The sequence below is a fragment of the Anoxybacillus sp. CHMUD genome (genome assembly GCF_013096965.1).
Taxonomy (GTDB): Bacteria; Bacillota; Bacilli; order Bacillales; family Anoxybacillaceae; genus Anoxybacillus; species Anoxybacillus kestanbolensis_A.
Map to the genome: position 1 here is coordinate 115,343 of NZ_SDLG01000002.1, position 57,671 is coordinate 173,013.

Annotated in this window: 68 protein-coding genes (2 of these 68 running past the window's edge); all 68 read left to right on the top strand. The window is 42.5% G+C overall.

The genetic code is table 11. The features are described from left to right. Positions 1-117, top strand: the final stretch of a protein-coding gene (gene smc / locus ETB99_RS01850; protein ID WP_171699777.1) for a chromosome segregation protein SMC. 3,444 nt of this gene lie to the left of the window's left edge; 117 of the gene's 3,561 nt are visible here — the last part of the coding sequence; its start codon lies beyond the left edge, outside the window; the stop codon is at positions 115-117. A 6-nt stretch (positions 118-123) separates the two neighbouring features. Next, positions 124-1,122 (top strand): signal recognition particle-docking protein FtsY, encoded by a 999-nt coding sequence (ftsY, locus tag ETB99_RS01855; RefSeq protein ID WP_171699778.1) that lies wholly within the window; start codon positions 124-126, stop codon positions 1,120-1,122. Between the two features lie 71 nt (positions 1,123-1,193). Further along, a complete protein-coding gene (locus ETB99_RS01860; RefSeq protein WP_077429211.1) occupies positions 1,194-1,526 on the top strand; it encodes a putative DNA-binding protein in 333 nt (110 codons plus the stop codon). A gap of 12 nt (positions 1,527-1,538) precedes the next feature. Beyond that, on the top strand, positions 1,539-2,879 hold the full coding sequence (gene ffh, locus ETB99_RS01865) for a signal recognition particle protein (protein ID WP_077429210.1): 1,341 nt from the start codon (positions 1,539-1,541) through the stop codon (positions 2,877-2,879). 95 nt (positions 2,880-2,974) lie between these two features. After that, positions 2,975-3,247 carry a 30S ribosomal protein S16 gene (gene rpsP, locus ETB99_RS01870; RefSeq protein ID WP_004891099.1) on the top strand — a complete coding sequence of 91 codons (273 nt, stop codon included), beginning with the start codon at positions 2,975-2,977 and terminating at the stop codon, positions 3,245-3,247. A 3-nt stretch (positions 3,248-3,250) separates the two neighbouring features. Continuing rightward, positions 3,251-3,478, top strand: coding sequence for a KH domain-containing protein (locus tag ETB99_RS01875; protein ID WP_004891098.1), 228 nt, complete (start codon positions 3,251-3,253; stop codon positions 3,476-3,478). A gap of 49 nt (positions 3,479-3,527) precedes the next feature. Next, on the top strand, positions 3,528-3,911 hold the full coding sequence (locus ETB99_RS01880; protein ID WP_129000114.1) for a YlqD family protein: 384 nt from the start codon (positions 3,528-3,530) through the stop codon (positions 3,909-3,911). Then, positions 3,911-4,432: a ribosome maturation factor RimM gene (gene rimM, locus ETB99_RS01885; RefSeq protein ID WP_280109626.1), complete on the top strand. Its 522-nt coding sequence runs from the start codon at positions 3,911-3,913 to the stop codon at positions 4,430-4,432. The genes ETB99_RS01880 and rimM overlap by 1 nt, the downstream gene beginning before the upstream one ends. Next, positions 4,429-5,166 (top strand): tRNA (guanosine(37)-N1)-methyltransferase TrmD, encoded by a 738-nt coding sequence (gene trmD / locus ETB99_RS01890; protein ID WP_077429208.1) that lies wholly within the window; start codon positions 4,429-4,431, stop codon positions 5,164-5,166. The genes rimM and trmD overlap by 4 nt, the downstream gene beginning before the upstream one ends. A gap of 125 nt (positions 5,167-5,291) precedes the next feature. Next, positions 5,292-5,636 carry a 50S ribosomal protein L19 gene (gene rplS / locus ETB99_RS01895; protein ID WP_003394943.1) on the top strand — a complete coding sequence of 115 codons (345 nt, stop codon included), beginning with the start codon at positions 5,292-5,294 and terminating at the stop codon, positions 5,634-5,636. 74 nt (positions 5,637-5,710) lie between these two features. Then, complete coding sequence (gene lepB, locus ETB99_RS01900; RefSeq protein WP_006323021.1) at positions 5,711-6,262, top strand: signal peptidase I; 552 nt, start codon at positions 5,711-5,713, stop codon at positions 6,260-6,262. 14 nt (positions 6,263-6,276) lie between these two features. Continuing rightward, positions 6,277-7,131, top strand: a complete 855-nt coding sequence (gene ylqF / locus ETB99_RS01905) for a ribosome biogenesis GTPase YlqF (protein ID WP_006323022.1) — start codon at positions 6,277-6,279, stop codon at positions 7,129-7,131. A gap of 57 nt (positions 7,132-7,188) precedes the next feature. Beyond that, complete coding sequence (locus ETB99_RS01910) at positions 7,189-7,968, top strand: ribonuclease HII (RefSeq protein ID WP_164970105.1); 780 nt, start codon at positions 7,189-7,191, stop codon at positions 7,966-7,968. 1 nt (position 7,969) lies between these two features. After that, complete coding sequence (locus ETB99_RS01915) at positions 7,970-9,136, top strand: hypothetical protein (protein ID WP_171699779.1); 1,167 nt, start codon at positions 7,970-7,972, stop codon at positions 9,134-9,136. Next, positions 9,133-9,396, top strand: a complete 264-nt coding sequence (locus tag ETB99_RS01920; RefSeq protein ID WP_006323029.1) for an EscU/YscU/HrcU family type III secretion system export apparatus switch protein — start codon at positions 9,133-9,135, stop codon at positions 9,394-9,396. The genes ETB99_RS01915 and ETB99_RS01920 overlap by 4 nt, the downstream gene beginning before the upstream one ends. 121 nt (positions 9,397-9,517) lie before the next feature. Further along, positions 9,518-10,678 carry an ADP-forming succinate--CoA ligase subunit beta gene (sucC, locus tag ETB99_RS01925; protein ID WP_004891085.1) on the top strand — a complete coding sequence of 387 codons (1,161 nt, stop codon included), beginning with the start codon at positions 9,518-9,520 and terminating at the stop codon, positions 10,676-10,678. Between the two features lie 19 nt (positions 10,679-10,697). Next, positions 10,698-11,600, top strand: coding sequence for a succinate--CoA ligase subunit alpha (sucD, locus tag ETB99_RS01930; RefSeq protein WP_077429205.1), 903 nt, complete (start codon positions 10,698-10,700; stop codon positions 11,598-11,600). Positions 11,601-11,661: 61 nt separating this feature from the next. Next, complete coding sequence (gene dprA / locus ETB99_RS01935; protein WP_171699780.1) at positions 11,662-12,549, top strand: DNA-processing protein DprA; 888 nt, start codon at positions 11,662-11,664, stop codon at positions 12,547-12,549. A 104-nt stretch (positions 12,550-12,653) separates the two neighbouring features. Beyond that, the gene (gene topA / locus ETB99_RS01940; protein WP_077429203.1) at positions 12,654-14,723 is read left to right on the top strand and encodes a type I DNA topoisomerase; all 2,070 of its coding nucleotides are present in this window, start codon (positions 12,654-12,656) and stop codon (positions 14,721-14,723) included. Positions 14,724-14,768: 45 nt separating this feature from the next. Further along, positions 14,769-16,067 carry an FADH(2)-oxidizing methylenetetrahydrofolate--tRNA-(uracil(54)-C(5))-methyltransferase TrmFO gene (gene trmFO / locus ETB99_RS01945; protein WP_077429202.1) on the top strand — a complete coding sequence of 433 codons (1,299 nt, stop codon included), beginning with the start codon at positions 14,769-14,771 and terminating at the stop codon, positions 16,065-16,067. A gap of 60 nt (positions 16,068-16,127) precedes the next feature. Continuing rightward, positions 16,128-17,030, top strand: coding sequence for a tyrosine recombinase XerC (xerC, locus tag ETB99_RS01950; RefSeq protein ID WP_171699781.1), 903 nt, complete (start codon positions 16,128-16,130; stop codon positions 17,028-17,030). 14 nt (positions 17,031-17,044) lie between these two features. Further along, positions 17,045-17,593, top strand: coding sequence for an ATP-dependent protease subunit HslV (hslV, locus tag ETB99_RS01955; protein WP_275531840.1), 549 nt, complete (start codon positions 17,045-17,047; stop codon positions 17,591-17,593). A 13-nt stretch (positions 17,594-17,606) separates the two neighbouring features. Continuing rightward, positions 17,607-18,986: an ATP-dependent protease ATPase subunit HslU gene (gene hslU, locus ETB99_RS01960; RefSeq protein WP_171699782.1), complete on the top strand. Its 1,380-nt coding sequence runs from the start codon at positions 17,607-17,609 to the stop codon at positions 18,984-18,986. Between the two features lie 12 nt (positions 18,987-18,998). Beyond that, positions 18,999-19,778 (top strand): GTP-sensing pleiotropic transcriptional regulator CodY, encoded by a 780-nt coding sequence (gene codY / locus ETB99_RS01965; protein WP_055441148.1) that lies wholly within the window; start codon positions 18,999-19,001, stop codon positions 19,776-19,778. A 168-nt stretch (positions 19,779-19,946) separates the two neighbouring features. Continuing rightward, positions 19,947-20,327 (top strand): flagellar basal body rod protein FlgB, encoded by a 381-nt coding sequence (flgB, locus tag ETB99_RS01970; RefSeq protein ID WP_077429197.1) that lies wholly within the window; start codon positions 19,947-19,949, stop codon positions 20,325-20,327. A gap of 3 nt (positions 20,328-20,330) precedes the next feature. Then, positions 20,331-20,768, top strand: a complete 438-nt coding sequence (flgC, locus tag ETB99_RS01975; protein WP_077429196.1) for a flagellar basal body rod protein FlgC — start codon at positions 20,331-20,333, stop codon at positions 20,766-20,768. A gap of 12 nt (positions 20,769-20,780) precedes the next feature. Further along, positions 20,781-21,074, top strand: coding sequence for a flagellar hook-basal body complex protein FliE (gene fliE / locus ETB99_RS01980; RefSeq protein WP_077429195.1), 294 nt, complete (start codon positions 20,781-20,783; stop codon positions 21,072-21,074). A 29-nt stretch (positions 21,075-21,103) separates the two neighbouring features. After that, the gene (gene fliF, locus ETB99_RS01985) at positions 21,104-22,690 is read left to right on the top strand and encodes a flagellar basal-body MS-ring/collar protein FliF (protein ID WP_171699783.1); all 1,587 of its coding nucleotides are present in this window, start codon (positions 21,104-21,106) and stop codon (positions 22,688-22,690) included. Positions 22,691-22,703: 13 nt separating this feature from the next. Further along, complete coding sequence (gene fliG, locus ETB99_RS01990; protein WP_077429193.1) at positions 22,704-23,723, top strand: flagellar motor switch protein FliG; 1,020 nt, start codon at positions 22,704-22,706, stop codon at positions 23,721-23,723. Continuing rightward, entirely contained in the window at positions 23,707-24,486 is a 780-nt protein-coding gene (gene fliH, locus ETB99_RS01995) for a flagellar assembly protein FliH (RefSeq protein ID WP_171699784.1), read from the top strand. Before fliG ends, fliH begins: the two co-directional genes overlap by 17 nt. Continuing rightward, a complete protein-coding gene (gene fliI / locus ETB99_RS02000) occupies positions 24,483-25,796 on the top strand; it encodes a flagellar protein export ATPase FliI (RefSeq protein ID WP_171699785.1) in 1,314 nt (437 codons plus the stop codon). The genes fliH and fliI overlap by 4 nt, the downstream gene beginning before the upstream one ends. A gap of 7 nt (positions 25,797-25,803) precedes the next feature. After that, complete coding sequence (gene fliJ, locus ETB99_RS02005) at positions 25,804-26,247, top strand: flagellar export protein FliJ (RefSeq protein WP_171699786.1); 444 nt, start codon at positions 25,804-25,806, stop codon at positions 26,245-26,247. A gap of 6 nt (positions 26,248-26,253) precedes the next feature. Then, positions 26,254-26,865 carry a MotE family protein gene (locus tag ETB99_RS02010; RefSeq protein WP_171699787.1) on the top strand — a complete coding sequence of 204 codons (612 nt, stop codon included), beginning with the start codon at positions 26,254-26,256 and terminating at the stop codon, positions 26,863-26,865. Between the two features lie 14 nt (positions 26,866-26,879). Next, complete coding sequence (locus ETB99_RS14895; protein WP_253263521.1) at positions 26,880-29,303, top strand: flagellar hook-length control protein FliK; 2,424 nt, start codon at positions 26,880-26,882, stop codon at positions 29,301-29,303. A 10-nt stretch (positions 29,304-29,313) separates the two neighbouring features. After that, positions 29,314-29,781, top strand: coding sequence for a flagellar hook assembly protein FlgD (gene flgD, locus ETB99_RS02035; RefSeq protein WP_077429631.1), 468 nt, complete (start codon positions 29,314-29,316; stop codon positions 29,779-29,781). Between the two features lie 13 nt (positions 29,782-29,794). Beyond that, positions 29,795-30,163 (top strand): TIGR02530 family flagellar biosynthesis protein, encoded by a 369-nt coding sequence (locus ETB99_RS02040; protein ID WP_077429632.1) that lies wholly within the window; start codon positions 29,795-29,797, stop codon positions 30,161-30,163. Between the two features lie 76 nt (positions 30,164-30,239). Then, positions 30,240-31,628, top strand: a complete 1,389-nt coding sequence (locus ETB99_RS02045) for a flagellar hook-basal body complex protein (RefSeq protein ID WP_077429633.1) — start codon at positions 30,240-30,242, stop codon at positions 31,626-31,628. 45 nt (positions 31,629-31,673) lie between these two features. Further along, positions 31,674-31,901 carry a flagellar FlbD family protein gene (locus ETB99_RS02050; RefSeq protein ID WP_171699788.1) on the top strand — a complete coding sequence of 76 codons (228 nt, stop codon included), beginning with the start codon at positions 31,674-31,676 and terminating at the stop codon, positions 31,899-31,901. A 1-nt stretch (position 31,902) separates the two neighbouring features. Beyond that, complete coding sequence (gene fliL / locus ETB99_RS02055) at positions 31,903-32,316, top strand: flagellar basal body-associated protein FliL (RefSeq protein ID WP_077429685.1); 414 nt, start codon at positions 31,903-31,905, stop codon at positions 32,314-32,316. A 31-nt stretch (positions 32,317-32,347) separates the two neighbouring features. Next, positions 32,348-33,346 carry a flagellar motor switch protein FliM gene (fliM, locus tag ETB99_RS02060; protein WP_171699789.1) on the top strand — a complete coding sequence of 333 codons (999 nt, stop codon included), beginning with the start codon at positions 32,348-32,350 and terminating at the stop codon, positions 33,344-33,346. Then, positions 33,336-34,487 carry a flagellar motor switch phosphatase FliY gene (fliY, locus tag ETB99_RS02065; protein WP_171699790.1) on the top strand — a complete coding sequence of 384 codons (1,152 nt, stop codon included), beginning with the start codon at positions 33,336-33,338 and terminating at the stop codon, positions 34,485-34,487. The genes fliM and fliY overlap by 11 nt, the downstream gene beginning before the upstream one ends. A gap of 19 nt (positions 34,488-34,506) precedes the next feature. Further along, positions 34,507-34,866 (top strand): chemotaxis protein CheY, encoded by a 360-nt coding sequence (gene cheY, locus ETB99_RS02070; RefSeq protein ID WP_003394872.1) that lies wholly within the window; start codon positions 34,507-34,509, stop codon positions 34,864-34,866. A 12-nt stretch (positions 34,867-34,878) separates the two neighbouring features. Next, the gene (gene fliZ / locus ETB99_RS02075) at positions 34,879-35,505 is read left to right on the top strand and encodes a flagella biosynthesis regulatory protein FliZ (RefSeq protein ID WP_077429636.1); all 627 of its coding nucleotides are present in this window, start codon (positions 34,879-34,881) and stop codon (positions 35,503-35,505) included. Next, positions 35,498-36,163, top strand: coding sequence for a flagellar type III secretion system pore protein FliP (gene fliP / locus ETB99_RS02080; protein WP_006323082.1), 666 nt, complete (start codon positions 35,498-35,500; stop codon positions 36,161-36,163). The genes fliZ and fliP overlap by 8 nt, the downstream gene beginning before the upstream one ends. Before the next feature lie 14 nt (positions 36,164-36,177). Then, positions 36,178-36,447: a flagellar biosynthesis protein FliQ gene (gene fliQ / locus ETB99_RS02085; protein WP_171699791.1), complete on the top strand. Its 270-nt coding sequence runs from the start codon at positions 36,178-36,180 to the stop codon at positions 36,445-36,447. Next, positions 36,444-37,223 (top strand): flagellar biosynthetic protein FliR, encoded by a 780-nt coding sequence (fliR, locus tag ETB99_RS02090; RefSeq protein ID WP_004891044.1) that lies wholly within the window; start codon positions 36,444-36,446, stop codon positions 37,221-37,223. Before fliQ ends, fliR begins: the two co-directional genes overlap by 4 nt. Before the next feature lies 1 nt (position 37,224). Beyond that, positions 37,225-38,307 (top strand): flagellar biosynthesis protein FlhB, encoded by a 1,083-nt coding sequence (flhB, locus tag ETB99_RS02095; RefSeq protein WP_077429638.1) that lies wholly within the window; start codon positions 37,225-37,227, stop codon positions 38,305-38,307. A 30-nt stretch (positions 38,308-38,337) separates the two neighbouring features. Next, positions 38,338-40,374, top strand: coding sequence for a flagellar biosynthesis protein FlhA (flhA, locus tag ETB99_RS02100; RefSeq protein WP_171699792.1), 2,037 nt, complete (start codon positions 38,338-38,340; stop codon positions 40,372-40,374). Continuing rightward, on the top strand, positions 40,371-41,477 hold the full coding sequence (gene flhF / locus ETB99_RS02105) for a flagellar biosynthesis GTPase FlhF (RefSeq protein ID WP_012575292.1): 1,107 nt from the start codon (positions 40,371-40,373) through the stop codon (positions 41,475-41,477). The genes flhA and flhF overlap by 4 nt, the downstream gene beginning before the upstream one ends. Then, entirely contained in the window at positions 41,474-42,343 is an 870-nt protein-coding gene (locus ETB99_RS02110) for a MinD/ParA family protein (RefSeq protein ID WP_077429640.1), read from the top strand. The genes flhF and ETB99_RS02110 overlap by 4 nt, the downstream gene beginning before the upstream one ends. A gap of 12 nt (positions 42,344-42,355) precedes the next feature. Next, positions 42,356-43,426 (top strand): protein-glutamate methylesterase/protein-glutamine glutaminase, encoded by a 1,071-nt coding sequence (locus ETB99_RS02115; protein ID WP_171699793.1) that lies wholly within the window; start codon positions 42,356-42,358, stop codon positions 43,424-43,426. Positions 43,427-43,440: 14 nt separating this feature from the next. Further along, positions 43,441-45,435, top strand: coding sequence for a chemotaxis protein CheA (locus tag ETB99_RS02120; RefSeq protein ID WP_171699794.1), 1,995 nt, complete (start codon positions 43,441-43,443; stop codon positions 45,433-45,435). A 25-nt stretch (positions 45,436-45,460) separates the two neighbouring features. Continuing rightward, complete coding sequence (locus ETB99_RS02125) at positions 45,461-45,892, top strand: chemotaxis protein CheW (RefSeq protein ID WP_077429643.1); 432 nt, start codon at positions 45,461-45,463, stop codon at positions 45,890-45,892. A 7-nt stretch (positions 45,893-45,899) separates the two neighbouring features. Further along, on the top strand, positions 45,900-46,535 hold the full coding sequence (locus ETB99_RS02130) for a chemotaxis protein CheC (protein WP_171699795.1): 636 nt from the start codon (positions 45,900-45,902) through the stop codon (positions 46,533-46,535). After that, a complete protein-coding gene (locus ETB99_RS02135) occupies positions 46,528-47,028 on the top strand; it encodes a chemotaxis protein CheD (protein ID WP_077429645.1) in 501 nt (166 codons plus the stop codon). Before ETB99_RS02130 ends, ETB99_RS02135 begins: the two co-directional genes overlap by 8 nt. Beyond that, entirely contained in the window at positions 47,028-47,342 is a 315-nt protein-coding gene (locus ETB99_RS02140; protein WP_077429646.1) for a hypothetical protein, read from the top strand. The genes ETB99_RS02135 and ETB99_RS02140 overlap by 1 nt, the downstream gene beginning before the upstream one ends. Positions 47,343-47,374: 32 nt before the next feature. After that, positions 47,375-48,106: a FliA/WhiG family RNA polymerase sigma factor gene (locus tag ETB99_RS02145; RefSeq protein ID WP_012575284.1), complete on the top strand. Its 732-nt coding sequence runs from the start codon at positions 47,375-47,377 to the stop codon at positions 48,104-48,106. Between the two features lie 37 nt (positions 48,107-48,143). After that, positions 48,144-48,401 carry a hypothetical protein gene (locus ETB99_RS02150; RefSeq protein ID WP_129000145.1) on the top strand — a complete coding sequence of 86 codons (258 nt, stop codon included), beginning with the start codon at positions 48,144-48,146 and terminating at the stop codon, positions 48,399-48,401. 10 nt (positions 48,402-48,411) lie between these two features. Further along, the gene (locus ETB99_RS02155; protein WP_171699796.1) at positions 48,412-48,867 is read left to right on the top strand and encodes a hypothetical protein; all 456 of its coding nucleotides are present in this window, start codon (positions 48,412-48,414) and stop codon (positions 48,865-48,867) included. Between the two features lie 139 nt (positions 48,868-49,006). Beyond that, complete coding sequence (rpsB, locus tag ETB99_RS02160) at positions 49,007-49,714, top strand: 30S ribosomal protein S2 (protein ID WP_004891029.1); 708 nt, start codon at positions 49,007-49,009, stop codon at positions 49,712-49,714. 126 nt (positions 49,715-49,840) lie between these two features. Further along, positions 49,841-50,722, top strand: coding sequence for a translation elongation factor Ts (gene tsf, locus ETB99_RS02165; RefSeq protein WP_004891028.1), 882 nt, complete (start codon positions 49,841-49,843; stop codon positions 50,720-50,722). A gap of 62 nt (positions 50,723-50,784) precedes the next feature. Further along, the gene (gene pyrH, locus ETB99_RS02170) at positions 50,785-51,507 is read left to right on the top strand and encodes a UMP kinase (RefSeq protein ID WP_004891026.1); all 723 of its coding nucleotides are present in this window, start codon (positions 50,785-50,787) and stop codon (positions 51,505-51,507) included. A 1-nt stretch (position 51,508) separates the two neighbouring features. Next, entirely contained in the window at positions 51,509-52,060 is a 552-nt protein-coding gene (frr, locus tag ETB99_RS02175) for a ribosome recycling factor (protein ID WP_006322344.1), read from the top strand. A gap of 93 nt (positions 52,061-52,153) precedes the next feature. Next, positions 52,154-52,918: an undecaprenyl pyrophosphate synthase gene (locus ETB99_RS02180; protein ID WP_077429648.1), complete on the top strand. Its 765-nt coding sequence runs from the start codon at positions 52,154-52,156 to the stop codon at positions 52,916-52,918. A 6-nt stretch (positions 52,919-52,924) separates the two neighbouring features. Beyond that, positions 52,925-53,692 carry a phosphatidate cytidylyltransferase gene (locus tag ETB99_RS02185; protein WP_077429649.1) on the top strand — a complete coding sequence of 256 codons (768 nt, stop codon included), beginning with the start codon at positions 52,925-52,927 and terminating at the stop codon, positions 53,690-53,692. A 6-nt stretch (positions 53,693-53,698) separates the two neighbouring features. Then, positions 53,699-54,853 (top strand): 1-deoxy-D-xylulose-5-phosphate reductoisomerase, encoded by a 1,155-nt coding sequence (dxr, locus tag ETB99_RS02190; RefSeq protein ID WP_077429650.1) that lies wholly within the window; start codon positions 53,699-53,701, stop codon positions 54,851-54,853. Positions 54,854-54,868: 15 nt separating this feature from the next. Continuing rightward, the gene (rseP, locus tag ETB99_RS02195) at positions 54,869-56,125 is read left to right on the top strand and encodes an RIP metalloprotease RseP (RefSeq protein WP_077429651.1); all 1,257 of its coding nucleotides are present in this window, start codon (positions 54,869-54,871) and stop codon (positions 56,123-56,125) included. 29 nt (positions 56,126-56,154) lie between these two features. Further along, positions 56,155-57,671, top strand: the 5' portion of a protein-coding gene (locus tag ETB99_RS02200; RefSeq protein ID WP_077429652.1) for a proline--tRNA ligase. Its footprint extends 178 nt past the window's final position; the window shows 1,517 of its 1,695 coding nt (coding positions 1-1,517); it begins with the start codon at positions 56,155-56,157; its stop codon lies beyond the right edge, outside the window.

Consider the following 57,671-nt stretch of genomic DNA (forward strand, 5'->3'; position numbering starts at 1 on the left):
CATCGAAAAGGAACGATGGAAGAAGCAGATGTACTATATGGAGTAACGATGCAACAATCAGGTGTATCGAAGCTCGTTTCTGTTCGACTAGAAGAAGTAGCTGAAAAGAAAGGATGAGAAACGGTGAGCTTTTTTAAAAAATTAAAAGAAAAAATCGCAAAACAAGCGGATACAGTAACGGAAAAGTTTAAACGTGGTTTAGAAAAAACGCGCGACTCTTTCGCAGGAAAAGTGAACGATCTAATCGCGCGCTATCGAAAAGTAGATGAAGAGTTTTTTGAGGAGCTAGAAGAAATTTTAATCGCCTCAGACGTTGGTGTCGCAACGGTCATGGATTTTATCGATGAGTTAAAAATGGAAGTGAAACGTCGCAACATTCAAGACCCGAAAGAAATGTATAGCGTCATTTCCGAAAAATTGATTGACATTTACGAAGCAAGCGGCGATGAAACGACAGAACTAAACATTCAACCAAACGGCTTGACGGTCATTTTATTTGTCGGTGTCAACGGCGTTGGAAAAACGACGACGATCGGGAAACTTGCGTACAAATTAAAAAGCGAAGGAAAAAAAGTGATGCTTGCCGCTGGCGATACGTTCCGGGCAGGTGCAATTGAACAGCTTGAAGTATGGGGCGAGCGAGTCGGCGTGGAAGTCATTAAACAATCGGCTGGGTCCGATCCGGCTGCGGTCATGTACGATGCGATTCAAGCGGCTAAATCGCGCAACGTTGACATTTTGTTGTGTGATACAGCTGGCCGCTTACAAAACAAAGTGAATTTAATGAAAGAGCTTGAAAAAGTGAGACGCGTCATTGAACGCGAAGTGCCGGGCGCACCGCACGAAGTATTGCTCGTGCTAGATGCAACAACAGGGCAAAATGCGATGAGCCAAGCAAAAACATTTAAAGAAGCGACGAACGTCACCGGCATTGTGCTTACGAAACTGGATGGAACAGCAAAAGGTGGCATCGTATTAGCGATCCGCCATGAGTTAAACATTCCGGTGAAATTTGTCGGTTTAGGAGAGAAAATGGACGATTTAGAGCCGTTTAACGCCGAACAATTCGTGTATGGGTTATTTTCATCGTTTATGGAACGAGAAGAGGAGCAAGGAGAATAACTTGACAGTATCAGCTAAAACATATACACTAAATTCATGTAAAGGCGTTTCACTTAACAGGGGGGAGTTTCATGCTAGAAAAAACAACGAGAATGAACTATTTATACGACTTTTACCAATCGTTGTTGACGCCGAAGCAACGAAACTATATGTCCCTTTACTATTTAGATGATTACTCCCTCGGTGAAATTGCCGAAGAGTACGAAGTGAGTCGTCAAGCTGTATACGATAACATTAAACGGACGGAAGCGATGCTAGAAGACTATGAGCAAAAGCTATTGCTCTTTCAAAAGTTTCAACAACGTCATAAACTATTGCACCGATTAAAAACGCATATAGCTGAACGCTATCCGAACGATGAGGAGCTGATGGGGCTCGTTATGGAGTTGGAGAAATTAGAGTAGGGGGCGGTAACGATGGCATTTGAAGGATTGGCCGACCGTCTGCAACATGTCATGAATAAAATTCGTGGCAAAGGCAAAGTCACGGAAGCCGATGTAAAAGAAATGATGCGTGAAGTGCGGCTCGCGCTATTAGAAGCGGACGTCAATTTTAAAGTCGTCAAAGACTTCGTGAAAAAAGTAAGCGAACGAGCTGTCGGACAAGAAGTAATGAAAAGTTTGACCCCAGGACAGCAAGTCATTAAAGTCGTAAAAGAAGAATTGACGGAGCTGATGGGGGGAGAAAACAGCAAAATTGCCGTAGCGAGCCGTCCGCCAACGGTTGTCATGATGGTCGGTTTGCAAGGGGCAGGAAAAACGACGACAACGGGAAAATTAGCGAATTTATTACGTAAAAAACATAATCGTAAACCGTTGCTTGTCGCAGCTGACATTTATCGCCCAGCAGCGATTAAACAGCTTGAGACGTTAGGGAAGCAGTTGAACATCCCTGTGTTTTCGCTCGGCGATCAAGTGAGCCCGGTGGAAATTGCGAAACAAGCGATCGCAAAAGCAAAAGAAGAGCATTATGATTACGTATTAATCGATACGGCAGGGCGTCTGCACATTGATGAAGCGCTCATGGATGAATTGAAACAAATTAAAGAAGTGACGAAACCCGATGAAATTTTTCTCGTTGTCGATGCGATGACAGGACAAGATGCGGTCAACGTCGCGCAAAGCTTTAACGAACAACTTGGACTGACGGGCGTCATTTTGACGAAGCTTGATGGTGATACGCGAGGCGGGGCAGCCTTATCGATTAAAGCGGTCACAAATACGCCAATTAAGTTTGTCGGTATGGGCGAAAAGCTCGATGCGCTTGAGCCGTTTCATCCGGAGCGGATGGCGTCGCGCATTTTAGGTATGGGGGACGTGTTGACGCTCATTGAAAAAGCGCAAGCCGCTGTCGATGAAGAAAAGGCAAAAGAGCTCGAACAAAAAATGCGCACCGCATCATTTACACTTGACGACTTTTTAGAACAGCTTGGGCAAGTGCGCAAACTCGGTCCGCTCGATGAACTTTTAAAAATGTTGCCGGGCGCTAACAAAGTGAAAGGTTTAAACAACTTACAAATTGACGAAAAGCAAATTAGCCGCGTCGAAGCGATTATTCGTTCGATGACAAAAGAAGAAAAAATGAACCCAGACATCATTAACTCTAGTCGCAAAAAGCGAATTGCAAAAGGGAGCGGAACGACGGTTCAAGACGTCAACCGCTTGCTGAAACAGTTTGACGAAATGAAAAAAATGATGAAAATGATGACAACCATGCCAAAGGGGAAGAAGAAAGGGTTCCGTTTCCCGTTCATGTAAACAAAATAACAGTGTTAAGAAAAAACACTTTACAAACAAAACGTTTATTGCTAATATACTATCTTGTGTGAAATATTTTCGGAGGTGCTATAATCATGGCAGTAAAAATTCGTTTAAAACGTATGGGTGCAAAAAAATCACCATTTTATCGTATCGTTGTTGCAGACTCTCGTTCTCCACGTGACGGTCGTTTCATCGAAACAATCGGCACATATAATCCGTTAACAGAGCCTGCAGAAATTAAAATTAATGAAGAGCTTGCATTAAAATGGTTGCAAAACGGCGCAAAACCATCTGACACAGTGCGCAACTTGCTTTCAAAACAAGGAATTTTAGAAAAATTCCACAACTTAAAGTACGGAAAGTAATATATGAAAACGTTGCTTGAGACGATTGTTCGGTCACTTGTCGATCATCCGGAATGCGTCGTCATTCGCGAAACGGAACAACAACAATCGATCACATATGCGATCGCGCTTCATCACGAAGACGTTGGGAAAGTGATCGGAAAAAACGGGCGAATGATTCAAGCCATTCGCACCGTTGTTCAAGCAGCCAATGAGTCAAAGAAGCGAATAGACGTACGCATCGAAGAGTAAGGGAGAGGGAAGACACCTCCCCTTTTTTCGTTCAGAAAGGCGGTGCGCCATGAAAATCATTCAAAAAGTGGAAGTGAGACAGCGATTAACTGAGAACAGTAAGCAGCAACTCATTCAACAATTTATGCAACAAAAACAACAACTGGAACAACAATGTGAGCAGCTCATCTTTGAACAAAAACGAATGGAAAAACAAACATCGTTTTCACAAAAACAAATTAAAGAAAAATTTGGACGAGAAATGCAAATTCGCCGCCAAAAAATAGCGGAACTTGATTTCCTTCTTGAACAATTGCGCATATTACCGATAGGAAGCGAAATTAAAGAAAGAGAAGTCGAGGCGATTATCGACGTTCACATTGGTGCGCGTTGGTCGCCTCCGAAAACGATTGTCATTGAAGACGGAATCGTTGTGGATATACGCGAGGGGTGATCGTTGTGAAATGGTTTCATGTCGGAAAAATTGTCAATACGCACGGTATTCGCGGTGAAGTGCGCGTCATTTCACGCACAGATTTTGCAGAAGAGCGGTATAAAATCGGGAATGTATTATATATTTTTATGGAAAATAAGCCACCGGTTGAAGTCAAAGTGGCGAGCCATCGAGTTCATAAGTCGTTTGATTTATTAACGTTCGAAGGATACGATAACATCAACTTAGTCGAACCATTTAAAGGGGCGATTATTAAAATACCAGAAACGCAATTGCAACCGCTTAACGAAGGTGAATATTATTTTCACGAAATTATCGGTTGCACAGTTGTGACCGAGGATGGTGAACCGATTGGCGAAATAAAAGAAATTTTAACGCCAGGTGCAAATGACGTATGGGTCGTCAAACGAAAAAAAGGCGGAGATGTGTTAATCCCTTACATTGATGATGTCGTCAAACAAGTCGATGTTGAAAACAAAACGATTACGATTCATGTGATGGAAGGATTGCTCGACGAATGAAAATCGATGTGCTCACCTTATTTCCAAATATGTTTACTGGCGTGTTGAACGAGTCGATTTTAAAACGTGCGCAAGAAAAAGGTGCCGTTACATTTCAGCTCGTCAATTTTCGCGAATTTGCCGATAATAAACATCAGACGGTAGACGACTACCCTTACGGCGGTGGGGCTGGCATGGTATTGAAGCCGCAACCGATTTTTGATGCGGTTGATCATTTAACGAAGCAAAGCGAGCATCGTCCGCGCGTGATTTTGCTTTGTCCTCAAGGTGAACGATATACGCAAAAAAAAGCGGAGGAACTCGCTAAAGAACGACACATCATTTTCATTTGCGGACATTACGAAGGATATGACGAACGCATTCGTGAACATCTCGTGACGGACGAAATTTCCATTGGCGATTACGTCTTAACGGGCGGAGAACTGGCAGCGATGGTCGTCATTGATAGCGTCGTTCGTTTGCTTCCTGGCGTGCTCGGCAACGAGCATTCCTCTATGCTTGATTCTTATAGCTCTGGTTTGCTCGAACACCCACATTATACGCGCCCAGCCGATTTTCGTGGCATGAAAGTACCAGATGTCCTTCTTTCAGGTAATCACCGTTTAATTGAAGAGTGGCGTCAAAAAGAATCGTTGCGCCGCACATGGTTGCGCCGGCCAGATTTGCTCGAAACGTATGAGTTAACGGAACAACAAAAAAAATGGATCGAACAATGGAAAAAAAACGAACGGTAACTATTGCATCCGTTACATCTTTATGATAGTATAAACGTTGTGACTTATGTCGCACGTAAAACGATGTTCCGCTGCTATGAACGATACACATAAGCATGAGCATCTGTTGGAAGGAGATGAAGATGATGCATCATTTAATTCAAGAAATTACAAAAGAACAACTACGTAACGATCTTCCAGAATTTCGCCCTGGTGACACAGTGCGCGTTCACGTGAAAGTTGTTGAAGGAAACCGTGAACGTATCCAAGTATTCGAGGGCGTTGTTATCAAGCGTCGTGGTGGTGGAATTAGCGAAACATTTACAGTTCGTAAAGTATCTTACGGTGTAGGTGTTGAGCGTACATTCCCATTACACACGCCGAAGATTGCTAAATTAGAAGTTGTTCGTCGCGGTAAAGTTCGTCGTGCGAAATTGTACTACTTGCGTCAACTCCGCGGTAAAGCAGCACGCATCAAAGAAATCATCTAACACAAAAGAAATGATTGCAAGGAGCTTGATCATCAAGCTCCTTTTTCAACATTCATCATATAGGTGGGAGAAGGATGGAAAAACAAAAGAATGAATGGTTTGAATGGTTAAAAGCGATTTTCATTGCGGTGGCATTAGCAGGAGGTATTCGCTATTTCATTTTCGCCCCAATCATCGTTGAAGGGGAGTCGATGATGCCGACGTTACATAATCAAGACCGAATGATCGTCAATAAAATCGCCTATAAAATTGGCGAGCCAGAACGGTTTGATATTATTGTGTTTCATGCCGAAGAAGGAAAAGATTATATTAAGCGCGTCATTGGATTGCCAGGCGACCGGATTGAATATAAAAATGATACGTTATACGTCAACGGGAAGCCTTACAAAGAACCTTACTTAGATGACGAGAAAAAACAACTGTTTGATGGCCCATTAACAGAGTCGTTTACACTTGAAGAATTGTGGGGACGAAAAACCGTTCCTGAAGGTCATTTATTCGTGCTCGGAGATAATCGCAGATACAGCAAAGATAGTCGCCATATCGGATTTATTCCGATGGAAAAAGTTGTAGGGAAAACGTCGGTCGTTTATTGGCCTCTTTCTGATGCGCGCATTGTTGAATAACATAACTAAAGTAGGTGGCAACGATGACGATTCAATGGTTCCCTGGCCATATGGCAAAAGCGAAACGGGAAGTGACAGAAAAATTAAAACTTATCGATATCGTATTTGAGCTAGTAGATGCCCGCATTCCTATTTCATCGCGCAATCCGTTAATTGATGAAATTGTGGCGAATAAACCGCGCATCATATTGTTAAACAAAGCGGATATGGCTGATCCCGATGTGACAAAACAATGGATCGACTTTTTCGCTGCACAGCAAATTGACGCCATTGCGATCGATTCGCAAAGCGGAACAGGCGTCAAGCAAATGGTAGCGGTCGCAAAAGAGAAGTTGCGCCCAAAATTTGAAAAAATGATAGCGAAGGGAATTAAACGTCCTCGGGCGATGCGTGCGCTTATTGTCGGCATTCCAAACGTCGGAAAATCAACGCTCATTAACCGACTCGCAGGAAAACATATTGCCAAAACAGGCGATACACCGGGAGTGACAAAAGCGCAACAATGGATTAAAGTCGGCAAAGAGCTCGAGCTACTTGATACGCCTGGAATTTTATGGCCGAAGTTTGAAGATGAAGAAGTCGGATACAAACTTGCAACAACGGGAGCGATTAAAGATACCATTTTAAACTTACAAGACGTTGCTGTGTATGCGTTACGTTTTTTATCTACTCATTATCCCGATCGTTTAAAAGAACGATATGCGCTTGCGGACATTCCAGAAGACATCGTCCAATTGTTTGATGACATCGGAAAAAAACGAGGCTGTTTAGCCGCTGGTGGTGTCGTCGACTACGATAAAGTTGCTGAGCTTGTGTTGCGCGATATTCGTACAGAAAAATTAGGCCGGCTCAGTTTTGATCGCCTGTAAGGTTCGCATAAGCGAGCCTTTATTTTTTTGTTTATTTGTCGATATAAGGGATAAGGAGTGATGACGGTGAATATACAAGAAATAAAAAAAAGACTACAAACGATTCACGATGAAACAGATGAATGGTTTCAAAAACTATTACACGATGAGCGAAAAGGCGTCCAACGCCTCGTTCAACAATGGTATAAGCAAAAAGAAGAAGAAAAACGGGAACGCGAACGTTTTTTGCATATGTTGCGATATGAACAGGCGCTATACGACAAAGGAATCCGCTACATCGCGGGGGTAGATGAAGTAGGACGAGGGCCGCTAGCTGGTCCGGTTGTTGCCGCAGCAGTGATTTTACCAAAAGATGTGTATCTCCCTCATGTAGACGATTCAAAAAAACTATCGGAAATGAAGCGAGAGCAGTTGTTTTCTATCATTCAACAAACGGCGCTTGCGATCGGTATTGGCATCGTTAGCGCACGCGAAATTGATGAGCTAAACATTTACGAAGCGACGAAAAAAGCGATGATGCAAGCTGTCCACGCGCTTGCGATCGCTCCCGAGCATTTGCTCATTGATGCGATGCACATTCCACTATCTATTCCACAAACATCGATCATTAAAGGGGATGCGCATAGCGTCTCCATTGCAGCAAGTTCCATTATCGCGAAAGTGACGCGCGATCGCATGATGAAACAGTTAGGTGAGAAATATCCACAATACGGATTTGAAAAGCATATGGGATACGGCACGAAAGAGCATTTGCAAGCGATTGAGCGATATGGAGTCATTGAAGAACATCGTCGTTCGTTTGCGCCGATTCGCGAACGATTAAAGCGAGGAGAATGAGATGAACGTTCAATGGTTGCGTACGTTATTTGATGATGCACAAACGATACGTTTACCGAAAGCACCGACGTTTCACGTTGGTGACATCATTTATGGAAAAATCGAAAAAATAACCGAAGATCGGACAGCGCTCGTTCGGATCGGCAGTCATACGCTGACGGCCGAACTGCAGTCACCTGTTAAAGAAGGTGAAACATATACGTTTCACGTGCAAAAAACATCCCCACTTGAGCTGAAAATATTGCAACATACAGCAAAGTTGACAGATGAAGAAAGCGTCAGCCGTTATTTTCGTTTACCGATGAATGAACAAACGAAGGCGCTCGTTCGTTGGATGATGGATGAATCTTTTACATTTAAAAAACATGACATGTCCCTCATTCGACAATGGTTGCAAACAGGTGGTAAAAAAGAAGCCCAAGCAATCAAATGGCTGTTCATGCACGATTTGCCGCTTCGTGATGATATATTTCGTGCGTTCGTTGCTTTGCAAGATGATCGACCGCTATATGAACAACAACTCACGCTGGCGATGATGATCGATCGCTTTCACCCGAAAGGAACGTTAGCAAAACTTTCTTCTTATTTGCGCCATATGCCGACGCTTTCTTCTTTTTCGCCTGAACATATTCAACAACTGCTTGAAGAGACGATGAAACAACAAGATGAGTGGCTCGTTTTATTGCAAACAGCAGCAGAAGAAGCGCCAGGTGAGTTAAAAATGGAGATTATCTCATTACTTGATCGAGTGAAAGCATATCAGTTGTTATCAACAAACAACGATTCGCTCCAACATATATTTACTCAATTTCCGTTATTCATCGGGACGCATGCAACAGATGTGACGATTCAATGGCGCGGAAAACAACGAGAAAACGGAAAAATGGATACAGACTATTGTCGCATTTTATTTTATTTGACGCTTGCGACGTTAAAAGAAACGATTGTAGACGTTCATATTCAACAACGTATCGTTCATATTTCGATCATCAATGACACGCCTCGTGTGGAACTGTATGCGTCCGCCCTTGAGCCGTCACTAAAGGAGAAGCTTGCTGAACATGGCTACACGCTTTCTTCTATTTCCGTTAAAACGCCGATGAACAAGCGAAGTGACCGTTTACTTGTTGAACCATTTTCTTATAAAGGAGTCGATTATCGCATATGAAACGAAAGCGCGCCGTTGCTTTATCGTACGACGAACAACATATCGCCCCTGTCGTTGTAGCAAAAGGAGAAGGAGCTGTGGCTGATCGCATCATTGAACGCGCGAAACAATACGACGTCCCCATTTATGAAGATGAAACGCTCGCGACGATGCTCGGTCAATTACAATTAAACGAAACGATTCCAGAAGAACTGTACAAAGTTGTTGCTGAAGTATTTGCATTTATTTATCAAGTCGAAAAAAAGGTGGAGGGGCGATGACAACGATCGCTTCTTTTTCTTTTGTTAAAGAATTTTCTGTCTAAATGGTAGACAACTGACAAAGTATCATTATACAATGAAAGCGCTAGTACTTTTATTTTTATACATAGGAGGATGGGGTATGAATATTCATGAGTATCAAGGAAAAGAGATCCTCAGAAGCTACGGAGTAAGCGTGCCGAACGGCCGCGTGGCGTTCACGGTTGAAGAAGCGGTTGAGGCGGCGAAAGAGCTCGGCAGTAGCGTTTGTGTCGTGAAAGCGCAAATTCATGCCGGCGGTCGCGGAAAAGCAGGGGGAGTAAAAGTCGCAAAAAGTTTAGAAGAAGTTCGTACATATGCGAGTGAGCTGTTAGGGAAAGTGCTTGTCACACATCAAACAGGTCCAGAAGGAAAAGAAGTAAAGCGTCTTTTAATCGAAGAAGGATGCGACATTAAAAAGGAATATTACATCGGGCTTGTTGTTGATCGTGCGACGTCCCGCGTAGTATTAATGGGATCAGAAGAAGGCGGAACAGAAATTGAAGAAGTCGCAGCGAAAACGCCGGAGAAAATTTTTAAAGAGTATATCGACCCAGCTGTCGGCCTACAAGCGTTCCAAGCGCGCCGCATGGCATTTAACATCAATATTCCGAAAGAGCTTGTCAATCAAGCAGTCAAATTTATGTTAGGCTTATATCAAGTGTTCGTTGAAAAAGATTGCTCAATCGCTGAAATTAACCCGCTTGTCGTAACGGGTGATGGAAAAGTAATGGCGCTTGATGCGAAGCTTAACTTTGATTCAAACGCGTTATATCGCCATAAAGACATTTTAGAATATCGCGATTTAGACGAAGAAGATCCAAAAGAAATTGAAGCGTCAAAATACGATTTAAACTACATTTCGCTTGACGGAAACATTGGTTGCATGGTTAACGGTGCAGGCTTAGCGATGGCGACGATGGACATCATTAAATATTACGGTGGCGAGCCGGCAAACTTTTTAGATGTTGGTGGCGGTGCGACGACAGAAAAAGTAACAGAAGCGTTTAAAATCATTTTATCCGACCCGAATGTTAAAGGTATTTTCGTTAACATTTTCGGGGGCATTATGAAATGTGACGTCATCGCTAACGGAATTGTTGAGGCAACGAAACAAGTTGGTTTAAATCTTCCGCTTGTCGTTCGTTTAGAAGGAACGAACGTTGAATTAGGGAAAAAGATTTTAGAAGAGTCCGGATTAAATATTACAGCCGCTGAATCGATGGCAGACGGCGCGCAAAAAATCGTTTCGCTAGTAAGCTAATAGAAGGGATGGGAGAAACGTGAGCGTTTTTGTTAATAAAGATACGAAAGTCATTGTACAAGGAATTACAGGTTCACAAGGGTTGTTCCATACGAAACAAATGATTGAGTACGGCACAAACATTGTTGGTGGGGTAACACCAGGAAAAGGTGGCACGGAAGTTGAAGGGGTACCTGTGTTTGATACGGTTTCTGAAGCGGTTGAAAAAACAGGTGCGAACGCCTCTGTCATTTACGTTCCGCCAGCATTTGCTGCCGATGCAATTATGGAAGCAGTTGATGCGGAAATCGATTTAGTTGTTTGTATTACAGAAGGCATTCCGGTACTAGACATGGTAAAAGTGAAGCGCTATATGGAAGGAAAGAAAACGCGCTTAATCGGACCAAACTGCCCTGGTATCATTACACCGGAAGAATGCAAAATCGGCATTATGCCAGGCTATATTCATAAAAAAGGCCATGTCGGTATCGTTTCGCGCTCTGGTACGTTAACGTACGAAGCTGTTCATCAATTAACACAAGCAGGCATCGGGCAATCGACAGCGGTTGGGATTGGCGGTGACCCAGTCAATGGAACAAACTTCATCGACGTATTAAAGGCGTTTAACGAAGATGAAGACACATATGCGGTCATTATGATCGGAGAAATTGGTGGAACGGCAGAAGAAGAAGCGGCCGAATGGGTAAAAGCGAACATGACAAAACCGGTTGTCGGCTTTATCGGCGGACAAACAGCACCTCCAGGAAAGCGCATGGGACATGCTGGTGCGATCATTTCTGGCGGAAAAGGAACGGCGGAAGAAAAAATTAAAACGATGACAGCATGCGGCATTAAAGTCGCAGAAACGCCAGCAGTGATTGGCGAAACGCTCATCTCTGTATTAAAAGAACGCGGCTTATACGAAAAGTGTAAAACACATTAATAATCGCGAATCGTCCTAAGGCACAAACCTTAGGACGATTTTTATAAATAGGAGGGATATCATGTACGATACAACTCGCGAACGGCTCATCCATTTGCATCATTGTCGTGGCATCGGGTGGAAAAGTATCGCACGCTTGCTTCATGCAGACCCATCGCTAGCCTCCATTTTTCATCTTTCGTCACAACAACTTCAACGACTACTTCCGATCCCCCAAAAACATTTCACTGCTTTTTTCCATGATTTGCATTGTCACAAATTGAAACGTATGATAAAAACATATGAGGAACAAAACATTCATATTGTAACAATAAAAGATGATGGTTATCCGGAGTGGCTGAAACATATATATGATCCACCGTGGGTACTATATGCGAAAGGAAACGTGGCGTTGCTTAAGCGAAAAAAAATAATTAGCGTCGTAGGGACACGGACGCCAACGCGCCAAGGAATCGCAGCGATGCATATCGTCCTTCCACCCCTCATCCAAAACGGCTGGATCGTTGTGAGCGGACTAGCAAAAGGTATTGATGCTGAAGCACATCGTTTATGTTTACGGCATCATGGTGAAACAATTGCGGTCATTGCGGGCGGATTGCATTACATATACCCACCTGAAAATGAATCATTATTTCGACAATTAATGACAACGCAATTAATTATTTCAGAATATCCACCATTCGTTCGCCCACAGACGTGGCATTTTCCGATGCGCAATCGCATCATTAGCGGTTTGTCGCTCGGTACGCTTGTTGTACAAGCAAAAGAGCGAAGCGGCTCGCTCATCACCGCTCATTTTGCGCTCCAGCAAGGAAGAGAAGTGTTTGCGATTCCCGGTGACATCACAACAAAAGAGGCGCTCGGGACTAATCGGTTGATTCAACAAGGAGCAAAATTAATATTGTCAAGTGAAGATATTGAGGAGGAATTTCGACATCTTTTTACATGAATGAAAGAGAAAATCGAAAAATGATGTTTGACAAATGAACGAATCATCATTAATAATAATGAGGATTTTACTTTACGAATTACCTCTTGAGGGAGGGCAAAATAATGTCAGACTACTTAGTCATTGTAGAGTCGCCAGCCAAGGCGAAAACGATTGAAAGATATTTAGGAAAAAAGTATAAAGTAAAAGCATCAATGGGCCACGTGCGCGATTTGCCAAAAAGTCAAATGGGCGTTGACATACAAAATGATTATGAACCGAAGTATATTACGATTCGCGGAAAAGGTTCGGTTATTAAAGAATTGAAAACAGCGGCGAAAAAAGCAAAAAAAGTATTTCTTGCAGCTGACCCGGATCGCGAAGGGGAAGCGATTGCTTGGCATTTAGCACATGTACTTGACTTAAATACGGATTCACCATGTCGCGTCGTATTTAACGAAATTACGAAAGATGCGATTAAACAGTCATTTGAACAGCCGCGCACCATTAATATGCATTTAGTTCATGCACAACAAGCGCGTCGTGTACTCGATCGTCTTGTCGGCTACAACATTAGCCCGTTGCTTTGGAAAAAAGTAAAAAAAGGGTTAAGCGCAGGACGCGTGCAGTCTGTTGCCCTTCGCCTAATTATTGATCGCGAAAAAGAAATTCAATCGTTTCAACCTGAAGAATATTGGACGATTCAAGGCACGTTCATGAAGGGAAACGACACATTTGAAGCGCAATTTTATCGTTTGGGCAGCGAACCATTTGATTTAAAGACGGAGCAAGACGTACAACATGTATTAAATCATATTCAAGGCAATGAATTTTTCGTTACAGCGGTAACGAAAAAAGAGCGAAAACGCAATCCTGTTGCCCCGTTTATTACATCGTCATTACAACAAGAGGCGGCGCGAAAATTAAATTTCCGTACGAGAAAGACGATGATGGTTGCTCAGCAACTATATGAGGGGATTGATCTTGGAAGCGAGGGAACGGTCGGTTTAATTACATATATGCGTACAGACTCCACGCGCGTATCAGAAAGCGCTCAACAAGAGGCGATGCAGTATATTGAACAGACGTTCGGAACATCATATGTAGCGACAGAAAAAAGAAAAGAAAAACAAAAAGCGAATGCGCAAGACGCACACGAAGCGATTCGGCCAACGTCCGTCTGGCGTCATCCTAGCGCGATTAAGCCGCATGTCACACGCGATCAATATCAGCTATACAAACTCATTTGGGAGCGCTTTATCGCAAGCCAAATGGCGCCAGCTGTGCTCGATACGGTAGCAATCGAGCTATCAAACGGCTCGGTCGTCTTTCGTGCGACTGGTTCTACAGTCAAGTTTCCAGGTTTTATGAAAGTGTATGTGGAAGGAACGGACGATCCGAAAGATGAGCAACAACGACTATTGCCAGACTTTGTTGAAGGAGAGCGCGTATTTAGTAAAGATATCGAAGGAAAACAACATTTCACGCAGCCTCCACCGCGCTATACGGAAGCCCGCCTTGTGAAAACGCTAGAAGAGCTCGGCATCGGTCGCCCATCGACATATGCACCAACGCTTGATACGATTCAAAAACGGAATTACGTCACGCTTGAAAACAAACGTTTCGTTCCAACAGAGCTTGGTGAAATTGTACTAGATTTAATGATGCAATTTTTCCCAGAAATTTTAGACGTCGAATTTACAGCAAAAATGGAAAAAAGCTTAGACGATATTGAAGAAGGAAAAGTCGAATGGGTGCGCATCATCGATGAATTTTATCGCGAGTTTGAAAAACGGTTAAAAATTGCGGAAGTTGAAATGGAAAAAGTTGAAATAGCTGATGAATCAGCAGATGTCGATTGCGAAGTATGTGGAAGCCCGATGGTGTACAAAATGGGGCGCTTCGGAAAGTTTATCGCCTGCTCAAACTTCCCGCAATGTCGCAATACAAAAGCGATCGTCAAAGACATCGGAGTGAAATGTCCGCGTTGCCATGAAGGGAACATTGTGGAACGAAAAAGCAAAAAGAAACGAATGTTTTACGGCTGTGATCGTTTTCCGACGTGCGATTTTGTTTCATGGGATAAACCGATCAGTCGTCCGTGTCCGAAATGCGGTGGCATGCTTGTTGAGAAAAAAGGGAAAAAGAGCGTGCACATTCAATGCACGCAATGCGAATATAACGAACAACAGTAAGGTGAGGCGCATACCCTCACCCATTTTATCGAGGAGGGAATATGAATGGAAGTAACAGTAATTGGAGCAGGATTAGCAGGAAGCGAAGCGGCATGGCAACTTGCCAAACGTGGCATTCGTGTCAAATTGTATGAAATGCGTCCGGTGAAACAAACTCCTGCGCATCATACCGACAAATTTGCTGAGCTTGTGTGCAGTAACTCGTTGCGTGCGAATACATTAACGAATGCAGTTGGCGTGTTAAAAGAAGAAATGCGCCGATTAGACTCTGTCATTATGAAAGCAGCGGACTCTTGTTCTGTCCCAGCCGGTGGGGCTTTAGCAGTAGATCGTCACGAATTTGCGGCGAAAGTAACAGAAATGGTTACGAATCATCCGAATGTGACTGTTGTGCGTGAGGAAGTGACGTCGATTCCAACCGGTCCGACGATTATAGCAACCGGCCCGCTAACATCGCAGTCGCTTTCAGAACAGCTTCAAGCGTTAACAGGGGAACAATATTTATACTTTTACGATGCGGCAGCACCGATTATTGAAAAAGAAAGCATTAACATGGAGAAAGTGTATGTGAAATCTCGCTATGATAAAGGGGAAGCGGCGTACATTAACTGCCCGATGACAGAAGAGCAGTTCGAGCGATTTTATGATGCGCTCATTTCTGCTGAAACAGTTCCTTTAAAAGAATTTGAAAAAGAAATTTATTTTGAAGGATGCATGCCAATTGAAGTTATGGCACGACGCGGGAAAAAGACGTTGCTGTTTGGTCCGATGAAGCCCGTCGGTTTAGAAGACCCACGTACAGGGAAACGTCCTTATGCTGTTGTACAACTTCGTCAAGACGATGCGGCAGGGACGTTATACAACATTGTCGGTTTCCAAACGCATTTAAAATGGGGGGCGCAAAAAGAAGTCATTCGTCTCATTCCGGGGCTTGAACAAGCAGAAATTGTACGATACGGTGTCATGCATCGCAATACGTTTTTGAACTCTCCAAAGTTGCTAAAGCCGACGTATCAATATAAAGAGAGAGAAGACTTATTTTTCGCAGGACAAATGACCGGTGTTGAAGGATATGTTGAGTCAGCAGCCTCAGGACTTGTGGCGGGGATCAACGCCGCACATTACGTGCTCGGGAAAGAACTGATCGTATTTCCACAGGAAACAGCAATCGGCAGCATGGCGCATTACATTACGTCAGCGAACCCAAAACATTTTCAGCCGATGAATGCCAATTTCGGCTTATTTGCCCCGCTTGATGAGCCGATTAAAGATAAAAAGAAAAAAAATGAACGGTATGCAGAACGGGCGTTAGAAACAATTCAGAATTTTTTAAAAAAGTTGTGAAATTCATTGCAAGAGCTGCTCAATTATGCTACTATTTAGTAGCTCTTGTGAGGTGATCGAATGGAAAATGTGAATTTTACGTTACATTTGTTTATTGAATATTTACAAATAGAAAAAAATTATTCAGAATATACAATTGCGTGTTATAAGCATGATATTGGCGAATTTTTCGAATTTATGGAGCGCGAACAAGTCAAACGATTGCAAGATGTCTCTTACAGCGACGTTCGCCTGTTTTTAACGGAGCTTCATAAGCGGAAGCAATCTAGCCGTTCGATTGCCCGAAAAATGTCGAGTTTGCGCAGTTTTTATAAATTTTTAGTGCGTGAAAAAATCGTTTTTGAAAATCCGTTTGCCCTTGCTTCGTTGCCGAAGAAAGAACAGAAAATTCCACATTTTTTGTACCAAGACGAATTAGAACAGCTGTTTGTTGTTAATGATTTAAATACAGCGATCGGTCAACGAAATCAGGCGATGATCGAACTGTTGTATGCAACGGGTGTACGGGTAAGTGAATGTTGTAACATTCGCTTATCACACATTGATTTTTCGGTATGTACCATCTTAATTTCCGGCAAAGGAAACAAACAGCGCTATGTCCCGTTCGGTACGTACGCCAAAGAAGCGCTTGAACGATATATACAAGACGGACGTCAGCAACTAATAAGCAAAGCGAAGACACCGACGGATGTACTTTTTTTAAATGCGCGTGGCGGTGCATTGACGCCAAGAGGAGTGCGTCATATTTTAAACGACATCGTCGAACGAGCGGCACTTTCTTTGAAAGTAAGCCCCCATACGTTTCGCCATACGTTTGCGACCCATTTGTTAAACGAAGGGGCTGATTTACGTTCTGTGCAGGAATTGTTAGGTCATGCACATCTTTCATCAACGCAAGTGTATACACATGTAACGAAAGATCATTTGCGCCACATTTATTTACATTCCCACCCGCGCGCATAACGAAAATAAGGAGGATGTTTATGAGTCAATTTCATGCGACGACGATATTTGCGATTCGCCATCAAGGAAAAGGAGCGATGGCGGGCGATGGTCAAGTAACGTTCGGCAATGCTGTCGTGATGAAACATACCGCCCGGAAAATTCGTAAACTTTTTCATGGCAAAGTGTTAGCTGGCTTTGCGGGAGCGGTAGCCGATGCGTTCACGTTGTTTGAAATGTTTGAAGGAAAGCTAGAAGAATACAACGGAAATTTACAGCGCGCTGCAGTTGAGCTAGCGAAAGAATGGCGGAGCGATAAAGTGTTGCGTCGGTTAGAGGCGATGTTAATCGTCATGGACGACACCCATTTACTCCTCATTTCCGGAACGGGCGAAGTGATCGAGCCAGACGATGGCATATTAGCGATCGGTTCAGGTGGAAATTATGCGTTAGCAGCTGGTAGAGCGTTAAAAGCGTATGCAGGTGAACATTTAACAGCGAAGCAAATTGCACAAGCAGCATTAAAAGTGGCGAGCGATATTTGCGTGTACACAAACGATTGCATTATTGTCGAAGAGCTGTAGAGGGGGGAGCGGCATGTTAACGCCAAAACAAATTGTTGAAAAGCTTGATCAGTTTATCGTCGGTCAGCATGAAGCGAAAAAGGCGGTGGCGATCGCGTTAAGAAATCGTTATCGTCGCAGCTTATTAGACGAGAAGTTGCGCGATGAAGTCGTGCCGAAAAATATTTTAATGATTGGACCAACGGGCGTAGGAAAAACAGAAATTGCACGACGGTTAGCGAAACTTGTTGGCGCTCCGTTCGTAAAAGTAGAGGCGACGAAATTTACTGAAGTCGGGTATGTCGGTCGAGATGTCGAATCGATGGTACGCGATCTCGTCGAAACGTCCGTACGCATTGTCAAAGAGAGAAAAATGAACGAAGTAAAAGATCGCGCGCAAGAGTTGGCGAATAAGCGTCTTGTTGAATTGCTCGTACCTGGAAAAACAAAACAACCGATGAAAAATCCGTTCGAACTTTTGTTTGGCGGCGCACAAGAGCAGCCGGAGACAGGAAGCGATGAGCAACACATTGTTGAAAAACGGCGACAAATCGCTTGGAAGCTCGCAAACGGAGAGTTAGAAGATGAGTTTGTGACGATTGAAGTAGAAGAACAACAACCGCTTATGTTTGACTTATTTCAAGGCGCTGGCATGGAGCAAATGGGCGTCAATATGCAAGATATGTTAAGTAGCTTTATGCCGAAAAAACGAAAAAAACGAAAATTAAAAGTGAAAGAAGCGCGCCATGTACTCGTGAACGAAGAAGCGCAAAAGCTGATCGACATGGACGAAGTGACGCAAGAAGCGATTCGGCTAGCTGAACAGTCAGGTATTATTTTTATTGATGAAATTGATAAAATTGCGCGAAAAGGACAGACTGGCTCATCGGCTGACGTTTCGCGTGAAGGGGTGCAGCGCGACATTTTGCCGATTGTGGAAGGGTCAACCGTTATGACGAAATACGGGCCAGTGAAAACGGACTATATTTTGTTTATTGCGGCCGGTGCATTCCACATGGCGAAACCGTCCGATTTAATTCCGGAACTGCAAGGGCGTTTTCCGATTCGCGTCGAGCTGACGAAGCTGATGGTAGATGATTTCGTAAAAATATTAGTAGAACCAAACAATGCGCTGTTAAAACAATATGTCGCTTTACTTGCGACAGAAGGTATACAACTTGAATTTTCTGACGATGCTATTCGTAAAATTGCGGAAGTGGCGTTTGAAGTGAATCAACAAACAGATAACATCGGTGCGCGCCGCCTTCATACGATTATGGAAAAACTTTTAGAAGATTTGTTGTATGAAGCGCCGGATGTGCATTTAGAAAAGATTGTGATCACCCCACAATATGTTGAGAAGAAACTAGGTAACATTGTGCGAAACAAAGATTTAAGTCAGTTTATTTTATAAGGAGGATGCAATATGAATTTACTTGAAAAAACAAGAAAAATTAATGCGATGCTGCAAAATGCGGCTGGAAAACCAGTAAACTTTAAAGAAATGGCAGAGACGCTTTGCGAAGTAATCGAAGCAAACGTTTTCGTTGTTAGCCGTCGGGGCAAATTGCTCGGATTTGCGATTAAACAAACGATTGAAAACGAGCGAATGAAAAAAATGTTGGCTGACCGTCAATTCCCAGAAGAGTATACGAAAAATTTATTTAACATTACGGAAACATCGCCAAACCTTGATATTAATAGCGAGTATACCGCATTTCCTGTCGAAAATAAAGACTTATTTAAAAACGGGCTAACGACGATCGTGCCGATTATCGGTGGCGGTGAGCGCCTTGGAACACTTATTTTATCTCGCTTAGATAAAGAGTTTCATGATGATGACTTAATTTTAGCTGAATACGGAGCAACGGTTGTCGGAATGGAAATTTTACGTGAAAAAGCGGAAGAAATTGAAGAAGAAGCGCGTAGCAAAGCGGTTGTTCAAATGGCAATTAGCTCACTTTCCTATAGTGAATTAGAAGCGATCGAACATATTTTTGAAGAATTAGATGGGACAGAAGGCTTGCTTGTGGCAAGCAAAATTGCTGACCGCGTCGGCATTACACGTTCAGTCATTGTTAATGCGCTTCGCAAACTAGAAAGTGCCGGAGTTATTGAATCTCGTTCCCTCGGAATGAAAGGAACGTACATTAAAGTGTTAAACGATAAGTTTTTAACAGAGCTTGAAAAATTAAAACATCATTAATAAGAAAAGCTTCTTAATCTTTAAATAAAGCAGGCATCTTTCTCGCAAAGATGCCTCTTTTGTTTGTTAAAGTATGTGAAAAATAGTCCAATGTTCCCTATGTACATATTGGAAATAATTTTTTACAATAAAGGTGTCGAACGGTGTCTTCACAAGGAGGAATATGTCGTGAAATTGTTTTCACATACGTTTCAAATATTAGAACAAGGATTAAATTACTCATCATTGAAGCAAAAAGTGATCGCAAACAACATTGCGAATGTCGATACACCGAATTTTCAAGCGAAAGACGTTCAGTTTCGAAATGAATTTCATCAGGCTTTGCAAGCGTATCGTACGGATCCGCGCCATTTTGAATTTAAAGGCGGAACAAGCAAATTTCTCGTGACAATGAAAAATGATCTCGTTTACAATCATAATAAGAACAATGTCGATTTGGATAGAGAAATGTCGAATTTAGCGCAAAACCAAATTTATTACAACGCGTTAGTCGAGCGGTTGAACGGAAAGTTTAACTCTTTGAAAACGGTCATTAAGGGAGGAAAATAATATATGTTTCAAAGTTTCAATGTATCCGCCTCTGCGTTAACAGCTCAGCGGTTACGCATGGACGTCATTTCAGCCAACATGGCGAACGTCGATACGACGCGGGCGAAAATGGTCGATGGGAAATGGCAGCCATATCGTCGCAAAATGGTTGTCATGCAACCAAACGAATCGTTTTCTTCTTTTTTAAGTCAGGCCATGAACGAGCGGTCGGCAGGTGGAGTGAAAGTGACGAAAATTATTGAAGACGAAACGCCGTTCAAACTTGTGTATGACCCATCTCATCCGGATGCAGATGAAAACGGATATGTACAACTTCCAAATGTTGATCCGTTAAAAGAAATGGTCGATTTAATGAGCGCGACTCGCTCATATGAAGCGAATGTGACGGTGTTAAACGCGACGAAAGGAATGTTAATGAAGGCGTTAGAAATCGGAAAGTAGGGGAGATAAACGATGATTGATCGCATTCAACGTGCAGCTTTATCACCAGCTGTGCAGCAGCAAACAATAAAGCCAGCCGAGGCGCAACGTGCGTTTTCGCAATTTTTAAAAGAGGCGATTCAAGAAGTGAACAAGCAGCAAATTCAATCAGATCAACTGACGATGAAGTTAGCAAGAGGGGAAAACGTTGATTTACATAATGTTATGATCGCTTCGCAAAAGGCAAGCGTGTCGCTTCAACTAGCGATTGAAGTGCGCAATAAAGTCGTTGAAGCGTATCAAGAAGTGATGAGAATGCAAGTATAATTGACCTCATGAGATAGCGGAGGAAGCATATGAACGAGCAATTAAAACAAGCGATAGAACGATTAAAATTGTTTTGGAGCGAGAGAACAAAACAACAAAAAATGATGGCTTTAGGTCTTGTAGGATTGTTGGTTGTTGCCGTTGCGCTTACCGCTTTTTTGGCGACGCGAACGAATTTTGTTCCTCTCTACAGCAATTTATCGCCGCAAGAAGCGGGGCAAATTAAAGCGACGCTTGACCAGCGGGGGATTAAGTCGCAAATTACGGATAACGGCACGACGATTTTAGTGCCGGAACAGCTTGTCAATACGTTAAAAGTCGAACTAGCCGCCGAAGGCATTCCCGATAGCGGAAGCATCGATTATTCGTTTTTCGGAAAAAACTCTGGTTTCGGCATGACAGATAACGAATTTAACGTATTAAAAATTGAGGCGATGCAAACCGAACTTGCCAATTTAATAAAAAGTATCGACGGGGTAGAAGACGCAAAGGTGATGATTAATCTACCCCAGCCGACGATCTTTGTTGGCGACCAACAGGAAGGGGCATCTGCATCGATCGTTTTGAAAACAAAAGCGGGATATAAATTTAATGAGCAGCAAATTAAATCATTATACCACCTTGTTTCCAAAAGCGTGCCGAACCTTCCTACTGATAATATCGTCATTATGAACCAATATTTTGAGTACTTTGATTTAAAAAATGATGGAAATTTTTCGTCTGGCAAAACGTTTGCTGAACAATATGAAGTGAAACAACAAATTGAACGCGACATTCAACGCCGCGTGCAACAAATGTTAGGAACGATGATGGGACAAGATAAAGTCGTCGTTTCTGTCACAGCCGACGTTGATTTTACACAAGAAAATCGTCAAGAAGAACTTGTTGAGCCAGTAGATAAAGAAAATGTAGAAGGCATCGCTGTTAGTGTGCAACGTATTACTGAGACGTTTTCAGGAAAAGGGGCGCAGCCGGGTGGCACAGCGGGCGTAGGGGAAAACGAGGTGCCAGGGTATGAAGGAGCAAATGGCGAGACAAACGGTGATTATGAGCGAATCGAGGAAACAATTAACAACGAGGTTAATAGAATAAAAAAGGAAATTGTTGCAAGTCCTTATAAAGTAAAAGATTTAGGTATTCAAGTAATGGTAGAACCGCCGACACCAAGCGATCCGAACTCACTTTCGGCCCAAACGGTTGACGACATTACAAAAATTTTAGGGACGATTGTGCGGACGTCAGTCGATAAAGACGTTGCAGGACAATGGACGGATGCGGATTTACAAAATCGCGTCGTCGTTTCTGTACAACCGTTTAACGGAAAGGTGCAGTTTAATGAGCAAGCTACAGCTATCCCAACGTGGGCTTACCTTGCTGGTGGCGGACTGCTCGCTTTCATCATTGCATTGCTCGTCTTTTTATGGTTGCGCAAACGGAAAAAAGAAGAAATGGACGAACTGCCATTACAAGAAGAAAAAGTGGCAGTACAAATTCCAGATGTAAACGAAGAAGTCGAAACAGAAGCAACGTTGCGCCGCAAGCAGCTTGAAAAGCTTGCAAAAGAAAAACCAGAAGAATTTGCAAAACTGTTAAGAACATGGCTTGCAGAAGAATAAGGGAGGGGATTACATGGCAAAGCGTGATCAAAAAGGTGAACTAACAGGAAAACAAAAAGCGGCCATCCTCCTCATTTCGTTAGGTCCCGACGTGTCAGCATCCGTATATAAACATTTATCTGAAGAAGAAATTGAAAAGCTAACGCTTGAAATTTCTAACGTTCGTCAAGTTGATGCCGAGAAAAAAGAAACGATTTTAGAAGAGTTTCATCAAATCGCCTTAGCTCAAGATTACATTTCACAAGGCGGAATTGCTTATGCGAAACAAGTGCTTGAAAAAGCGCTCGGTCCAGAGCAAGCGATGAACATCATTAATCGTTTAACGTCTGCGCTTCAAGTGCGCCCGTTTGATTTTGCACGGAAAGCCGATCCGGCTCAAATTTTAAACTTTTTACAAAACGAACATCCACAAACGATTGCGCTTGTATTGTCGTATTTAGAACCAACGCAAGCGGGTCAAATTTTATCGGCGCTTCCGCAAGAAGTGCAAGCGGATGTCGCTCGCCGCATTGCGTTGATGGATCGCACATCGCCAGAAATAATTAATGAAGTCGAACAAGTGCTTGAACGGAAATTATCGACGACTGTTGTACAAGATTACACGCAAACAGGCGGTATTGAGGCGGTTGTTGAAGTGTTGAACGGTGTCGACCGGGCTACTGAACGCACGATTTTAGATGCCCTTGAAATTCAAGATCCGGAGTTAGCGGAAGAAATTAAAAAGCGCATGTTTGTATTTGAAGATATCGTTACGCTTGATAATCGCGCGATTCAACGCGTTATTCGCGAAGTGGACAACGCCGACTTGTTGCTTGCGTTGAAAGTGTCTAGCGATGAGGTGAAGGGAGTTATATTCCGCAACATGTCTTCTCGTATGGCGGAAACGTTCAAAGAAGAAATGGAGTTTATGGGTCCTGTTCGCCTTCGCGACGTAGAAGAAGCACAATCTCGTATTGTTGCAGTCATTCGCCGTCTTGAAGAAGCGGGTGAAATTGTCGTCGCTCGTGGCGGAGGAGATGATATTATTGTCTAAAGTCATTAAAGCCCCGTTTGCCCGTACAAGTACCGAGCAACGGGCGGTCATTCAAGTGAGAAAAGTATGGTCTGACGTGCAACAAGAAGAACATGAACAACCTGCCGAAACGATGATGCAACATGCACAAATGTTAATCGAGCAAGCGGAGCAACAAGCCGCACACATTCGTCAAGAAGCGGACATGTATTACGCATCTGTCCAACAACAAATTGCGGAAGAGCGAAAGCGATGGGAAGAAGAACGAAGCGAATGGATAAACGAAGCGCGTCAAGAAGGATATGCGATCGGTTTGGAACAAGGGCGCGAAGAAGGATTTCAACAGTACATGGAGGCAATTCGTGAAGCGAAGAAGATTGCACAATCCGCCCATGAACAGTTTTATCACATGTTGCAGTCGGCCGATGAAACGATTTTACTTGTTGCATGCAAAGTAGCGGAACGAATTATCGGTGAGCGTCTTGCTGAAAACAAAGAACATTTTCTTGGCCTTGTGAAACAAGTCATTCAAGAAGTTCGTGAACATGAAGAAGTGAAAATATACGTTCATCCGGCTTATTATGACGTTGTCGTTCGTCAAAAAGAGGAGCTAAAAGCGCTATTTAGCCAAGATGTTCATTTGTTTATTTACCCGGATGAAACATTGGCGGAGACAAGTTGCGTTGTCGAGTCGCCGTTCGGACGTATTGATGCGAGTGTCGACACACAACTGGAGCAGTTAAAACTTCAATTGCTCGAGCGAATCGAGGGGGAAAATGAATGAACTGGCAAGCACTCATCAATGAAATTGAGTTGCTCGACCCATATAAACGATTTGGCAAAGTCACACGCGTTATCGGTTTAATGATCGAAGCAAAAGGCCCGGAAAGTTCAATTGGTGATGTGTGCTACATTCATATCGGCCACAAAAAAAAGAAAAAAATTCAAGCGGAAGTCGTCGGCTTTCGTGATGAATATGTGCTTTTAATGCCGTATGCAACCGTTCAAGACATCGCCCCAGGTTGCATTGTAGAGGCAACGGGGGCTCCGCTTGAAATAAAAGTCGGTTCAGCGCTTGTCGGACGTGTTATTGACGCATTAGGAGCCCCGCTTGACGGTCAACCGCTTCCAAAAGGATTGACGGCTGTTCCAATCGATCGCCAACCGCCCAATCCAATGACGCGTCCTCCGATTTCAGAGCCAATTGAAGTCGGGGTGAAAATGATCGATAGTTTATTAACGGTCGGAAAAGGGCAACGTGTCGGTATTTTTGCTGGTTCAGGTGTTGGAAAAAGTACGTTAATGGGGATGATTGCTCGCAATACAAATGCGGATTTAAACGTTATCGCACTCATCGGTGAACGTGGACGCGAAGTGCGAGAATTTATTGAACGCGATCTTGGTCCTGAAGGATTAAAACGCTCCATTGTCGTTGTCGCTACGTCAGATCAACCAGCCTTAATGCGTATGAAGGGAGCATATGCAGCGACAGCGATTGCGGAATATTTTCGCGATCAAGGACTTAACGTTATGCTGATGATGGACTCTGTCACGCGTGTGGCGATGGCGCAACGTGAAATTGGACTGGCGATCGGAGAACCTCCGACAACGAAAGGATATACGCCGTCCGTTTTTGCGATTTTACCAAAACTACTTGAACGGACAGGAACGAATGAACATGGGACGATTACCGCTTTTTATACGGTGCTCGTTGATGGCGATGATATGAACGAGCCGATTGCTGATACCGTTCGCGGCATTTTAGATGGTCATTTCGTATTAGAACGCCAACTAGCCAATAAGGGTCAATATCCAGCAATTAACGTATTAAAAAGTGTAAGCCGCGTCATGAACTACATTGTGACGCCAGAGCATCGAAAAGTGGCAGAAAAATTGCGTGAGTTGTTGGCGACGTATGTGCAGTCTGAAGATTTAATTCAAATCGGTGCCTATAAACGAGGATCGTCGCGAGAAATCGACGAAGCGATCCGTTATTATCCGAAAATTATTTCGTTTTTAAAACAAGATGTTCATGAATGTTATACAATAAACGAAAGTGTTCAACAGTTGTTTCAACTTATCGAACAAGGGTGAATAGGCGATGACATCATTTCAATTAACGAAAATTTTAAATTTAAAAGAGTATGAAAAACAAAAAGCGCTACACGAATATGAAGAGGCGCGCCGTCGCTTTGAAGAAGTGGCAGAAAAACTGTACCACTTTTTAAAACAAAAAGAAGACTACGAGGAACAACATAAACAACAATTACAATCAGGGTTGGCTGTTCAACATATCCGTTCGTTTCAACAATTTATGAACAATTTGCAGCGCGTCATCGACCATTACCAGCATCTTGTTATGCAAGCCCGTCAGCACATGGAGTTGAAACAACTAAAGTTAGTTGAATTGAATGTAGAAGTGAAAAAATACGAAAAAATAAAAGAAAAACATGATGAAATGATCGCGCAACAAATGCGAATTGCAGAACAAAAACAAATGGATGATATTTCAATTCAACAATATTGTTATCGAGAAACAAGGTGAGCGTTGATGGAACAATTTGAAAAAAAAGAAGAAGAGACGAAAAAAGCGAGCAAGCTTCAATGGTTTCTTTTTGTCGTCTTCATCCCGCTTTTATTCACCATCTCCGTTGTTTTACTTATTCTAACGTTCTCTGGTATTAACGTATTTGAACAAGGGAAAAAATATGCGGGGCAATTGCCATTTGTTTCTCAATGGATTGAAGGAACAGACGCGAACGAAAAAAAGAAACTAGAAGAGCAAATCGTTGAACTAAAAGCAGCCATTGTTGAGAAAGAAAAGGAGCTTACAAAAACGAAAGATACTATAAAAGAAAAAGATGCAGAAATTGATGCGCTTAAGCAAGAAATCGCACGTTTGCAGACGGAAAAAGAACAAGCACAACAGCCGACAACACCGTCAACAGAGCAGACAGATGCTACGCGTGTAGACGTTGTGAAAATGTATGAGACGATGTCACCAAAAAAAGCAGCGGAAATTATTCCGCAAATGTCAGATCAAGAAGCGGTTCATTTATTATCAAAGTTAAAAACAGACAAAGTGGCGGCCATTTTAGAAAAAATGGATGCACAAAATGCGGCGAAATATACGAGCTTGCTTGCGAAAAAAGCGGACAATTGAAAGGAGGTGAGCAGATGAATATCGCACCGATTTCCTTCATGACGTCATCTAGCGGACAACATGGACAAATGAAAACGAGCGATGACAACGCATTTGCTTATATTATTGAATCGTTGCGCCAAGAGACGAAACCGTTACAGCAATCCGTTCAGTCATCCGAAAAGGTACGAACTGTCGATTGGGAGCAGCTGCAACAATGGTTTGTGCAACTTCCTGTTCATGACGGGTATGCAGATAAACAAACGTTATGTAACGATGTCGTTCAAGCGTTCCTTTCCCTTTTGCCAGAAGACATGAAAAATGATATCACGGAACGATTTTCATCTGAGCAACCGCTTGAAGCGATGTTTGCGCCAACGGATGATCGCAATGAAAAAGACGAGCTCATGCTTGTCGTTGCATTATTCCAACTGGAGCAAAAGCAATGGGCGATTCCGGAGCCGATCATTGAATATGTGCGCGCAACACTTCGTCACGTATTTGGGGCACATAGTGAGCAAACCGCCACCATTCAGGCGATGTTGCAAAACGTCGTTAATAACCAACTTATGTTGTTGAACAATGCGCAAAAAATGGTTGAATGGCCGCTCCAGCAACAACAATCGTGGCTACCTGTCCACAAACAGTTAGTTCCTATGCAACAAATCGTTCGCACATTTGATCTGTTGCACGCTCAACAGGCCGTCCAATCAAACATGCCGCTAGAGACACAAACAAGCGAGACTCCGCTTGCGTCGCAAATGGAGCGAATCGTTCGGATGCCAAGCGTGCTACATGCAGTACAGCAGTCGGCTGAAAAAAATGTGCCGATAGATGTGCAAATGGTCGATACGACAAGCGAAACTCCGCTTGCATCGCAAATGGAGCGAATCGTTCGGATGCCAAGCGTGCTACATGCAGTACAGCAGTCGGCTGAAAAAAATGTGCCGATAGATGTGCAAATGGTCGATACGACAAGCGAAACTCCGCTTGCATCGCAAATGGAGCGAATCGTTCGGATGCCAAGCGTGCTACATGCAGTACAGCAGTCGGCTGAAAAAAATGTACTGATAGATGTGCAAATGGTCGATACGACAAGCGAAACTCCGCTTGCATCGCAAATGGAGCGAATCGTTCGGATGCCAAGCGTGCTACATGCAGTACAGCAGTCGGCTGAAAAAAATGTACTGATAGATGTGCAAATGGTCGATACGACAAGCGAAACTCCGCTTGCATCGCAAATGGAGCGAATCGTTCGGATGCCAAGCGTGCTACATGCAGTACAGCAGTCGGCTGAAAAAAATGTACTGATAGATGTGCAAATGGTCGATACGACAAGCGAAACTCCGCTTGCATCGCAAATGGAGCGAATCGTTCGGATGCCAAGCGTGCTACATGCAGTACAGCAGTCGGCTGAAAAAAATGTACTGATAGATGTGCAAATGGTCGATACGACAAGCGAAACTCCGCTTGCATCGCAAATGGAGCGAATCGTTCGGATGCCAAGCGTGCTACATGCAGTACAGCAGTCGGCTGAAAAAAATGTACTGATAGATGTGCAAATGGTCGATACGACAAGCGAAACTCCGCTTGCATCGCAAATGGAGCGAATCGTTCGGATGCCAAGCGTGCTACATGCAGTACAGCAGTCGGCTGAAAAAAATGTACTGATAGATGTGCAAACGGTCGATACGACAAGCGAAACTCCGCTTGCATCGCAAATGGAGCGAATCGTTCGGATGCCAAGCGTGCTACATGCAGTACAGCAGTCGGCTGAAAAAAATGTACTGATAGATGTGCAAACGGTCGATACGACAAGCGAAACTCCGCTTGCATCGCAAATGGAGCGAATCGTTCGGATGCCAAGCGTGCTACATGCAGTACAGCAGTCGGCTGAAAAAAATGTACTGATAGATGTGCAAACGGTCGATACGACAAGCGAAACTCCGCTTGCATCGCAAATGGAGCGAATCGTTCGGATGCCAAGCGTGCTACATGCAGTACAGCAGTCGGCTGAAAAAAATGTACTGATAGATGTGCAAACGGTCGATACGACAAGCGAAACTCCGCTTGCGTCGCAAATGGAGCGAATCGTTCGCGCGAGTCAATTTACACAATGGAGAAACGGAAATGCACAATTACTTATTCGGTTGCATCCTGAGCATTTAGGGTATGTCACGATTAAACTCATTCAGCAAAAAGGGAAGCTAACGGCAAAAATGATTACGTCTACGGAAGCGGCAAAACAGTTAGTGGAACAGCACATTCATCAGCTTTCGCACATTGCGGATCGGGTTACGGTCGAGCAATTTGATGTATTTAATGAAGCGAAATTTCGCGATCATTCATTCCAGCAACAAAAGCAGCAACAGCAACAACAAGAGCAACAGAGAGAAGAGAAGAATGAGCGTGATCAATCGTTTGATGAGTGGTTAAAAGAGTGGTTTGACTTTGAATAGAGGTGATCATATGACTGCGATCGATCCAAGTTTGCTTTTATCGCAACGCCAAGTCGCGCAGCGTGAAACAGGGAAAAGCTCGTTAGGGAAAGACGATTTTTTAAAAATTTTAATTGCCCAATTGCAACATCAAGATCCGTTAAATCCGATGGAAGACCGTGAATTTATTTCACAAATGGCAAACTTTTCATCACTTGAGCAAATGGTCAATATGTCAAATATGATGAGCAAGTTTATTGAGACACAAACGGGTACATCGGAAAAACTTACAGGCACATTAGATGCATTGCAAAAGCTTATCCAACAACAATCTACACCGTCGCTTGCTCAATATAGTGAATGGATCGGCAAGACGGTAACATGGGATGAACAAAGCGGTGTAGTGAGAGCTGTCGTCCAAAAAGGAACAGACATATGGTTAGAGCTTGAACAAGGAGAAACGGTGTTAGCCTCTCGCGTCACAAAAGTGTCGCAATAAAGGAGGTGAAGAAATGGATCGAATACAGTTCTTTCCGCATGCCCCGCTCATTCCGCCGAAAAAGCAAGTCGCTGCTTCATCAAAGTCAGAGCGACAATCGTTTCGCGATGCGCTTATTGAAGCAGGAAAAGGGCTAAAAATAAGCAAACATGCACAACAACGTTTGCAAGAGCGAAATATTCACATTAACGACGAACAGTGGGCGATGATTGGGCAAAAAATTGTAGAGGCAAAACAAAAAGGGGTGCGCGATTCACTCGTCATTACAAATGAAGCTGCATTAATTGTGAGCGCTGTGAATGAAACGGTCATTACCGCGATGAATCGCGAAGAAGCACAAACGCAACTATTTACAAATATTAATGGCGCCATCATTATATAAGGCTGGACCGTTACAGGAAGCCTTTGAGCGTGCGGAATGACGGAAGCCGCTCAAATAAGAAAAAGGAGAGGATTATATGTTACGTTCAATGTTTACTGGCATTGGTGGTATTCGCAACTTCCAATATAAATTAGACGTCATTGGTAACAATATTTCTAACGTCAATACGTACGGCTACAAAAAAGCGCGTGTGACGTTTAAAGATCTCGTTTCCCAACAAATTTCCGCGGCGACATCATCGACAGGGACGCGCGGAGGAATTAACGGAAAACAAATTGGTTTAGGAAGTGGACTTGGTTCGATCGAAACGATTCATACGCAAGGATCGACGCAAACGACGGCACGTCCGCTCGATTTGGCGATCGGTGGCGACGGCTTTTTCGTTGTTGGTTCGATTAACGACGTCACATTAATTAGCATGGATGGACCAGCTGGAAAACTCGGAACGAATAGAGTGAATACAGGAGTGCCTATTGACCGCGTCTTTAATTTAAGCTTTACACGTGCAGGGAACTTTTATTTGGATGAGTACGGCTATATTGTAAACTCAGACGGACAATATTTAATTGGTGAGGCAGCGATTAAAGATGTGGATACAGTCATTACGAATGCGCCGCATGTAGCTCAAGCAAGACGTGATTTAGAAACATTTCTTAATAGTGCAAACGGTCTTGTAAACTTTATAAAAAAATGGAAAGAAGAGTTCACGAAAGATCCTGATAACAATCCGACGACACAAACGGATTTTATTACTTTTATTAACAACTTTAACAATGAATTAAGCACCTTAAACGAGAAAATAACAGGGAAGACGGATCCGAACGATACAACGTTGGCAGCAGCTGGGACATATTTTAATGACCGTGTATCTCCTAAAGCTAGCATTAACCCTGTTCCTCTGCTTCCAGCAAACGAGGCGGACTGGCCGGATACATTAGCAGAAGCAGAAAAAATGATGGGACCATATTTAGAAGGAATTAGCGGTTTTGTTGAAAGTGTTCAACAAGTGTTGCAAGACTACAGCGAGCCGAAATACGGAAATGTCACAAGCTTTGAACCGGGTCTCATTCAAATTCCAAAAACAGCGAAAAGCTTCGGGATTACAGCGGATGGAAAAGTAACGTTCATCGATAGCAATGGACAATTAAAAATTGCAGGTCAAATTTTATTAGCGCAATTTCCAAACCCAACAGGTTTAGAGAAAATGGGGGGGAATACGTTTAAAGAAACGAACAACTCTGGTAAACTTGACCGCAATGCAGACGGCTTGACGATTAATGAGTTGTCGCGCCCAGGTTTAAACGGTGCCGGTGAAATTATTTCTGGTGCGCTCGAAATGTCGAACGTAGACTTATCCGAAGAGTTTACCGAAATGATCGTTGCGCAACGCGGATTCCAAGCAAACACGCGCATTATTACAACATCGGACGAGATTTTACAAGAATTAGTTAACTTAAAGAAATAATAAGGGAGGGGAGGGCACTAGGCTCTGTCTAGTGCCCGCATACATATGATTACATTAACGCGGTTAAATGGAAAACAATTCACACTAAACGCGATATACATAGAACAAGTTGAAGCGTTTCCAGACACGACCATTACGTTAACGAATGGCAAAAAGTTTGTCGTGCGGGAGTCTGTAGAAGATGTTGTGTCATTAGTAGAAACGTTTTATCGTAACATTTCTGTGCTCGGATTAAGGAGAGAGGCGGAGGGATCCGACGTTGAAAGACAATAAAATGTTAAAAATGATGCTAATTATTATGGGAGTGATTACGCTTGTTAGCGTCGTTGCCCTTGTTGTTGTCATGAAATTTATGGGCAATAATGAGCCAAAAGAACCGACGGTTGATGAAATCGTCGCCAGTTCATTTGATGTACCTGAAATCATGACCAACCTAATGGATGGAAGCTTTATTAAAATCGCGTTTAAAATTCAAACAGATAGCGAAAAGGCAAAAGAAGAAGCAGAAAAACGTGATTTTCAAATTAAAAATATCATCATTGAAGAACTATCTGAAATGACGGCGGAACAGTTTAAAGGAAAACAAGGAAAACTGCTCCTAGAGAAAAAATTGCGTGAACGCATCAATGAGCTTATGCAAGAAGGAAAAGTTGAGAAAATTTATATAACCTCCTTTATTCTCCAGTAAATAAAATGAATAGGAGTAGGAGGTGAGAACAGTGTCAGGAGAAGTTTTATCACAAAGTGAAATTGATGCCTTGCTGGCAGCGTTATCTGCTGGAGAGATGGACGCGGATGAGCTGAAAAAAGAAGAAGCAGAGAAAAAAGTGAAAGTGTACGACTTTAAACGGGCGTTGCGGTTTTCAAAAGACCAAATTCGCAGTTTAACACGCATACATGAAAACTTTGCTCGGCTATTGACGACGTTTTTTTCCGCACAACTGCGTACGTATGTGCAAATTTCTGTCGCATCGGCCGATCAGTTGCCATACGAAGAATTTATTCGCTCTATTCCAAAAATGACGATTTTAACGGTGTTTGAAGTTCCTCCGTTGGATGGACGCGTCCTGTTAGAAGTCAACCCAAACATCGCCTATGCTATGCTTGACCGCGTATTGGGAGGCAGAGGTGTCAGCTTAAATAAAATTGAAAATTTAACCGAAATTGAAACAAAAATTATGTCGAATTTGTTTGAAAAAGCGTTTAGCAATTTGCGAGAAGCGTGGGAGTCCGTCGTAGATATTGACCCGATGCTGACAGATTTCGAAGTCAATCCACAATTTTTACAAATGGTATCACCAAATGAAACGGTTGTCGTTATTTCGTTAAATACACAAATCGGTGATACGAGCGGAATGATTAACATTTGTATTCCGCACGTTGTGTTAGAACCAATCATTCCGAAATTATCTGTTCATTATTGGATGCAAACGCAAAAAAAGGCTCGTGAACCTGAAGAAGTTGCGACGTTGCAAAAGCGATTAAAGCAAACGAAAGTGCCAATGATCGCAGAGCTCGGTACATCGACGATCTCCATTCAAGAATTTTTGCAACTCTCTGTTGGTGATGTCATTCAACTCGATCAAACGGTACGTGATCCACTCGTGATTAAAGTAGGAGATGTGCCGAAATTTATCGGGCAGCCAGGAAAAATGAATAAACGATTAGCTATACAAATTTTAGATGTGATAAAGGGGGAAGACGGCGATGATGAGTGACGATATGTTATCTCAAGATGAGATTGATGCGTTGTTGCGAGGAATTGACGAAGACCCGATGCCGTCTAGCACAATGTCGATCGATGAAGTATTAACACCAATCGAGCAAGATGCGCTTGGTGAAATTGGAAATATTTCGTTTGGTAGTTCAGCGACAGCGTTATCGATGCTATTAAATCAAAAAGTTGAAATTACAACGCCGAGCGTTTCACTCATCGAACGTGCGCGCGTAGCAGAAGAGTTTCCGCATCCGTACGTTGCGATTCAGGTCAGCTATACCGAAGGATTTTTAGGAACAAATTTACTTGTCATTAAACAATCTGACGCTGCGATTATCGCAGATTTAATGATGGGGGGAGATGGCACAAATCCACCCGATTTTATGGACGAAATTCAATTGAGTGCTGTACAAGAAGCGATGAACCAAATGATGGGTTCGGCTGCGACGTCGATGTCGACGATCTTTAGCAAAAAAGTTGATATTTCGCCACCAAGTTTACACTTACTTGATTTATCGGAAGGCGAAGGATTTGAATATTTACCGCCGGACGACGTGCTTGTTAAAGTATCGTTCCGTTTAAAAGTAGGCAATTTAATTGATTCGAATATTATGCAACTGTTGCCAATTCATTTTGCGAAAGAATTAGTCGAAAATTTATTGAATCCGTCTAGTACAAAGACCGAAACATCAGCTACAATAAATACGAACGAGCCACATCAAACCGCGCCATCCGCACAGACGAAACTAGCGCCTTCATCGGCTCAACAAACGCAAAAAGAAGCTCCTCAACATTTTGGGACAGGAGCCGTGCAGCAGCCTGTCAACGTCCAGCCTGTTGCTTTTGCAAGTTTTGAACCAGCGCCATTGCCAGAAGCGGAATCACGCAATCTTGATATGTTGCTTGATATTCCGTTGCAAGTGACGGTGGAACTCGGGCGAACGAAGCGCTCTGTGCAAGATATTTTAAGTTTATCATCAGGCTCCATCATTGAACTTGATAAGCTGGCTGGTGAACCGGTTGACATTTTAGTTAATAACAAATTGATCGCGAAAGGTGAAGTTGTCGTCATCGATGAAAATTTCGGCGTGCGTGTGACGAGCATTATTAGCCAAAGCGATCGGTTAAACAAATTACGATAATTCGGGAGGTTTTTGGGGAATGGCGAGAATTTTAATTGTTGATGATGCAGCATTTATGAGAATGATGATTAAAGATATTTTAACGAAAAATGGGCACGAAGTCGTCGCGGAAGCAGCTGATGGGGCGCAAGCGGTCGAAAAATATAAAGAGTTTCGCCCAGACTTAGTCACAATGGACATTACGATGCCAGAGATGGATGGCATTACGGCGCTGAAAGAAATTAAAAAAATTGACAGCAACGCCAAAGTCATTATGTGTTCAGCCATGGGGCAACAAGCGATGGTTATTGATGCGATTCAAGCAGGAGCAAAAGATTTTATTGTCAAACCGTTCCAAGCAGATCGCGTCATTGAAGCGATTAATAAAACGCTCGGTTAGAGGTGGAATTCATTGCGCTATATTCGCATCATCATGTTGTGCGCGTTCGTTGTTCTGCAAGCAGTTTCCCCTGCTTTTGCAGAACAAGCGAACAGCGTAAAAGAATGTGTAGAACATCCAGAAAAGTGTAAAGAACAACAAACAAATGAGGCAACTCAAACGGCAACAGTTTCGGAATCGACTCCGATTACCGTTTGGGATTTCGTTAAACTGATTGGTGCAACTGCTTTTGTTATATTTTTGTTATATGCGCTTTTAAAATGGTTAAATAAACAAAACCGATTTTATGAGCGAAAAGGGCTCATTCAACATTTAGGTGGGACAAGTTTAGGTACAAACCGAACGATTCAAATTGTGAAAGTCGGTCGGCGTGTGTTAGTTGTTGGTGTAGGTGAATCGATTCACTTATTAAAAGAAATTACGGATGAGCAAGAAATTGAGGAGTTGCTTAAGCAACATGAAGCGCGCCTCGATTCATTGCTTGATACAAACGTATGGAAATCATTGCAATCGCTTTTACAGCAAAAAACGAACGAGCCTCGTTTTCGCCAATTGTTCGATCGAGAGTTACAACAGTTGGTTGAGAAGCGAAAACAAGCGATGAGAGCGCTGGAAAAAGAAAGGGATTCACATGAATGAAGTGATGCAGTTTTTTAATAATAGCGCGCCCGAAAACGTAGCGACATCTGTGAAGCTGTTATTGTTGCTGACGGTCTTATCGATTGCGCCAGGCATTTTAATTATGGTGACGTCGTTTACGCGCATCGTGATCGTCTTATCGTTTGTCAGAACAGCGCTCGGCACGCAACAAATGCCGCCGAACCAAGTCATTATCGGGCTATCTTTATTTTTAACATTTTTTATTATGGCACCGACATTTCAACAAATTAATCGTGATGCCTTGCAGCCGCTGTTTGATGAAAAAATTAATTTAGAGCAAGCATATGAACGAGCCGAAGCACCATTAAAAGAGTTCATGAGCAAACATACGCGACAAAAAGATTTAGCTTTATTTTTAAGCTACGCAGGGGCTGAACAGCCAAAAACAGTACAAGATATTCCGATGTCAGCGCTCGTCCCTGCTTTTGCGATTAGCGAATTAAAAACAGCGTTTCAAATCGGTTTCATGCTATTCATTCCGTTTTTAGTTATTGATATGATTGTGGCAAGCGTATTAATGTCGATGGGAATGATGATGTTACCGCCGGTCATGATTTCGTTACCGTTTAAAATTTTACTGTTTGTTCTTGTGGATGGTTGGTATTTAGTTGTGAAATCATTATTAGAAAGCTTTTAAAGTAGGTGGGAAAAATGAGTCCCGATTTTGTCATTCAAGTTGCGGAACACGGTGTGTACATGGTGCTTGTCGTATGCGGACCGCTCATGTTGCTTGCGCTTGCGGTCGGACTATTGATTAGCATTTTGCAAGCGACGACGCAAATTCAAGAACAAACGTTAGCGTTTGTTCCTAAAATTGTTGCCGTGTTACTCGGTCTTGTGTTTTTCGGACCGTGGATGCTTTCGCGCATGGTGTCATATGCATACAATATTTTTAGCAACTTAAGTAAATTTGTAGGATGAAGCGTATGGAGCTATACACGTATGTACCAACTTTTTTACTTATTTTTGCGCGCGTCGCTTCATTCTTTGTGACGATGCCGCTTTTCTCATATCGAAACGTGCCAAACGTTCATAAAATCGGTTTTGCCTTTTTTATTAGTTGGCTCATGTTTTTTTCGCTTGATCCAAAGCCATTGGATATTGACGGGACGTATATGATGTTGTTAATTAAAGAAGTGCTTGTCGGGTTATTGATTGGGCTTGTTGCATTTATCATTATGTCGGCTATTCAAATTGCGGGCGGATTCATCGATTTTCAAATGGGGTTTGCGATTGCAAACGTCATCGATCCGCAAACAGGTGCCCAAAGCCCATTAATGGGACAATATTTATACACGATCGCTTTGTTTTTTTTACTCGCCGTCAATGGACATCATATGTTGTTAGACGGTATTTTTTATAGCTATCAATTCATTCCGCTCGATCATCTCGTTTCGTTTGGAAATGAACAAATCGCAGAACAAGTTGTTCGTTTATTTCAAGCGATGTTCGTCATTGCTTTACAAATGGCTATTCCGATTGTTGGATGTTTGTTTTTAGTCGATGTAGCACTTGGTATTGTCGCGCGAACTGTCCCACAAATGAACATTTTTGTGATCGGTCTTCCCGTAAAAATTATCGTTAGTTTTGTGCTGTTTGTCATCGTATTTTCAAGTATGTTTGCCGTCACAAAGCAATTGTTTGAATTCGCTTTTATATCGATGCGCGGCATGATGAAATTGTTAGGAGGGGCGTAGCGTGAGCTGGTTGTCGGTCGATCTGCAGTTTTTTGCAGGAGAAAAAACAGAAAAAGCGACGCCAAGAAAACGGCAAGAAGTTCGTAAAAAGGGACAAGTAGCAAAAAGTGCAGATGTGACAGCTGCCTTTTTAATGCTTATCGTTTTTCTCGTCCTCTCTTTTTCTTCCGGTATGTGGGGAGATGCAATTACTCGGCTATTTCGCCAGTCGTTTCAACATTATTTTTTTATGGATGTGACGATCGATTCTGTACAGCTCATTTTCGTTGATCTCCTACAGCAACTTGCATTGCTCGTTGGACCTATTTTTTTAGCGGCAATTGCGGCGGCGTTATTTGCTAATTTTGTGCAAGTCGGTTTTTTATTCACAACGGAACCGCTGCAAATGAAGTTAAGTAAACTTGACCCGATTCAAGGGTTTAAGCGCATCTTTTCGCTCCGCGCCCTTGTAGAATTGCTCAAATCGATTTTAAAAGTATTGTTTGTTGGTGTTGTCACATTTTCTATTTTATGGATGCACATCGATGATATTTTATCGTTATCGCATAAATCGATTGGGGCAATTGCCGCGACGCTTGGACGTTTAACGATTCAAATGGGGCTTGTTGCTTCTGTCGCTTTACTATTTCTTTCGCTGTTCGATTATTTGTATCAACGGTATGATTTTGAAAAAAATATTCGTATGTCAAAACAAGATATTAAAGACGAATACAAAAAGACAGAAGGAGACCCGTTAATTAAATCACGCATTAAGCAAAAGCAACGAGAAATGGCGATGCGCCGCATGATGCAAGAAGTGCCGAAAGCAGATGTCGTCATTACAAACCCGACGCATTTTGCTGTGGCGTTAAAGTACGATGAACAGCAAGCAGACGCTCCGATCGTTGTCGCGAAAGGAGCAGATTATATGGCGCAAAAAATAAAAGATATTGCGAAAAAAAATGACGTCATGATCGTTGAAAATCGGCCGCTTGCACGTGCGTTATACGATCAAACAGATGTCGGGATGGTCATTCCAGAAGCTTTTTTCAAAGCAGTAGCAGAAATTTTAGCGTACGTTTACAAAACGAAAAATAAACTTTAATTTTATGTATGCGAACAGGAGAGAACGTTTATGTCGGCAAGGGACTTATCTGTATTAATTATGGTTGTATTAATTGTAGCGATGCTCATCATTCCTCTACCATCATGGTTGCTTAGTGTCCTCATTATTATGAACATTTCTCTTGCGTTGCTCGTTCTCTTAACATCGATGAATATGCGCGAACCGCTCCAATTTTCGATCTTCCCTTCGCTCCTCCTTTTGCTTACCTTATTCCGTCTCGGTTTAAACGTTTCAACGACTCGCTCAATTTTAAGTAAAGGAGAAGCAGGAGGGGTTGTTGAAACGTTCGGAACGTTTGTCATTGGTGGTAATGTTGTTGTCGGTTTCGTTGTGTTTTTAATTTTAATTATTATCCAATTCGTTGTTATCACAAAAGGGGCAGAGCGCGTATCAGAGGTGGCTGCACGTTTTACGCTTGATGCGATGCCAGGAAAACAAATGAGCATCGATGCCGATTTAAATGCTGGCATCATTTCCGAACAACAAGCGAGAGAACGACGTGAAAAAATCGCGCAAGAAGCGGATTTTTACGGTGCAATGGACGGAGCAAGTAAATTCGTGAAAGGTGATGCGATCGCGGGAATTATCATCGTATTAATCAATATGTTATTTGGTATCGTCATTGGCATGGTACAGCAAGGCATGGATATTGGCGAAGCAGCGAGACGATATACGTTGCTAACAGTAGGGGATGGGATCGTTAGCCAAATTCCAGCGTTATTAATTTCAACTGCAACAGGAATTGTCGTTACGCGCGCCGCTTCGGATGACAACTTAGGCGCCGATATTATGCGGCAATTGTTTGCGTACCCAAAAATGTTATACGTGACAGCAGGGACGATTTTTTTACTTGGGCTATTTACCCCAATTAATGATTTGTTAACAATTCCGATCGCTTCGTTGCTCGCTTTGGGGGCATACCAATTTACAAAACAAGCCGATGCTCCTGAAGCAACAACAGAAGAGACTGAAGAAGAAATCGAAATGGATCAAATGAAAAGTCCAGAAAGTGTTGTCAGTTTGCTTAGCGTTGATCCGATTGAGTTTGAATTTGGGTACGGATTAATACCGCTTGCTGATGCGAATCAAGGTGGAGATTTATTAGACCGCATCGTCATGATTCGTCGACAACTCGCTTTAGAGCTCGGCATCGTTATTCCGGTTGTCCGCATTCGCGATAACATTCAGCTGCAGCCAAATGAGTACCGATTAAAAATTAAAGGCAATGAAGTGGCGCGTGGCGAGTTGTTACTTGATCATTATTTAGCGATGAGCCCTGGCATTGATGACGATGCCATTGAGGGAATTGATACAGTAGAACCAGCGTTCGGATTACCAGCGAAATGGATTTCTGAAGAAATGAAAGAACGAGCAGAAATGTTTGGCTATACGGTCGTTGATCCACCATCTGTCGTATCTACGCATATTACTGAGCTGTTGAAGGCGCACGCACATGAATTGCTCGGTCGTCAAGAAACGAAACAGTTAATTGACCATGTGAAAGAGTCGTATCCGATTTTAGTGGAAGAAGTGACGCCAAATCCGTTATCCGTTGGCGATATTCAAAAAGTGCTTGCGAACTTATTACGTGAAAAAGTATCGATTCGCAATTTGCCGGTTATTTTTGAAACGCTTGCGGATTTCGGTCGAATGACGACAGATCCAGATCTTTTAACAGAATATGTTCGTCAAGCGCTCGCCCGTCAAATTACGAGCCAATACGTTGTTGAAGGACAGCCATTACGGGTAATTACATTATCAGGAAAAGTAGAGAAAATGATTGCCGAAGGTGTGCAACAAACGGAACATGGCAATTATTTAGCGCTTGATCCGGTCGTCTCGCAAGCGATCGTTGAAGCGATTGCGATGCAAATTGAACAATTTCCGTTTCAAGATCAAACGCCAATTTTACTTTGTTCACCGGCTGTGCGCATGTATGTGAGACAATTGACTGAACGATATTTCCGTCACGTTCCAGTATTGTCGTATAATGAACTTGAAGCAAATGTGGAAGTTCAAAGTGTTGGGGTGGTGAATGTGGAATGAAAGTAAAAAAGTTTGTCGCTTCGTCTATGCCAGAAGCGATGAAAATGATTCGAGCGGAACTTGGCAACGACGCCGTCATTTTAAATTCGAAAGTTGTGCAAAAAAAAGGTTTTCTTGGGTTATTTTCCAGAAAAAATATTGAAGTGATTGCTGCTGTTGATCCAAAACCAGCCACTCCGCCCGTTCAAAAAATAAAAGAAAAACGAAAAGAGCGCACAGAATCGATGCGTGATGAACAGTTATTAAAGGAAATCCATGAATTAAAAGCAACGATTCGTCAATTATCGCAAGGAGGAGGAGTTGAGCATTATCCTACTCCATTAAAAGCAATCGATGCGCATTTAATCGACCAAGAAATAAGCGACGATGTGCGAGCGATGCTTATGTCCACGTTGTTGCAGCGTTGGTATACGTCGGAAAAAAATGCCACATATGACGAGGTGAAGCAATGGCTTCATGAAGAAATCGTTCGTGCATTATCTTCGCTTTCGTTTGGGGGAATTTCGTTTCAAAAAAAATTTATTAACGTTGTTGGACCAACGGGGGTTGGCAAAACGACGACGCTTGCGAAAATGGCCGCTGATTGCGTCATTAAACATCGGAAAAAAGTTGCATTTATTACGACAGATACGTATCGCATTGCCGCCATTGATCAGTTGAAAACATACGCAAAAATTTTAAACGTTCCTCTTGAAGTATGTTACAATCTCGACGATTTTCGTAAAGCGAAAGAGAAGCTAGCATCGTATGACATTGTATTTATTGATACGGCAGGACGAAATTTTCGCAACGCTCAATATGTAAATGATTTAAAAGAAATGATCGACTTTAATGAGGAAATGGAAACGTTTCTTGTGTTATCACTCACAGCAAAATGGAGAGATATGAAAGACATTTATACACAGTTTTCACTCATTCCGATTCATAAATTTATTTTTACGAAAGTAGATGAAACAAGCCGACATGGTGCGATGTTAAATATGATGATTCAATGCCGTATCGGCGCAGCGTACATGACGCACGGACAAAACGTGCCCGATGATATTGTTGAAGCCACTCCACAGCTTGTTGCAAATATGGTTACCGGGGTCGAGCTACGATGATGAGAGATCAAGCGGAAAGCTTACGTTTACGCGTGAAAAAAATGCAGCACGGAACAGAAACGAAAACGATTGCTGTATTAAGCGGCAAAGGCGGAGTTGGAAAATCGAACGTTTCGTTAAACTTTTCATTGGCGTTACGCCAACGCGAAAAACATGTATTGCTGTTTGATATGGATATTGGTATGGGGAATATCGATATTTTACTTGGACAATCGTCATCTTATACAATGATCGATATTTTTCGTCCAAACGTTACCATTCATGATACTATAAAGACAGGACCTGAACAGTTATCGTTTATTGCTGGCGGAACAGGGTTCACAGAAATTTTTCATATGGACGAACAAAAAGTCGAGTATTTTATTGAACAATTGCAACTCGTTTCCGAGCAATACGATTATCTTATTTTCGATATGGGAGCAGGGATGTCCGAAGATCGTCTGCAGCTGCTCAAAGCGGTTGATGATATTTTTATCGTAACAACTCCGGAACCGACCGCTTTGACAGATGCATATGCAACGATGAAATACATTCACTTAGCAGATCCGCAACTCCCGATTTATGTGTTAGTCAATCGTGCACGTTCGGATAAAGAAGGAGTAGAGACACTCCAGCGTTTAAAACAAGTGGCAAAACGTTTTTTAGGAAAAGAATTACACGCATTAGGATATGTACCTGAAGACCGAACGGTAAGTAACGCTGTCATTCGTCAAACGCCTTTCCTTTTATTTGATCCGAGTGCAAAAGCAAGCAAGGCGCTTATGCGAATGACTGATCGCTACTTAGCGAACGGGGAACACGAGGAGCAAACGAAACGTCCGTTTCACTTTTTTGCAAAGCTTCGCCAATACTTTTTGGAAAGGTAGGTTATCATCGCTGTGAATAAGGTGAAAGTGCTCGTCGTTGATGACTCTGCTTTTATGCGAAAATTAATTAGCGATTTTTTGTCAGAACATCCGCGTTTGCACGTCGTAGGTACAGCGCGTGACGGACAAGAAGCGTTGCAAAAAATTGAGCAACTCAATCCGGATGTCGTGACGTTAGATGTTGAGATGCCTGTCATGAACGGGCTTGAGACGTTAAAGCATATTATGCAAAAAAAGCCACTTCCTGTCGTCATGATTTCAAGTACGACGACAGAAGGAGCGGAAAATACAATTTTAGCGTTGCAATACGGGGCGGTTGACTTTATTGCGAAGCCTTCAGGAGCCATCTCACTAGATTTATATAAAATTAAAGATAAGATGATCGAAAAAGTGTTCTTAGCAAGCGAAGCGAATTTGCGAACAGTGAAAATAAAGCAAAAAATGTCTATGTTGCCACAAAAGCAATATAGTAAAATAGGAGTAAGCGAACGGAACAACGCAATCGGAAAGAAAAAAATTATCGCCATCGGCACATCAACAGGAGGACCACGCGCGCTTCAACACGTATTAACGAAATTTCCAGCGACCATTGACGCGCCGATTTTAATCGTCCAACATATGCCGAAAGGGTTTACAAAATCGTTAGCGACAAGACTTGATTCGTTGTGCAACATTCGTGTCAAAGAAGCAGAAGATGGAGAAGTGATTCAAAAAGGGACAGCATATATCGCCCCAGGTGGGAATCATTTATATGTGAAACGCGTAGGCACATCGTTAGCCATTCATTTAGATGAAGCAGCGCCGCGCAATGGGCATCGACCTTCTGTTGACGTGATGTTTGAATCGTTAAGCGCTTTAACAGATTACGAAAAAGTAGCTGTCATTATGACAGGCATGGGATCAGACGGTACAGCAGGATTAAAACAGTTAAAGGCATCTGGCAACACGTTTGTCGTTGCAGAATCTGCTGAATCTTCCGTTGTGTTTGGTATGCCTAAGTCAGCCATTGCTGCAAACGTTGTTGATGAAATCGTTCACGTTGACGATATTGCTGAAGCGGTAATGAGACACGTACAAGTTTGAGGGGGATAGGAACAATGGACATGAGTCAATACCTCGAAGTGTTTATTGATGAAAGTAAAGAGCATTTACAAACGATTAACGAGCAACTGCTAGAACTTGAAAAAAATCCAGACGATGTGGCGATCGTCAATGAAATTTTCCGCTCTGCCCATACGTTAAAAGGAATGTCAGCAACGATGGGATTTGAGGACTTAGCAAATTTAACGCATCAAATGGAAAATGTACTCGATGCCATTCGCAATGGGAAAATTTCGGTCACACCTGAGCTACTTGATGTCATTTTTCGCGCTGTCGATGATTTAGAGGCGATGGTTGTCTCTATTTCAGAAGGTGGAGATGGAAAGCGTGACGTCACCGAAGTTGTTGCGCAGCTAAAGCAAATTGAAAAAGGGGATGTTGTTGTAGTTCCTCAAAAAAGCAGTTCAACATATGAACAAACATACGACGAGTTTGAATACACGATTTTAAAGCAGTCCGCTGAACAAGGATTCCACAGCTATGAAGTCACGATCAAACTACGTTCTGACTGTCTATTAAAAGCTGCTCGTGTATTTATGATTTTTGAAGTGATTGAACAAATTGGAGAAGTGATTAAATCTGTTCCGACCGTTGAAATGTTAGAGGCCGAACAGTTCGACGATCAATTTGTCGTGACCGTCGTGACAAAAGTGTCACAAGATGAATTACAAAAGCGCATTATGAAAGTGTCTGAAGTAGAAGAAGTGAACGTTCGGTCCGTTGATCTACGTCGATCTGTTGCACAGGATGAATCGCTTGAACAAAAAGTAGAACAAAAAGTAGAACAAGTTGTTGACAAAAAACAAGAAAATCAAGAAGAAAAAACGACTGGCAAACAAGTGAGCAGCAAAACGATTCGCGTCAACATCGAGCGACTCGACGTACTCATGAACTTGTTTGAGGAACTTGTCATTGACCGTGGCCGTTTAGAACAAATTTCACGTGAACTAAACAATCCAGAATTACACGAAACGGTTGAACGGATGTCGCGCATTTCAGGAGATTTACAAAACATTATTTTAAATATGCGCATGGTGCCCGTTGAAACGGTATTTAACCGCTTTCCGCGCATGGTTCGTCAATTAGCTCGCGATTTAGGAAAGAAAATTAATCTTGAAATTATCGGTGCTGAAACAGAACTCGATCGAACAGTCATTGATGAAATTGGCGATCCGCTCGTTCATTTATTGCGCAACGCCATCGATCACGGCATAGAAACGCCAGATGTACGTCGCGCAAAAGGAAAACCGGAAGAGGGAACAGTCAAATTAAAAGCATATCATAGTGGCAATCATGTATTTATTGAAATTGAAGACGACGGTGCAGGCATTAGTCGCGAAAAAGTGCTGAAAAAAGCCATTAGTAAAGGCATTATTTCTGAACAAAATGCGGCGAACTTAACGGATAAACAAGTATATGAGCTTATTTTTGCTTCAGGTTTTTCTACAGCGGATAAAGTATCCGATATTTCAGGCCGTGGTGTCGGATTAGACGTTGTAAAAAGTACAATTGAGTCGCTAGGTGGATCCGTGTCGATTGATTCAGAGGAAGGAGTCGGCTCGATCTTTTCGATTCAACTACCGCTTACACTATCCATTATTTCTGTTATGCTCGTTGAAATTCAACATGAAAAATATGCGATTCCGTTGTCATCGATCATCGAGACGGCCATCGTGAAAAAAGAAGACATTTTACATGCCCATAACCAAAAAGTCATTGATTTCCGTGGAAAAGTTGTTCCGCTTTTATTTTTGAAAGATATTTTTGAAGTACCTGTTGTGAAGGAAGACGATGATTTCTTGTCCGTTGTTATTGTGCGGAAAGGTGAAAAAATGGCTGGACTTGTCGTTGACTCGTTTATCGGTCAACAAGAAGTGGTGTTAAAATCGCTTGGCAACTACTTAACATCTGTGTTTGCCATTTCTGGCGCGACCATTTTAGGAGATGGACAAGTGGCGCTCATTGTTGATTGCAACGCGCTAATTAAGTAGGGACAAGCGAGAGGGGGAATTTGATGTGGCTGAGCTGAAAGTAATTGTGTTTCAATTAAAAGACGAAGAATATGCGATTCCAGTGCAACAAGTGCGCTCCATCGAAAAAATTCAACATATTACACGCGTTCCTCGCGTGCCGAAATATGTGAAAGGTGTCATCAATTTACGTGGGGTCGTTACACCAATTATTGATTTACGCATGCGTTTCGGGTTAGAAGAAGCGCAATTTTCCGATCATACGCGCGTCATTATTGTGGCGCTTGATGACATTGAAGTCGGCTTAATTGTTGATGCTGCGAACGACGTCGTTGATATTTCGACAGAAGCGATCGAACCGCCACCAGAAGTGGTTGATGCAACAACCGCAGATTATATTAACGGTGTTGTAAAAATTGAAAAAAGACTTTTCATTTTATTAAACTTAGAAAAAGTACTAAAAACAGAGAAAGGATAAATCGTCCATGTCATATTTTGAACGGATGGATGCCGTCCATATGGACATACTAAAAGAGATTGGAAATATTGGTGCGGGTCACGCAGCAACAGCGTTATCAAAGCTGTTAAATAAAAGAATTGAAATGACGATTCCGGATGTGCGCATCATTTCATTTGATGAAATGATGGACATTGTCGGAGGAGCTGACAATGTCGTTGCTGCTGTTTTTTTGCGCATTGAAGGGGATGCGCCTGGCAATATGTTTTTTGTATTATCGATCGAGCAAGCGGAACGATTTATTCAACAAATGATTGGTGACGAACAATTTAAATTAGAACAAGATTGTTCGGAATTATCGTTGTCCGCATTGCAAGAGCTGGGTAACATTTTAGCAGGCTCGTATTTATCATCTTTATCAGACTTTACGCGTTTAAATTTATATCCATCTGTTCCGGCACTCAGCATCGATATGATCGGCGCAATTTTAAGCTATGGATTAATAGAAATGTCACGTGTCGGTGACCATGTCATCGTCGTTGATACGGCAATTCATGAGGAGCATCAGCCGAATGATCGAGTAAATGGCCACTTTTTCTTGCTTCCCGACCCTGAATCATTTCATATCATCTTTCGCGCTTTAGGTGTGGACCGTGATGAATGAAGTTGTTCAAGTTGTAAAAGTCGGCATTGCTGATATGAACGTTGTAAAGGCACCGCATGTCATTCGCACATGCGGACTCGGCTCGTGCGTCGGTGTTGTTGTATATGATTTAGTGAAAGAAGTGGCTGGCATGGCGCACGTGATGTTGCCAGATTCATCGTTAGCAAAATCCGAAACAATGAATGTAGCGAAATATGCCGATACCGCAGTAGAAGAATTGGTTCGGCGCGTGATTGGGGCAGGAGGAAGAAACGGTCATTTGAAAGCAAAAATGGCTGGTGGTGCACAAATGTTCCAATTTCGTACAGGGACGACGGATATGATGCGTATCGGGCCACGCAACGTTGAAGCTGTTCGTGAGCAGCTTCAGCGCTTTCGCATTCCGATTGTCGCCGAAGATGTCGGGGGAAATAGCGGACGAACGATTGAATTTCATCCAAAAACAGGCATGTTGCTCATTCGAACAGTAAATCAAGGGGTACGGGAAATGTAATGGCTGGTACATGGAAATTTAACGTTAGCTTTGCTTTATTCGGCTGTATGATCGCCTTTTTCTCTTCATTGCTACAAAATAGTATATGGACTTCTACCATTCGAGCTTTCATCACATTTATCGTGTTCTTTGTTTTTGCATTTATGATTCGTTGGATGGTCGCATTTATCCAACGAGATGAATCAACACCGAATGCTTCGTTTACACAAACGAACGACATAGAAGTTGAACAGATGATGGAAAGCTTAAGCGAAGAAGAACAACAAAAAGTAGCCGAGTATATTCGTCAACTGTTAAATCACGAAGAAAAATAAATGCAAAAGCGTAGCTTAGGGGGGATGACATATTGTGCTGGCAAAAGTGGATAGATACTCGCGATCGTGAAGCGGGTGATCAACTTATTGAGAAGTACATGCCACTTGTCGATTACCACGTCCAACGCATCGCTTCATCCCTTCCAAAAAGCGTAAAAAAAGAAGACTTGAAAAGCTTAGCGTTACTCGGCTTGTACGATGCGTTAGAAAAATTTGATCCTTCACGTGATTTGAAGTTTGACACGTATGCTTCATTTCGTATTCGTGGTGCCATTTTAGATGGATTGCGCAAAGAAGATTGGCTTCCGCGCAGCGTACGAGAAAAAGCAAAAAAAATCGAAGCGACGATCGAGCGGTTGCAACAAATGCATATGCGTGACGTGAGCGCCAAAGAAGTGGCGGATGCGTTAAATATATCAGAAGATGAAGTGTATGCGGTCATGAATGAACAGTTTTTCGCGAATGTTTTATCGCTTGATGAACGGCCGTTTGACGATGATGATGATCAACCGTCGTTTACGATACGCGACGATCACTCACCGTCACCCGAAGAACATATGTTACGGGAAGAACAAATTGCCCAATTGGCCCAAGTCATCCAACAATTGAATGAAAAAGAACAGTTAGTGATTAGTTTGTTTTACAAAGAGGAACTGACGTTCACAGAAATCGGGCATATTATGGGACTGTCGACGTCACGAATTTCCCAAATTCATGCAAAAGCGTTGTTTAAAATGCGCAAACTGATTGAGCAAGCAGTATGACAGTCCTTCATCAATCTTTATGAAGGAAGTGAAACCGATGAGTTTAAAGTTAATCGAGTTACAAATAGCGTTACCGAAAGCGCATGAGCTCGGGAAGTGGCAAGAACATATGCAACAGTACGGACAGCTTGCTCAACAACAGCTTGCAGCAGAAATGAAAAAACAAGACGAGCGCATTCGGCAACAAGTGACGAAAGCTGAACAAAGCGAGCGTGCTAAATGGAAAAAACAATCTGAGCAAAAAGAAAAAAGCAAACATCCTTACAAAGGAACGCATATTGATTTTATCGGATAAGAGGGATGATATGACGACGTTTTTATGGTTTGCTAGCTTCGTTTTGCACGGTATTTCGCTCTTTCTTATTATTCTTTTGTCTTTAAAATGGGTAAAAATTAAAGAGACGGAAAGAGAGCAAGCGGAGCTTATTCGTGAGATGGAAACGATGATGACAACGTATTTAATGCAATTTAAAGAGGAAAATGAGCGCTTTGTTAAACAAATCACATCATCGGCTGTTCGTCAAAAGAAAAGAGAAACTCCGCCTTCGCTTCGAGAAGAACAACCGTCGCTTCCGATTGACGACGTTGTTGACCGCATCGAGTTATCAACAACTACACCAAAGGGAGAGCAATCGCTCGACTCGCTCGTTTCGGAAGCATTAAAACTGCAACAACAAGGAAAAACGATCGATGAAATCGCAAAAATACTGAAACGCGGCAAGACAGAAATGGAGCTTTTGCTTAAATTTCACCAAAAGTAGTTGAATGTGTTTTTTAATTATGATATAGTTCTACTTGGTGTGAATACACACGCTCATCGATTTAAGCAACGGTGCTGCATCGCAGTCTTGCTTAAAAATGACATGAGCGGAGGAAAAAAACCGTGTAGGAGGATGGAAAATGTCTGTTATTTCAATGAAGCAATTGCTTGAAGCAGGGGTTCACTTCGGGCATCAAACACGTCGTTGGAACCCAAAAATGAAAAAGTATATTTTCACTGAGCGCAATGGTATTTATATCATTGACTTGCAAAAAACAGTGAAAAAAGTAGAAGAAGCGTATAACTTCGTCAAAGAACTTGCGGCAAACGGCGGCAAAATTTTATTCGTTGGTACGAAAAAACAAGCGCAAGATTCTGTGAAAGAAGAAGCAGAACGTTCTGGCATGTTTTACGTGAACCAACGTTGGTTAGGTGGAACGTTAACAAACTTTGCAACAATTCAAAAGCGTATTAAACGCTTAAAAGAAATCGAAAGAATGGCTGAAGATGGCACATTCGATGTATTGCCTAAAAAAGAAGTGGTAAAACTAAAGAAAGAGTTAGAGCGTCTTGAGAAGTTTTTAGGCGGTATTAAAGAAATGAAAGAATTGCCAGATGCATTGTTTGTCATCGATCCACGCAAAGAGCGCATTGCCGTTGCGGAAGCTCGTAAATTAAACATTCCGATCATCGGAATCGTGGATACAAACTGTGATCCAGACGAAATCGACTACGTCATTCCTGCAAACGACGATGCGATTCGTGCTGTGAAACTTCTTACTTCTAAAATTGCTGATGCGATTTTAGAAGCAAAGCAAGGCGAAGAAGCTGTTGTCACAGCTGAGTAAGCATGCGAAAGGTGATAAGAGGGGGGAGCCTTTTATCACCTTTTTTTAAGAAGGTTGGGCATACTAAGCCTGCGAACCGTTTCGGTTTGTATACATACGAGGCACATAAAAAGGAGGATGTTTAACATGGCAATTACTGCTCAAATGGTAAAAGAATTGCGCGAAAAAACTGGCGCAGGAATGATGGACTGCAAAAAAGCGTTAACAGAAACAAACGGCGATATGGAAAAAGCGATCGACTGGCTTCGTGAAAAAGGAATGGCGAAGGCAGCGAAAAAGGCAGATCGCATTGCAGCTGAAGGAACAACATTAATCGAAGTTGATGGGAATGCAGCTGTCATTTTAGAAGTAAACTCTGAAACAGACTTCGTTGCGAAAAACGAAGGATTTAAAACATTAGTAAAAGAATTGGCGGATCATTTATTAAAACATAAACCTGCAACAGTAGAAGAAGCGTTACAACAAAAAATGGACAACGGTGCAACAGTAGAAGAGCACATCAACGCGGCGATTGCTAAAATCGGTGAAAAAATTACGTTGCGTCGCTTTGCTGTTGTAGAAAAAGGCGACAACGCAGCGTTCGGTGCCTATTTGCACATGGGTGGTCGCATTGCTGTATTAACAGTACTAGAAGGCACAACAAATAGCGACATTGCAAAAGATGTAGCGATGCACATTGCTGCTATTAATCCAAAATACGTTTCTCGCGATGAAGTATCTGCAGACGAAATCGCTCGTGAGCGCGAAGTATTAAAACAACAAGCATTAAATGAAGGAAAACCAGAAAACATCGTTGAAAAAATGGTTGAAGGCCGTTTAGGTAAATTTTTCGAAGACATTTGCTTACTTGAGCAAAGCTTCGTAAAAAATCCTGATGTGAAAGTGCGTCAATTTGTAGAATCTAATGGTGCAACTGTAAAAAGCTTCATCCGTTACGAAGTAGGCGAAGGCATTGAAAAACGTCAAGATAACTTCGCTGAAGAAGTTATGAGCCAAGTTCGTAAGTAATGAAGACAAATAGGGAACACATACGTGTTCCCTATTTTTAAAGAACGGTATGGAGGTTTACAATGAAAAGTCCAAAGTATAAACGTGTCGTTTTAAAATTAAGCGGTGAAGCGTTAGCTGGTGACCAAGGATTTGGCATTAATCCGTCTGTCATTAAATCGATTGCTCAACAAGTAAAAGAAGTAGCGGAACTTGGAGTTGAAGTAGCGGTCGTTGTTGGTGGCGGGAACATTTGGCGTGGAAAAATCGGCAGTGAAATGGGCATGGATCGCGCCACAGCTGATTATATGGGTATGTTAGCAACAGTGATGAATTCGCTCGCTTTGCAAGACAGCCTCGAGCAACTTGGGGTACAAACGCGCGTACAAACGTCGATTGAAATGCGCCAAGTGGCAGAACCGTACATTCGTCGACGGGCGATTCGTCACTTAGAGAAAAAACGCGTCGTCATTTTTGCGGCAGGAACAGGAAATCCGTACTTTTCAACAGATACGACAGCTGCGCTTCGTGCTGCCGAAATCGAAGCAGACGTCATTTTAATGGCGAAAAACAACGTAGATGGCGTATATAGTGCCGATCCGAAAGTAGATAAAAATGCAGTCAAATATGACGAGCTATCTTATTTAGACGTCATTAAACAAGGATTGGGCGTCATGGATTCGACCGCCTCATCGTTATGTATGGATAACGATATTCCGCTTATCGTTTTCTCGATTATGGAAGAAGGAAATATTAAACGTGCTGTATTAGGCGAAAATATTGGAACAATTGTAAGGGGGAAATAAGATGCAAGTATTAACGAACGCAAAAGAAAAAATGGATAAAGCTGTTCAAGCCTTTTCGCGTGAGCTCGCAACCATTCGTGCAGGTCGTGCCAATCCTGCGTTGTTAGAAAAGATTACAGTAGATTACTACGGCATGCCAACACCAATCATTCAATTAGCAGGCATTCAAGTGCCAGAAGCGCGTCTTCTTGTCATTCAGCCGTATGACAAATCCGTATTGAAAGAAATTGAAAAAGCGATTTTAGCATCCGATTTAGGTTTAACACCTTCAAACGACGGTTCAGTTATTCGCATCTCTATTCCGCCACTAACGGAAGAGCGTCGTCGCGAGCTTGTTAAACTTGTAAAAAAATATGCTGAAGAAGCGAAAGTTGCTGTGCGCAACATTCGTCGCGATGCAAACGACGAGTTGAAAAAACTCGAAAAAAATGGCGAAATTACAGAAGATGAGTTGCGTGGTTATACAGAGGATATCCAAAAATTGACGGATGATCATATCGCAAAAATTGATGCGATTACGAAAGAAAAAGAGAAAGAAGTCATGGAAGTATAAGTCCCTCTATGTTTATAGAGGGTTTTTTGCTATAATTACGAAATAGGGCGCACAGCCTAATCATGTTGGATCAAAGCTGGAGGATACGCGCTAATGTTTGAAAAGATGAAAAGATGGAAAAACAAAGAAGAAGGGCATGAAAAAGAAACGATTTTACAAGGTCCGATCCCTGCGCATGTGGCAATCATTATGGATGGAAACGGACGATGGGCGAAAAAACGTGCATTGCCACGCATGGCTGGGCATTATGAAGGGATGCAAACGGTTCGGAAAATTACGCGCTTTGCGAATGAACTCGGCGTGAAAGTGTTAACGTTATACGCATTTTCAACAGAAAATTGGAAACGACCGAAAACAGAAGTTGATTATTTAATGCAGTTACCTGAGCAATTTTTGAACACATTTTTGCCAGAGTTAATTGAGGAAAACGTGCAAGTACGCGTCATGGGACATAAAGAGCAATTACCTTCACATACGCTGCGTGCGGTTAATAAGGCGATTGAAGAGACGAAACAAAATACCGGCTTAATTTTAAACTTTGCGTTAAACTACGGAAGTCGTGCAGAAATCGTGCATGCCGTTCAAAAGCTCGTTGACGATGTGCAAAACGGAGCGATTCAAGCAAGCGATGTGAATGAACAACTATTTCATTCATATTTGATGACAAACGATTTACCAGATCCAGATTTACTTATTCGCACAAGCGGTGAGATTCGTTTAAGTAATTTTATGCTTTGGCAACTAGCTTATACAGAATTTTGGTTTACGGATATATTGTGGCCAGATTTCACCGAACAACATTTTTTACAGGCGGTACATGAATTTCAACAACGAAGCCGTCGATTTGGAGGCGTGTAATTTCATATGAAACAAAGAATTATAACAGCAATTATTGCAGCTTCAATCTTTTTACCAATCGTCATATATGGCGGATGGCCATTTTTCGTTTTAACGTATGTACTAGCTACAGTTGGTTTATTTGAACTCATTCGTATGAAGCGCATGTCCGTGTTTTCATTTCCTAGCGTTGTTAGTTTTCTTTCATTATGGCTCTTTTTATATCCACATGAACATATGATAAATATATGGATCCTTATCATCAGTCTCTTTTTGTTGCTCATTTATACGGTCATATCGAAAAATGCGTTTACGTTTGATGATGCAGCGTTTATGGTTGCCGCTTTACTATACGTAGGTGTCGGTTTTTACTCTTTTGTTCAAGTGCGTGAAGCCGGATTATCGTACATTTTTTATGCGCTCTTTTTAATTTGGGCAACAGATAGTGGTGCATACTTTATTGGTCGTGCATTCGGAAAACGAAAGTTATGGGAGCATATTAGCCCAAATAAAACCGTTGAAGGAGCGATTGGTGGCATTGTATGTGCTCTTGTTGTTGTGAGTATTTATGAGTGGCTATCGCCGTTTTCCCCGTCTTTTCTCATGTTGCTCATTGCGACAGTCATTTTATCCGTTTTCGGCCAGCTTGGAGATTTAGTAGAATCCGCTTTTAAACGTCATTACGGAGTAAAAGATTCAGGAGCGATTTTGCCTGGACATGGCGGCATTTTAGATCGCTTCGATAGTTTGTTATTTATTTTGCCTATTTTACATTTGTTTTACCTTGTGGCTTAAAAAGGAGTGAATAGTTTGCGAGCAATTAGTTTATTAGGAGCGACTGGCTCGATCGGCATGCAAACGTTAGATGTCATTCGCGCTCATTCTAATGCGTTTCGTCTCGTTGCTTTTTCAGCCGGACGAAACATTGAGCAGGCTCGACGTATTATTGAGCAATTTTCACCAAATGTTGTATGCGTCGCGCAAAAGGAAGATGCTGAACGGTTACAAAGCGAATATAAGGGACGAGTACGCATCGTTTTCGGTGAAGATGGGCTCATTGAAGTAGCAACAGTTCAAGAAGCGGATATTGTTGTCAACGCAGTTGTTGGGAGCGTTGGGTTAGTTCCTACGTTAAAGGCGATTGAGGCGAAAAAAACGATTGCGTTAGCGAATAAAGAAACGTTAGTTACCGCAGGTCATCTTGTTATGAAACATGCTGCCGATTATGGCGTAACCATTTTGCCTGTCGATAGTGAACATTCAGCTATTTTTCAATGTTTGCAAGGGGAACAACAAAAAAATATCGAATATATTATTTTGACGGCATCTGGTGGGAGTTTTCGCGATCGGACGCGCGAACAACTACAGCATGTTACGGTGGAAGAGGCGTTAAAACATCCGAATTGGTCGATGGGAGCGAAAATTACAATTGATTCTGCAACGATGATGAACAAAGGACTCGAAGTGATCGAAGCACACTGGTTGTTCCACTTACCGTATGAACAAATTGACGTGCTGTTACATAAAGAAAGCATTATTCATTCGATGGTGCAATTTCACGACGGAAGTGTCATCGCTCAACTAGGAACGCCAGATATGCGCGTACCGATTCAATATGCATTAACATACCCTGACCGTTTTCCGCTACATATTGAACGGCTAAACTTAGCACAAGTAGCCACGTTGCACTTTCAAAAAGTGGACATGGACCGATTCCGTTGTTTACAATTTGCTTATGAAGCAGGAAAAATCGGCGGAACGATGCCGACCGTATTAAATGCGGCCAACGAAGAAGCGGTGTCGGCCTTTTTAACTGGACGAATATCGTTTTTAGCGATTGAACAATACATTGAACAAGCAATGAATTGGCACGTACCGATCGCTCATCCGGATTTGGAAACGATTCGTACAGTTGATCGCGAAACGCGACAATATGTAAAATCACTATACATGTAAAAGGTGGTTGAAACTTTGGAAACGGTTATTTCTTTTATTGTTATTTTTGGTGCGCTTGTATTTTTTCATGAATTAGGACATTTCATTTTTGCTAAGCGGGCAGGCATTTTATGCCGTGAGTTTGCGATCGGATTTGGTCCAAAAGTGTTTTCGATGAAAAAAGGGGAAACGACGTACACCATTCGTTTACTTCCACTCGGCGGTTTTGTGCGCATGGCTGGCGAAGACCCTGAAATGATTGATGTTAAGCGCGGTCAAGTTGTCGGATTATTGTTTGACTCGGAAGGCAAAGTGAAAAAAGTAATCGTCAATCATAAAGACGAATATCGAGATGCCAAAATCATTGAAGTGGAGCGCGCTGACTTTGAACATGAGCTATATATTGAAGGCTATGAAGGTGATGATGATCACTTACAACGCTTTGAATTAAGCGATCCAGCTTACATCGTTATTGATCGGGAAGAAGTGCAAATTGCACCGTATCATCGTCAGTTTGGTTCAAAAACGCTCGGGCAGCGAGCGATGGCCATTTTCGCTGGTCCGCTTATGAATTTCGTGCTAGCGCTTGTCATCTTCATTGTTATTGGACTATTACAAGGTTATCCTGTCGATAAACCGATCATTGGTGAATTGACGGAAGATGGGGCTGCGCTTAAAGCCGGATTAAAGCAAGGGGATATCGTTATTTCGATTGATAGCCAGTCGATGTCTTCATGGACGGATGTGGTGACAATGATTCGGAAAAGCCCAGAAAAACCGCTCCAGTTTCAAGTAAATCGCAACGGCCAAATAATTGATCTCATCGTTACACCTGAAAAGAAAACGATCGAAGGTGAGACGATTGGGCTAATCGGTGTGTATGGGCCAATGGAAAAATCGATTGCAGGTGCGATCAAACAAGGAGCGTTAGAAACGTACTATTGGACAAAAGAAATTATCGTTGGGCTAGGTCATTTATTGACGGGGAAATTTTCATTTGATATGTTATCTGGACCCGTTGGTATTGCGGTTTCGACTCACAAAGTCGCCCAATCTGGCGTGTATTACTTAATGAAATGGGGAGCGATTTTAAGCATCAACTTAGGAATTATTAACTTGCTTCCACTTCCGGCGCTCGATGGCGGACGATTAACGTTTTTTGCAATTGAGGCGTTACGTGGAAAACCAATTGATCGCCAAAAAGAGGGTATTGTACATTTTATCGGTTTTGCTCTTCTCATGTTGCTTATGCTTGTTGTTACATGGAACGATATTCAAAAATTTTTCCTATAAATCAATGAAGTAAGAGGTGCTAAAAAAAGATGAAACAAAGTATGTCGTTTATTCCTACATTACGTGAAGTACCGGCAGATGCGGAAATTAAAAGTCATCAACTTCTCCTCCGTGCCGGTTTTATTCGTCAAAACGCGAGCGGAGTATATAGCTTTTTACCGCTTGGTAAGCGTGTATTACAAAAAATCGAGGCGATCATTCGTGAAGAAATGGAGCGAGCAGGCGCGGTAGAGCTACTAATGCCAGCGCTTCAACAAGCAGAGTTGTGGCAAGAGTCAGGTCGCTGGTATTCATACGGACCTGAATTAATGCGTTTAAAAGATCGCCACGAGCGTGACTTTGCGCTCGGTGCAACTCATGAAGAAGTCATTACGGCACTTGTGCGTGATGAAGTGAAATCGTATAAACGTTTGCCGCTTACGCTTTATCAAATTCAAACAAAGTTTCGTGACGAAAAGCGTCCACGTTTCGGTTTGCTTCGTGGTCGTGAGTTTATTATGAAAGATGCATATTCATTTCACGCTTCACACGAAAGTTTAGACGAAGTATACAATAAAATGTACGAAGCTTATGCCAATGTGTTCCGTCGTTGCGGATTAAATTTCCGCGCTGTCATTGCCGATTCTGGGGCGATGGGCGGAAAAGATACGCATGAATTTATGGTTTTATCCGATGTCGGTGAAGATACAATTGCATATTCAGACTCGTCTGACTATGCTGCGAACATTGAAATGGCTCCTGTCATTACGACATATGAGCGGAGCGATGAACCGCATGCGTCGCTTGAAAAAGTGCATACACCAGAACAACGTACAATTGAAGAAGTAAGTCAATTCCTTCAAGTGCCAAAAGAAAAATGCATTAAGTCGCTATTATTTAAAGTAGATGATCGCTATGTGCTCGTTCTTGTGCGCGGCGATCATGAAGTCAATGACGTAAAAGTAAAAAATATATTAGAAGCAACAGTGGTGGAGTTGGCGACACCAGAAGAAACGAAACAAGTGATGAATTGCGAAATCGGTTCACTTGGCCCAATCGGTGTCCGAAACGATGTGCTCGTTTTGGCGGACCACGCGGTAAAAGCGATTGTCAACGGTGTATGTGGGGCCAATGAAGCACACTATCATTATAAAGGGGTCAATCCGGATCGTGATTTTGTTGCGCAATACGCGGATGTTCGTTTCATTCAAGAAGGAGATCCATCACCAGATGGAAAAGGAACGATTCGCTTTGCGCGCGGAATTGAAGTAGGGCATGTATTTAAACTCGGCACGCGTTACAGTGAAGCGATGAATGCAACATACTTAGATGAAAATGGACGTACGCAACCGATGATTATGGGTTGCTATGGTATTGGTGTCTCTCGCACGCTTGCAGCGATTGCTGAACAATATAATGATGAGCATGGACTTATTTGGCCGACATCTGTTGCTCCGTTCCACGTCCACCTCATTTCTGTCAATCCGAAAGTGGACGAGCAACGAGAACTTGCTGATGAATGGTACGTACGTTTGCAACAAGAAGGATTTGAAGTGTTGTATGACGA

Bases quoted from the DNA above. Each gene is read 5' to 3' on its own strand.
- ETB99_RS01860 (WP_077429211.1), top strand. From the start codon at position 1,194: ATGCTAGAAAAAACAACGAGAATGAACTATTTATACGACTTTTACCAA.
- ffh (WP_077429210.1), top strand. From the start codon at position 1,539: ATGGCATTTGAAGGATTGGCCGACCGTCTGCAACATGTCATGAATAAA.
- rpsP (WP_004891099.1), top strand. From the start codon at position 2,975: ATGGCAGTAAAAATTCGTTTAAAACGTATGGGTGCAAAAAAATCACCA.
- ETB99_RS01875 (WP_004891098.1), top strand. From the start codon at position 3,251: ATGAAAACGTTGCTTGAGACGATTGTTCGGTCACTTGTCGATCATCCG.
- ETB99_RS01880 (WP_129000114.1), top strand. From the start codon at position 3,528: ATGAAAATCATTCAAAAAGTGGAAGTGAGACAGCGATTAACTGAGAAC.
- trmD (WP_077429208.1), top strand. From the start codon at position 4,429: ATGAAAATCGATGTGCTCACCTTATTTCCAAATATGTTTACTGGCGTG.
- rplS (WP_003394943.1), top strand. From the start codon at position 5,292: ATGCATCATTTAATTCAAGAAATTACAAAAGAACAACTACGTAACGAT.
- lepB (WP_006323021.1), top strand. From the start codon at position 5,711: ATGGAAAAACAAAAGAATGAATGGTTTGAATGGTTAAAAGCGATTTTC.
- ETB99_RS01915 (WP_171699779.1), top strand. From the start codon at position 7,970: ATGAACGTTCAATGGTTGCGTACGTTATTTGATGATGCACAAACGATA.
- ETB99_RS01920 (WP_006323029.1), top strand. From the start codon at position 9,133: ATGAAACGAAAGCGCGCCGTTGCTTTATCGTACGACGAACAACATATC.
- sucC (WP_004891085.1), top strand. From the start codon at position 9,518: ATGAATATTCATGAGTATCAAGGAAAAGAGATCCTCAGAAGCTACGGA.
- dprA (WP_171699780.1), top strand. From the start codon at position 11,662: ATGTACGATACAACTCGCGAACGGCTCATCCATTTGCATCATTGTCGT.
- topA (WP_077429203.1), top strand. From the start codon at position 12,654: ATGTCAGACTACTTAGTCATTGTAGAGTCGCCAGCCAAGGCGAAAACG.
- trmFO (WP_077429202.1), top strand. From the start codon at position 14,769: ATGGAAGTAACAGTAATTGGAGCAGGATTAGCAGGAAGCGAAGCGGCA.
- xerC (WP_171699781.1), top strand. From the start codon at position 16,128: ATGGAAAATGTGAATTTTACGTTACATTTGTTTATTGAATATTTACAA.
- hslV (WP_275531840.1), top strand. From the start codon at position 17,045: ATGTTTATGAGTCAATTTCATGCGACGACGATATTTGCGATTCGCCAT.
- hslU (WP_171699782.1), top strand. From the start codon at position 17,607: ATGTTAACGCCAAAACAAATTGTTGAAAAGCTTGATCAGTTTATCGTC.
- codY (WP_055441148.1), top strand. From the start codon at position 18,999: ATGAATTTACTTGAAAAAACAAGAAAAATTAATGCGATGCTGCAAAAT.
- flgC (WP_077429196.1), top strand. From the start codon at position 20,331: ATGTTTCAAAGTTTCAATGTATCCGCCTCTGCGTTAACAGCTCAGCGG.
- fliE (WP_077429195.1), top strand. From the start codon at position 20,781: ATGATTGATCGCATTCAACGTGCAGCTTTATCACCAGCTGTGCAGCAG.
- fliF (WP_171699783.1), top strand. From the start codon at position 21,104: ATGAACGAGCAATTAAAACAAGCGATAGAACGATTAAAATTGTTTTGG.
- fliG (WP_077429193.1), top strand. From the start codon at position 22,704: ATGGCAAAGCGTGATCAAAAAGGTGAACTAACAGGAAAACAAAAAGCG.
- fliH (WP_171699784.1), top strand. From the start codon at position 23,707: ATGATATTATTGTCTAAAGTCATTAAAGCCCCGTTTGCCCGTACAAGT.
- fliI (WP_171699785.1), top strand. From the start codon at position 24,483: ATGAACTGGCAAGCACTCATCAATGAAATTGAGTTGCTCGACCCATAT.
- fliJ (WP_171699786.1), top strand. From the start codon at position 25,804: ATGACATCATTTCAATTAACGAAAATTTTAAATTTAAAAGAGTATGAA.
- ETB99_RS02010 (WP_171699787.1), top strand. From the start codon at position 26,254: ATGGAACAATTTGAAAAAAAAGAAGAAGAGACGAAAAAAGCGAGCAAG.
- ETB99_RS14895 (WP_253263521.1), top strand. From the start codon at position 26,880: ATGAATATCGCACCGATTTCCTTCATGACGTCATCTAGCGGACAACAT.
- flgD (WP_077429631.1), top strand. From the start codon at position 29,314: ATGACTGCGATCGATCCAAGTTTGCTTTTATCGCAACGCCAAGTCGCG.
- ETB99_RS02040 (WP_077429632.1), top strand. From the start codon at position 29,795: ATGGATCGAATACAGTTCTTTCCGCATGCCCCGCTCATTCCGCCGAAA.
- ETB99_RS02045 (WP_077429633.1), top strand. From the start codon at position 30,240: ATGTTACGTTCAATGTTTACTGGCATTGGTGGTATTCGCAACTTCCAA.
- ETB99_RS02050 (WP_171699788.1), top strand. From the start codon at position 31,674: ATGATTACATTAACGCGGTTAAATGGAAAACAATTCACACTAAACGCG.
- fliL (WP_077429685.1), top strand. From the start codon at position 31,903: ATGTTAAAAATGATGCTAATTATTATGGGAGTGATTACGCTTGTTAGC.
- fliY (WP_171699790.1), top strand. From the start codon at position 33,336: ATGATGAGTGACGATATGTTATCTCAAGATGAGATTGATGCGTTGTTG.
- cheY (WP_003394872.1), top strand. From the start codon at position 34,507: ATGGCGAGAATTTTAATTGTTGATGATGCAGCATTTATGAGAATGATG.
- fliP (WP_006323082.1), top strand. From the start codon at position 35,498: ATGAATGAAGTGATGCAGTTTTTTAATAATAGCGCGCCCGAAAACGTA.
- fliQ (WP_171699791.1), top strand. From the start codon at position 36,178: ATGAGTCCCGATTTTGTCATTCAAGTTGCGGAACACGGTGTGTACATG.
- fliR (WP_004891044.1), top strand. From the start codon at position 36,444: ATGAAGCGTATGGAGCTATACACGTATGTACCAACTTTTTTACTTATT.
- flhA (WP_171699792.1), top strand. From the start codon at position 38,338: ATGTCGGCAAGGGACTTATCTGTATTAATTATGGTTGTATTAATTGTA.
- flhF (WP_012575292.1), top strand. From the start codon at position 40,371: ATGAAAGTAAAAAAGTTTGTCGCTTCGTCTATGCCAGAAGCGATGAAA.
- ETB99_RS02110 (WP_077429640.1), top strand. From the start codon at position 41,474: ATGATGAGAGATCAAGCGGAAAGCTTACGTTTACGCGTGAAAAAAATG.
- ETB99_RS02120 (WP_171699794.1), top strand. From the start codon at position 43,441: ATGGACATGAGTCAATACCTCGAAGTGTTTATTGATGAAAGTAAAGAG.
- ETB99_RS02130 (WP_171699795.1), top strand. From the start codon at position 45,900: ATGTCATATTTTGAACGGATGGATGCCGTCCATATGGACATACTAAAA.
- ETB99_RS02135 (WP_077429645.1), top strand. From the start codon at position 46,528: ATGAATGAAGTTGTTCAAGTTGTAAAAGTCGGCATTGCTGATATGAAC.
- ETB99_RS02140 (WP_077429646.1), top strand. From the start codon at position 47,028: ATGGCTGGTACATGGAAATTTAACGTTAGCTTTGCTTTATTCGGCTGT.
- ETB99_RS02150 (WP_129000145.1), top strand. From the start codon at position 48,144: ATGAGTTTAAAGTTAATCGAGTTACAAATAGCGTTACCGAAAGCGCAT.
- ETB99_RS02155 (WP_171699796.1), top strand. From the start codon at position 48,412: ATGACGACGTTTTTATGGTTTGCTAGCTTCGTTTTGCACGGTATTTCG.
- rpsB (WP_004891029.1), top strand. From the start codon at position 49,007: ATGTCTGTTATTTCAATGAAGCAATTGCTTGAAGCAGGGGTTCACTTC.
- tsf (WP_004891028.1), top strand. From the start codon at position 49,841: ATGGCAATTACTGCTCAAATGGTAAAAGAATTGCGCGAAAAAACTGGC.
- pyrH (WP_004891026.1), top strand. From the start codon at position 50,785: ATGAAAAGTCCAAAGTATAAACGTGTCGTTTTAAAATTAAGCGGTGAA.
- frr (WP_006322344.1), top strand. From the start codon at position 51,509: ATGCAAGTATTAACGAACGCAAAAGAAAAAATGGATAAAGCTGTTCAA.
- ETB99_RS02180 (WP_077429648.1), top strand. From the start codon at position 52,154: ATGTTTGAAAAGATGAAAAGATGGAAAAACAAAGAAGAAGGGCATGAA.
- ETB99_RS02185 (WP_077429649.1), top strand. From the start codon at position 52,925: ATGAAACAAAGAATTATAACAGCAATTATTGCAGCTTCAATCTTTTTA.